42 protein-coding genes (1 of these 42 only partly in view) are annotated in these 55917 nt (G+C 45.0%); 21 read left to right on the plus strand and 21 right to left on the minus strand.

Annotated features, from left to right (window positions below; translation table 11 throughout):
• The 3 genes from OQJ75_RS08690 to OQJ75_RS08700 all read right to left on the minus strand — a co-directional run.
• Nucleotides 1-410, minus strand: the 5' end (the start) of a protein-coding gene (locus tag OQJ75_RS08690; RefSeq protein WP_248399015.1) for an HlyD family type I secretion periplasmic adaptor subunit. 982 nt of this gene lie to the left of the window's left edge; the window shows 410 of its 1392 coding nt (coding positions 1-410); the start codon lies at nt 408-410; its stop codon lies off the left edge, out of view.
• A 112-nt stretch (nt 411-522) separates the two neighbouring features.
• Nucleotides 523-1818, minus strand: a complete 1296-nt coding sequence (locus OQJ75_RS08695; RefSeq protein ID WP_265972601.1) for a sigma-54-dependent transcriptional regulator — start codon at nt 1816-1818, stop codon at nt 523-525.
• An 85-nt stretch (nt 1819-1903) separates the two neighbouring features.
• Nucleotides 1904-3826, minus strand: a complete 1923-nt coding sequence (locus OQJ75_RS08700; RefSeq protein ID WP_265972384.1) for a sensor histidine kinase — start codon at nt 3824-3826, stop codon at nt 1904-1906.
• Nucleotides 3827-3993: 167 nt separating this feature from the next.
• Here OQJ75_RS08700 and pdxH point away from each other — a divergent pair, with 167 nt between their 5' ends.
• Nucleotides 3994-4629, plus strand: coding sequence for a pyridoxamine 5'-phosphate oxidase (gene pdxH, locus OQJ75_RS08705; RefSeq protein WP_017061203.1), 636 nt, complete (start codon nt 3994-3996; stop codon nt 4627-4629).
• 102 nt (nt 4630-4731) lie between these two features.
• Here the strand turns inward: pdxH and OQJ75_RS08710 are convergent, their stop codons facing one another.
• Complete coding sequence (locus OQJ75_RS08710) at nt 4732-5514, minus strand: helix-turn-helix transcriptional regulator (RefSeq protein ID WP_265972380.1); 783 nt, start codon at nt 5512-5514, stop codon at nt 4732-4734.
• Nucleotides 5515-6212: 698 nt separating this feature from the next.
• Here OQJ75_RS08710 and OQJ75_RS08715 point away from each other — a divergent pair.
• The 6 genes from OQJ75_RS08715 (at nt 6213) to OQJ75_RS08740 (ending at nt 14863) form a co-directional block, all read left to right on the plus strand.
• Nucleotides 6213-7037 carry a helix-turn-helix domain-containing protein gene (locus OQJ75_RS08715; protein WP_102434497.1) on the plus strand — a complete coding sequence of 275 codons (825 nt, stop codon included), beginning with the start codon at nt 6213-6215 and terminating at the stop codon, nt 7035-7037.
• 181 nt (nt 7038-7218) lie between these two features.
• Complete coding sequence (gene putA, locus OQJ75_RS08720; protein WP_265972379.1) at nt 7219-10356, plus strand: bifunctional proline dehydrogenase/L-glutamate gamma-semialdehyde dehydrogenase PutA; 3138 nt, start codon at nt 7219-7221, stop codon at nt 10354-10356.
• Nucleotides 10357-10367: 11 nt separating this feature from the next.
• Nucleotides 10368-11072: a 1-pyrroline-5-carboxylate dehydrogenase gene (locus OQJ75_RS08725; protein ID WP_265972378.1), complete on the plus strand. Its 705-nt coding sequence runs from the start codon at nt 10368-10370 to the stop codon at nt 11070-11072.
• A 134-nt stretch (nt 11073-11206) separates the two neighbouring features.
• Nucleotides 11207-12733: a sodium/proline symporter PutP gene (gene putP / locus OQJ75_RS08730; protein ID WP_265972376.1), complete on the plus strand. Its 1527-nt coding sequence runs from the start codon at nt 11207-11209 to the stop codon at nt 12731-12733.
• A 255-nt stretch (nt 12734-12988) separates the two neighbouring features.
• A complete protein-coding gene (locus OQJ75_RS08735; RefSeq protein WP_265972374.1) occupies nt 12989-13879 on the plus strand; it encodes a helix-turn-helix domain-containing protein in 891 nt (296 codons plus the stop codon).
• A gap of 120 nt (nt 13880-13999) precedes the next feature.
• A complete protein-coding gene (locus tag OQJ75_RS08740; RefSeq protein WP_265972372.1) occupies nt 14000-14863 on the plus strand; it encodes a nuclear transport factor 2 family protein in 864 nt (287 codons plus the stop codon).
• A 615-nt stretch (nt 14864-15478) separates the two neighbouring features.
• Here OQJ75_RS08740 and OQJ75_RS08750 read toward each other — a convergent pair.
• Nucleotides 15479-15649: a hypothetical protein gene (locus OQJ75_RS08750; RefSeq protein WP_265972369.1), complete on the minus strand. Its 171-nt coding sequence runs from the start codon at nt 15647-15649 to the stop codon at nt 15479-15481.
• Between the two features lie 278 nt (nt 15650-15927).
• On the opposite strand from OQJ75_RS08750, the gene OQJ75_RS08755 reads away from it, so the two are divergent.
• Nucleotides 15928-16416 carry an Lrp/AsnC family transcriptional regulator gene (locus tag OQJ75_RS08755; RefSeq protein WP_004732526.1) on the plus strand — a complete coding sequence of 163 codons (489 nt, stop codon included), beginning with the start codon at nt 15928-15930 and terminating at the stop codon, nt 16414-16416.
• Nucleotides 16417-16524: 108 nt separating this feature from the next.
• Here the strand turns inward: OQJ75_RS08755 and OQJ75_RS08760 are convergent, their stop codons facing one another.
• The gene (locus OQJ75_RS08760; RefSeq protein WP_017065155.1) at nt 16525-17229 is read right to left on the minus strand and encodes a hypothetical protein; all 705 of its coding nucleotides are present in this window, start codon (nt 17227-17229) and stop codon (nt 16525-16527) included.
• 286 nt (nt 17230-17515) lie between these two features.
• A complete protein-coding gene (locus OQJ75_RS08765) occupies nt 17516-19366 on the minus strand; it encodes an ABC transporter ATP-binding protein (protein ID WP_248392308.1) in 1851 nt (616 codons plus the stop codon).
• Nucleotides 19367-19895: 529 nt separating this feature from the next.
• Between OQJ75_RS08765 and OQJ75_RS08770 the strand changes: the two genes are divergently transcribed.
• Nucleotides 19896-20870 (plus strand): arginine deiminase-related protein, encoded by a 975-nt coding sequence (locus OQJ75_RS08770; protein ID WP_239849283.1) that lies wholly within the window; start codon nt 19896-19898, stop codon nt 20868-20870.
• Nucleotides 20871-20976: 106 nt separating this feature from the next.
• Here OQJ75_RS08770 and OQJ75_RS08775 read toward each other — a convergent pair whose 3' ends face one another.
• From OQJ75_RS08775 to OQJ75_RS08800, 6 genes are all read right to left on the minus strand, one after another.
• A complete protein-coding gene (locus tag OQJ75_RS08775; protein WP_265972353.1) occupies nt 20977-21609 on the minus strand; it encodes an esterase/lipase family protein in 633 nt (210 codons plus the stop codon).
• A gap of 133 nt (nt 21610-21742) precedes the next feature.
• Nucleotides 21743-22582, minus strand: coding sequence for a helix-turn-helix domain-containing protein (locus tag OQJ75_RS08780; RefSeq protein WP_265972352.1), 840 nt, complete (start codon nt 22580-22582; stop codon nt 21743-21745).
• A 197-nt stretch (nt 22583-22779) separates the two neighbouring features.
• Nucleotides 22780-23607, minus strand: a complete 828-nt coding sequence (locus OQJ75_RS08785; protein ID WP_265972351.1) for a GNAT family N-acetyltransferase — start codon at nt 23605-23607, stop codon at nt 22780-22782.
• Between the two features lie 204 nt (nt 23608-23811).
• The gene (locus OQJ75_RS08790; RefSeq protein WP_265972350.1) at nt 23812-25434 is read right to left on the minus strand and encodes a phosphoethanolamine transferase; all 1623 of its coding nucleotides are present in this window, start codon (nt 25432-25434) and stop codon (nt 23812-23814) included.
• A gap of 233 nt (nt 25435-25667) precedes the next feature.
• Nucleotides 25668-26252 (minus strand): porin family protein, encoded by a 585-nt coding sequence (locus tag OQJ75_RS08795; RefSeq protein WP_265972349.1) that lies wholly within the window; start codon nt 26250-26252, stop codon nt 25668-25670.
• 251 nt (nt 26253-26503) lie between these two features.
• Nucleotides 26504-27079, minus strand: a complete 576-nt coding sequence (locus OQJ75_RS08800) for a porin family protein (protein WP_416340671.1) — start codon at nt 27077-27079, stop codon at nt 26504-26506.
• Nucleotides 27080-27443: 364 nt separating this feature from the next.
• On the opposite strand from OQJ75_RS08800, the gene OQJ75_RS08805 reads away from it, so the two are divergent.
• On the plus strand, nt 27444-27983 hold the full coding sequence (locus OQJ75_RS08805) for a hydrolase (protein WP_265972346.1): 540 nt from the start codon (nt 27444-27446) through the stop codon (nt 27981-27983).
• Here OQJ75_RS08805 and OQJ75_RS08810 read toward each other — a convergent pair.
• Together OQJ75_RS08810 and OQJ75_RS08815 are read right to left on the minus strand one after the other, a co-directional pair.
• A complete protein-coding gene (locus OQJ75_RS08810) occupies nt 27980-28843 on the minus strand; it encodes a MurR/RpiR family transcriptional regulator (protein ID WP_265972344.1) in 864 nt (287 codons plus the stop codon). The genes OQJ75_RS08805 and OQJ75_RS08810 overlap by 4 nt on opposite strands.
• A 162-nt stretch (nt 28844-29005) precedes the next feature.
• Nucleotides 29006-30280: an amino acid deaminase gene (locus OQJ75_RS08815; protein WP_265972343.1), complete on the minus strand. Its 1275-nt coding sequence runs from the start codon at nt 30278-30280 to the stop codon at nt 29006-29008.
• A 176-nt stretch (nt 30281-30456) separates the two neighbouring features.
• Between OQJ75_RS08815 and OQJ75_RS08820 the strand changes: the two genes are divergently transcribed.
• The 6 genes from OQJ75_RS08820 to OQJ75_RS08845 all read left to right on the plus strand — a co-directional run bounded on the left by OQJ75_RS08820 (nt 30457) and on the right by OQJ75_RS08845 (nt 38415).
• Nucleotides 30457-31890, plus strand: coding sequence for an N-acyl-D-amino-acid deacylase family protein (locus tag OQJ75_RS08820; RefSeq protein ID WP_265972341.1), 1434 nt, complete (start codon nt 30457-30459; stop codon nt 31888-31890).
• A gap of 139 nt (nt 31891-32029) precedes the next feature.
• A complete protein-coding gene (locus tag OQJ75_RS08825; RefSeq protein WP_004732497.1) occupies nt 32030-32422 on the plus strand; it encodes a RidA family protein in 393 nt (130 codons plus the stop codon).
• A gap of 205 nt (nt 32423-32627) precedes the next feature.
• Entirely contained in the window at nt 32628-34142 is a 1515-nt protein-coding gene (locus tag OQJ75_RS08830; RefSeq protein WP_265972335.1) for a sodium:solute symporter family protein, read from the plus strand.
• 92 nt (nt 34143-34234) lie between these two features.
• On the plus strand, nt 34235-35182 hold the full coding sequence (locus tag OQJ75_RS08835; protein WP_265972333.1) for a sugar kinase: 948 nt from the start codon (nt 34235-34237) through the stop codon (nt 35180-35182).
• Nucleotides 35183-35201: 19 nt separating this feature from the next.
• Nucleotides 35202-35837, plus strand: coding sequence for a bifunctional 4-hydroxy-2-oxoglutarate aldolase/2-dehydro-3-deoxy-phosphogluconate aldolase (locus OQJ75_RS08840; RefSeq protein ID WP_065206562.1), 636 nt, complete (start codon nt 35202-35204; stop codon nt 35835-35837).
• A 127-nt stretch (nt 35838-35964) separates the two neighbouring features.
• Nucleotides 35965-38415 (plus strand): family 20 glycosylhydrolase, encoded by a 2451-nt coding sequence (locus tag OQJ75_RS08845; RefSeq protein WP_265972331.1) that lies wholly within the window; start codon nt 35965-35967, stop codon nt 38413-38415.
• A 118-nt stretch (nt 38416-38533) separates the two neighbouring features.
• Here the strand turns inward: OQJ75_RS08845 and OQJ75_RS08850 are convergent, their stop codons facing one another.
• Nucleotides 38534-40597 (minus strand): ATP-binding protein, encoded by a 2064-nt coding sequence (locus tag OQJ75_RS08850; protein WP_265972329.1) that lies wholly within the window; start codon nt 40595-40597, stop codon nt 38534-38536.
• Between the two features lie 208 nt (nt 40598-40805).
• Here OQJ75_RS08850 and OQJ75_RS08855 point away from each other — a divergent pair, with 208 nt between their 5' ends.
• From OQJ75_RS08855 to lhgO, 4 genes are all read left to right on the plus strand, one after another.
• Entirely contained in the window at nt 40806-42149 is a 1344-nt protein-coding gene (locus OQJ75_RS08855; RefSeq protein ID WP_265972327.1) for a sigma-54-dependent transcriptional regulator, read from the plus strand.
• A gap of 318 nt (nt 42150-42467) precedes the next feature.
• On the plus strand, nt 42468-43481 hold the full coding sequence (locus tag OQJ75_RS08860; RefSeq protein WP_010432072.1) for a TAXI family TRAP transporter solute-binding subunit: 1014 nt from the start codon (nt 42468-42470) through the stop codon (nt 43479-43481).
• Nucleotides 43482-43694: 213 nt separating this feature from the next.
• The gene (locus OQJ75_RS08865) at nt 43695-45872 is read left to right on the plus strand and encodes a TRAP transporter permease (RefSeq protein ID WP_265972324.1); all 2178 of its coding nucleotides are present in this window, start codon (nt 43695-43697) and stop codon (nt 45870-45872) included.
• Between the two features lie 25 nt (nt 45873-45897).
• A complete protein-coding gene (gene lhgO, locus OQJ75_RS08870; RefSeq protein WP_265972322.1) occupies nt 45898-47112 on the plus strand; it encodes an L-2-hydroxyglutarate oxidase in 1215 nt (404 codons plus the stop codon).
• Nucleotides 47113-47300: 188 nt separating this feature from the next.
• On the opposite strand, the gene OQJ75_RS08875 is transcribed toward lhgO, so the two are convergent.
• The 5 genes from OQJ75_RS08875 to OQJ75_RS08895 form a co-directional block, all read right to left on the minus strand.
• A complete protein-coding gene (locus OQJ75_RS08875; RefSeq protein WP_265972321.1) occupies nt 47301-48857 on the minus strand; it encodes a M28 family metallopeptidase in 1557 nt (518 codons plus the stop codon).
• A gap of 143 nt (nt 48858-49000) precedes the next feature.
• Nucleotides 49001-51355 carry a M4 family metallopeptidase gene (locus OQJ75_RS08880; protein WP_265972320.1) on the minus strand — a complete coding sequence of 785 codons (2355 nt, stop codon included), beginning with the start codon at nt 51353-51355 and terminating at the stop codon, nt 49001-49003.
• Nucleotides 51356-51914: 559 nt separating this feature from the next.
• Nucleotides 51915-52190 (minus strand): hypothetical protein, encoded by a 276-nt coding sequence (locus OQJ75_RS08885; RefSeq protein WP_017065177.1) that lies wholly within the window; start codon nt 52188-52190, stop codon nt 51915-51917.
• 135 nt (nt 52191-52325) lie between these two features.
• The gene (locus OQJ75_RS08890; RefSeq protein WP_265972311.1) at nt 52326-53645 is read right to left on the minus strand and encodes a sensor histidine kinase; all 1320 of its coding nucleotides are present in this window, start codon (nt 53643-53645) and stop codon (nt 52326-52328) included.
• Nucleotides 53646-53681: 36 nt separating this feature from the next.
• Nucleotides 53682-54386, minus strand: coding sequence for a response regulator (locus tag OQJ75_RS08895; RefSeq protein WP_102297011.1), 705 nt, complete (start codon nt 54384-54386; stop codon nt 53682-53684).
• Nucleotides 54387-54673: 287 nt separating this feature from the next.
• Here OQJ75_RS08895 and OQJ75_RS08900 point away from each other — a divergent pair, with 287 nt between their 5' ends.
• Complete coding sequence (locus tag OQJ75_RS08900; RefSeq protein WP_265972308.1) at nt 54674-55783, plus strand: alpha/beta hydrolase; 1110 nt, start codon at nt 54674-54676, stop codon at nt 55781-55783.
• Nucleotides 55784-55917 lie beyond the last annotated feature (134 nt).

The raw sequence follows: 55917 nt of genomic DNA on the forward strand, positions 1-55917 counted from the left end.
ATGATGACACTGGTCAGGGAAGCGGAAAGCATTAACACGTTGGCGGTTAAGTTCGCGACTTGTTGTTCACGTTCGCGGAAGTCAGAACGGAATCGAGTGTCATCGATTAACAGTAGTTGTTGGCCTTTTTGAACGCGTTGGCCTTCTTTCACCAAGATCTCTTTCACCAAGCCACCCTCAAGGTTTTGCACCACTTGGATCTGAGAGGAAGGGATCACTTTGCCTTGGCCAACGGTAACTTTGTCGATCTCTGCCCAAGCAGACCATGCAATAGCAGCAATAAAAAACAGAACGATCACCCACAACATAATACGCGCACTGGTGGGCGTATTGAGGAGCAGTGCCGCTGTTTTATCATCGACATACTCAAGCTCGGTCTCGTTCAATTTGCTGAAATTTTTCTGACTCATAACAGTCCTTGTTCGCTAAATAAAAGTGCAAGCCTATTGAGTGTATTCTTACTTCTGATAAATGTTAAGATTTTGTTCCTTTAAATCTTTGAATTTATATATTTTTTAAGACTCATCGATTCTTGAAATCCGTTTTATCGAGTTGGTGCTTTCTGAGTTTGTCATACAACGTTTTTCGCGACACCTGAAGCTCATGTTGTACTTCTTTTAAACGACCTTGGTGTCGATGTAGCGCCTCAATCAAGATAATTTGTTCAAAGCTATCGGTACGCTGGTTTAACGACTGTTGCTGCTCTTCAATGCTCATATCGAGTTCATTGTCGTCATTTTTCTCGTTAGTATCGCTGTCGAGCGACGGTTGCTTAATTTGAGTCAGCACTCTGAGTTCGGCATGTTGGCGAAGCTGGCGAATGTTCTCAGTCCAATGCGTTGTAATGAGTCGTTGAATCTCTTTTTCTGTAATAACGGGCGGCGGTAGCTGATAGCGACTTGCTGCGCCGCGAGCAAAGTGTTTGAACAAGGAGCCAATATCTTCTGTTCTTTGCGCTAAGGGTAATAAATTAAATCGGCGCAGTTCACCTGTAATTGTAGTAGGAACTACTGTAGTTGCGACAATGATACAAGTTGCATTGGTCTTGCATGAGTTTTCACGAAGTAGAATGGGTTTTAGAGCGGCTAACCATAGCCATTGTTGCGAAGTTAACGCTTCTGTTTCATGGATATAGATCGTTCCACCCTGATGCTTCAAGAACAGTTGCAAAACAAACTGATGGAATGTCGCTTCGTCACTGCGTGGCAAATTAAACGCTGCGACAGGGCAAAGCTCCGCGGTTTGATGACTGTGTAAATCATGGGTGTATTGTGCTGTGACCCTTTTCCCCGTCCCTAAATCACCAACAAACAATAGAAGTGGGTTGGTTTTGGTATCTAGGGTGATCAATTCTCGGCGTAATGCCTGCATCGATGGTGATTGCCCAATCAGTTTTGGGCCAACCTGATTCTGCATTGCCAACTCTTTACGCAGTAGGTTGTTCTCTTCAACCAGTGCGAGTTTATCTGCGGCTTTTTTTACGGCAGTGAGTAGGGCATCGACCACAAATGGTTTTTCCAGAAAATCGTAGGCGCCGGCTTTCATCGCGGATACCGCTGTTTGTACATCACCATGCCCAGTCAGCACGATGATTTGAAAGTTGGGATTCTGGCCCAACAACTTTTGCGTAAATTGAATACCGTCCATTACTGGCATGTGGATATCGGTAATCACGATACCTGCTTGTGCGACGTCTATCTGTTTGAGCGCCTCAACGGCATTAGGGAAGCAGATAATATCGATGCCTTCAATGAGCATGGCTTGTTCTACGGAGTCTCGAATGGCGGGTTCATCGTCGACAAAATAGAGTTTGGGCATAGAGTGCAAAAGCCGGTTCCTTAGCAGTATGTGAGATTAGCAGTAATGTGAAATTCATTTTCTCGTTAACAATAACAACGATGCGTTAGTCGTTAACTTTGTATAACGGAATGTTAAGCGAGAATACCATGCCTGTCGGCTCCAACAGGGTTGCTCTGATCTTGCCGTGATACGCTTCAATAATCCGTTTCGATATTGAAAGCCCTAGCCCTAAGCCTTCTGGTTTAGTGGTAAAAAATGGGTCGAACAGCTGTTCTAGTTTGTCATCCGGCATGCCAATTCCGTTATCCCAAATGACCAACTGACAAGAGTCATGATGCAGTTGCCATTCGATGCCTATCTGTGGGCTGGCCTGTTGGTCTACGTTTTCTAGATTTTGTTGCTCCTGCAAGATTTTCTGTTCAAGCGCTTGCTGCTGAAGTGCCTGAGTCGCGTTGTGAATCAGATTCACCAATACTTGCTCGAGTTCGGTTGGATGAATCGCAATGTTGATGTCGTCTGGCACTGTGCTTAGCCTTAGCGTGATGCCTTTCTTGATCATCACTGCACTCAGAATACTGGTCGCGTTGTTTATCGATTGATGCAGGTTTGCCACGTGATGTTCTTGCTTGGTGACCTTGCGAGTGAAAACTTTAAGACGCGCGATGATGTCGGTAATAGTGTTATTGAGGCCAATCATTTTCTCCAGATTGCTTTTCACCAAATCGGTTCGTTCCATTTCAAGTAGCTTTAAGCTGTTTTCACTGTAGGTTCGAAGAGCAGCAAGCGGTTGGTTGATTTCGTGGTTAATGCTGGCTGACAGCTCGCCGAGTACCGCTAGTTTCGCAGTTTGGGTGAGCTCTTGTTCTGTCTGCTTCAACTTGGACTGCGACTCTTGGTATTGAAAAAGGGTTTGTTGCAGCTGTTGATTGGATTGCTTCAAGTAGTGGGTACGTTTATCAACGGTTTGCTCTAGGTTTTGGTTGAGCTGGGTCAACGCCACTTTCGCGAGATAAGTCTGGCGCCACGACCAAGCGATGAGCATCACCAAGCTGTAAATCACAACGAAGATGGCATCGATCTGCAAGACTTTAATAAGCTCAGCTTTGGTCTCTTTTAGTGCGACCACTTGGTAATGATTGTTACTGACGGTTGCTGGGTAGAGATTGAAAGCCCCGAGTTTAAATAATTGGTTAGCTGTGAGCTCCTTTTGCACTCTATTTGGTTGGATATCGTTAGGATGCTCGGCGCTATTAACCTCTTGTTTAGAGTTGAAAGAACGAAAGGCTTCGATGATCGAAATTTCGCTTTGACCGTATTGGCGTTGAAGTGCGATATCCGTTTGTTGTTGCTGCGTTAATGGCAACAATGAATGATAAAGCCATGGAGCTTGGCTTGATAGAAAGACCACTTGGTTCGAGTCGAGTACTACGATCTCAAAGTCGTCGCTGGTCAGGATGTTTTCGAGGTTCTCTAAACTCACTTTTACGGTGATAACGCCAACAATTTCCTTGTCGATATACAGAGGTGAAGATAGAAAATAACCTCGTACGTTCGAGCGAGCGCCTAGCGCGACATATTGTGTGTTGTTACCTTGAATGGCAGAAGCAAAGTAGGGACGAAACGAGAAGTTCTCACCTACAAAGGTACGAGGCTTTTGGTAATTACTGGAAGCGACTACAGTACCGCTCGGGTCGTGAATATAGATGGTGTCGGCTTGGCTTTGATTCGACCATTCAAACAGCAATTGATTGAGCTGCGCAGCGGAAATCTTGTCTGCTCGTTGTGATGAGTCAAAATAAGAGAGCAAGCGCGGGTCATGGCTGAGTAAATCTGGGATCTGTTTGAATTTGTCCAATTCAGAATCGATTTGTAGATTGGCTTTATTCGCCGCTTCATCGAGTTGCTGAGTGACGATTTTTTCTTGGAATTGCACTGCCATAAAGTGGGTTGCAGTCAGCCCTGCAGCTCCCAATAACAATGAGAATAAAACAAAGGGCGTCATTAGGTTAGGCAGTATTTTGGTCACTCGGATCTCAGCTTGTCATCGGTTTGTATAAAGATTATCAATATGATGGATAGAGTACCGAGATCTTGTTAACACAGAGCACCTTCTGTGAGACAAAACCATGGCTTAGACTTGTGTTTCAAAGGATTACAGCGCAAAATCACAAAAAAATTGAAAGGAGCAACCAAATGGAACTGACAGATATTCGTCGTGAATACGCTAAGGGTGGATTGAGACGTAAAGACTTGGCCGCAGACCCGATTGAGCAATTCAATCTATGGCTAGAGCAAGCCATTGAAGCGAAGTTGACGGACCCTACTGCCATGACAGTTGCTACGGTTGATGAAAATGGTCAGCCATTCCAACGCATTGTTCTGCTGAAGAATGTTGATAAAGACGGTTTCGTTTTTTACACCAACTTAGGTAGCCGTAAAGCGCACCAACTTGAGCACAACAGCAAAATCAGTTTGCACTTCCCTTGGCATCCACTTGAGCGACAAGTTCATATTACGGGCACGGCTGAAAAGCTGACGGCTATGGAAAATATGAAGTACTTCTCGTCACGTCCAAAAGAGAGTCAATTAGCCGCGATTGCAAGTAAGCAGAGTAGCCGCATCTCAGCTCGTGGTATCTTAGAAGGTAAGTATCTAGAGCTTAAACAGAAGTTTGCCAAAGGAGAGATTCCTGTGCCTTCTTTCTGGGGTGGCTTTCGTGTGCGTGTGGATAGCATTGAGTTTTGGCAGGGTGGTGAACACCGCTTGCACGACCGTTTCTTGTTCTCTCGCCAAGACAACAGCTGGGATATTGATCGCCTAGCGCCTTAGACTGCTTGATCGCTTAGCTGCTTAATAGATCCAAAAATGCCGTTGATTAGACTTATCAAATCAACGGCATTTTTTTGTCTGCATTTTCAGTTGAACAGTAAATCAGTCACTGTGCAGAACAACAGAGATCTGTTTTTTGAGCAGAGTTTCTGGGATCACTGAGCCTAATCCTGAATCCAACGCATACTCAATCAATTGGCTTTTACTGCGTGCATCGAACTTTTGTTTCAATCTGGCGACATGTCCTTCGACGGTCTTGATTGAAATATTCAACGTCAACGCAATGTACTGGGGTTTCTTACCGAAAAGCAGTAAGAACAACACTTCTGATTCTCTTGCTGTCAGCTTCTTTTGCAGTTTCGATACTCGCGGTTTTGATCCGGCAATCGATGCCTGATTGTCTTTCGCGCACGTTGCCTGACATACCCAATGACCTACCTCTAAAATCGCCGTGTCTGTCAGTTCTTGGCCATAGAAAATCGTACCTTGCACCTTGTCTTCGTCATCAAGCCAAGGGGTTTTAGTAAAGATATGTGCGTGCCAGCGGCCGTCAGGGTAGGGGTGAATATCGAGGATCTTGAGCGTGCTGCGTGTGTCCATCACATGCTTGTCTTGAGCTCTGAAATCTTGTGCGCACTCGATGGTTTGGCTTGGCATGTCGAAATCGGTCAAGCCAGTACATGTCTCGCCCGGTTTTAAGCCAATCAGCTGGTTGTAAGCTAGATTTGCGTACACGAAGACCGAGTCAGTATCTTTACAGCCCCAGCAGCCTGGAAGTTGTTCAAATAAAGAACGATGTATGGAGTTGAGTGGGTCTGGCAAGGTTTTATCTCGTAAGCTGAGGTATGGCAATGATATCAGTTTCTTATAGCGCTGCAATGGCAATTAGAATACGAAAAATAAGGGGTGACTGACAGTTAAACGGACTGCTGATTAACTGTGTCAATCACGGAGAATCGATGGGCATAAAGTGTGATAATCAGACAAAAAAAAGCCAGCCTGAAGAGGGGCTGGCCAAAGACAAGATATGCCTTGTCGACATGTAGAAGATTTTCAGTTTAATTCACGAGGGTCGTGCAAATTAAACTGAGGCATCAGTTAGATACCCAGAGTGACTTACTACTCTGTCGATGAATCTACTCCTAGGAGTGCTTATGCATAAGGGGGGAATTCCCCTATAAACGCCGCTCGATGTGAGAATTGAGAACCTAGAGTAAATATTTTAAAACTTTGAGCAAGTAATCGAACGCTTATAGCTCTCGCAATACTCGGAATCTTAGATAGTTCGCTGTGGTTGAAGGTGCAACGTTCAGTTCGCGAGGCCGTTCCGAAAGGTGGTCCCATGACGCAGTTAGATTTCCGGATGACTGCTTATGAATCCCCCTAAACTCACCGGAACGATTGGTTTTACAATGGCCGTAGTTTGTACACTCTTGATCATCTTTCCGGAGGCATGATCAAGAGGGTCGCAACGATGATCATGCCTCTAAGGTAGGAAATAGCTCTGATGATCATTTACAAATTCATCTTATGAAGATTTCAGAGTATTATTCTTAGTATGTCGACCTGAATATTTTGCTGTTATGCCAAAACCTTTACCTTTTCCAAATCTAGACCTGTCTCCGCTAGGCCTTACTGGCCCTCGCCCCGCAGAGATCATTACTCTGCCATCGCATATGGATTGTCATGAACACCACTATTCTCAGGTGGTGATAGGTTTAAAAGGTCAGGCGGAATTTGAAGTCAGTGGTAAAGGCAATCTGGTTGGGCCTGGACAGGGTTGTGTGGTTACCGCTAGCTCTGATCATGCTTTCGGTGGAGTCGTCGGTCAGTCGGATATCTTGGTGCTCAATATGCCAATGCCGAGCGACGATGACCCTTTGATGTTAGAGAAGATAAACCAACTGGCATCATCCAACATCTATTTCCAATTAGATGCACAAATTCAAAAGCTTATTCACATGTTGGTGCAAGAGATGCAGGCGAGCCCTGATGATTTGTTATTGAGCCGCGCGTGCAATGACACGGTGGTTGCGCTGCTACAGAGACACATCTCGGCATTTGAAACCTCGATTAAAGATTCTCGTTTTGATCTAGAAGCGTTGGATCGCTATATCGAGCAACATTTAGCAAACAAAATCTCTGTGGCGCAATTGGCGGGCAGTGTGTTCTTGGGTGAAAGCCAGTTCCACATGCTCTTCAAAGATCAAATGGGCATTACCCCACACCAATATGTTTTAGGTAAGCGTATCGACCGCTCTCGACGCCTTATTGAACAAGGGAATCTTAGCCTTGGTCAGGTCGCTGAACTGGCTGGTTTCTCCGGTCAATCTTCCTTTACTCACACCTTTTCTCGCCTTCAAGGCATGTCACCATCTCAATACAAAAAGCAAATTTCTGTTAAATAAAAAAACAAAACGGCATATTATATTAAAGTTTCATATGTGACCTTGTGTTTGTTTTGTTAATAAAGCGAGTTTTTAGCAAAAAACTCGGAGTTTTTGACAAGTAATCCTTATATACTCTAAATACACTGCAGCCATTGTAGAGATCCCGAACTCTTTTCGGGTGTGAGATTAAGGAAAACGCATGTTTACAGCTACTGATGTGTTAAAGCCAGAATTCAACGAGCAGTCGCTTGATGATCTTTGGACGCTTATCTCACCATTATATATGGTGGATGAAACCCAATGGCTAGAGCAACTTCTGCCGCTAGCTACCCCTTCTGAGTCTGAAAAGCAGCAAATTACAGACAAAACGACGTCGTTGATTGAGTCTATCCGTGCGGATAAAACATCTATTCAGATGATCGACGCCTTGTTGCTTGAATACAGTTTAGATACTCAAGAAGGCATCTTGCTAATGTGTCTGGCGGAAGCCTTGATGCGTATTCCTGATTCGGCAACGGCTGATGCACTGATTCGCGACAAACTTAGCGTTGCGGATTGGAAATCTCATCTGAAGAATTCTGACTCAGTGTTTGTTAACGCATCAACTTGGGGCTTAATGCTGACAGGCAAGGTGGTTGGACTTTCATCTAACGAGCAGAGTGCAGGTCAAGCAGTAAACCGTTTAGTGAATAAGCTTTCTGAGCCGGTGATTCGTAAAGCGATGCACCAAGCGATGAAGGTAATGGGTCACCAATTCGTTCTTGGCCGCAGCATTGCTGAAGCGCAAAAGAACGGTAAGTCTATGCGTGACAAAGGTTTTACCTACTCATACGACATGCTAGGTGAAGCGGCACTGACTACTGCTGACGCAAACAAATACTTCAAAGATTACCTCATGGCGATTGAAGCCGTAGGTCGAGACACATACGTCTCTTCAAAATCTAGCCCAGCACCGTCTGTTTCTATCAAGCTTTCTGCACTTCACCCACGTTATGAAGTGGCGAACGAAGACCGTGTTTTAAATGAACTGTGCGACACGCTAGAGCAATTGTTGCGCCGCGCTGTTGAGCTTGATGTTGCAATTACGATTGATGCTGAAGAAGCGGATCGCCTTGAGTTATCTCTTAAACTATTCGAAAAACTGTACCGCACTGACCTTGTGAAAGGTTGGGGTAAATTTGGTCTGGTTATTCAAGCTTACTCAAAACGTGCGCTTCCGGTTCTAGTATGGCTAAACCGCTTAGCGAAAGAGCAGGGTGATTTAATCCCGCTTCGCTTAGTGAAAGGCGCTTACTGGGATAGCGAGATCAAATGGTCACAGCAGGCTGGTTTCACGGATTACCCAGTTTACACACGCAAAGAAGCGACAGACGTGGCTTACCTTGCTTGTGCGCGTTACCTACTGAGCCCAAGTGTTCGTGGCAATATCTTCCCGCAGTTTGCGAGCCACAATGCTCACACCGTTTCTGCTATTGCAGTGATGACTGACCATAAAGACTTTGAATTCCAACGCTTACACGGCATGGGTGATTCTCTTTATAACCATGCAATGGAAGCTTACCAACAGTCGGTACGTATTTACGCGCCAGTTGGTAGCCACAAAGATCTACTGCCATACCTAGTACGTCGCTTGCTAGAGAACGGCGCAAACAGCTCGTTTGTACACCGTTTGGTTGATGCTCGCTGCCCGGTCGCTGAGCTAACACAACACCCGGTCGATATGCTTCTGGCGTTCGATACGCTGAACAACACTAAGATTCCATTGCCACCGGCGGTATTCCCAGAGCGTAAAAACTCTTACGGTGTGAACATCGATATCGAAAGTGAAGCGCATCAGTTTGAAGAGCAAGTAAAAGCGTTCCTTAATAATCAATGGACTGCTGGTCCTGTGATCAACGGTGAATCTCTTGCCGAAAGCATGATCAAGGCTGATCAGAACGTTGAACAAGTAACGGCACCTTACGATCGTCGTATCAATGTGGGTCAGGTGGCTTTCGCTAACCTTGATCATGTTTCCGCAGCGATCACTGGCGCAGACGCAGCATTCGCTGATTGGAACGCAACTTCGGTTGAAACCAAAGCGGCTGCGCTTGAGAAGCTGGCTGACCTGATGGAAGACAACCTCGCTGAGCTGGTGGCGATTTGTCATCAAGAAGCGGGTAAGACAATTCACGATAGTGTTGATGAAGTACGTGAAGCGGTCGACTTCTGTCGTTACTACGCAAAACAAGCTGACAACCTACAAGGTTTCGAACTAAAAGGTTTTGATGGCCAAACACGAATCGCTTCTCGACAAGGTCGTGGTGTGTTCGTTTGTATCAGCCCTTGGAACTTCCCTCTCGCTATCTTCCTTGGCCAAATTACAGCTGCACTAGTCGCGGGTAACACGGTTGTGGCGAAACCTGCAGAGCAAACAAGCTTGATTGCAGCTCGCGCGGTGGAACTGATGAACGAAGCGGGTTTCCCTGCTGGCACCATTCAGTTGCTTCCTGGTCGCGGTGCTGAGATCGGCAGTGCGCTAACCAGCCACGATGCAATTGCGGGCGTTGCCTTTACGGGTTCAACACCAACAGCACAGCGTATCAACGTGTCACTGGCAAGTCGCAATGCTAAACCCGTTCCGTTTATCGCGGAAACTGGTGGTCAGAATGCAATGATTGTAGACAGTACCGCACTGCCTGAACAGGTAGTTCGTGATGTAATTCGTTCGGCATTCGCTTCTGCAGGTCAACGTTGTTCTGCACTGCGTGTGCTTTACATCCAAGAAGACATCGCAGACCGAGTGATTGCATTGATTCATGGCGCGATGGACGAGTTGAGTGTTGGTATTCCACATCTACACAAAACGGATGTTGGCCCTGTTATCGATGAGAATGCGAAACAGAAGTTGATGACGCACCTAGAAAACATGAACAATACCCAGAAGAAGGTGGCTCAACTTTCTCTAGGTACGGATTCTGAACATGGTGATTTTGTTCCACCAAGTGCGTTTGAAATCGATGACATCAGTTGCTTGAAAGAAGAACAGTTTGGCCCTGTACTGCACATCGTTCGCTTCAAGGCGAGTGAGTTAGCGCAAGTGGTAGACCAAATTAACCAAACCGGTTTTGGCCTAACTATGGGTATTCACAGCCGTAACGAGACAACTTACCGTTGGATCGAAAAACACGTGCGCGTGGGTAACTGCTACATAAACCGTGACCAAGTAGGTGCTGTTGTTGGTGTTCAACCATTTGGCGGTCAAGGTTTGTCAGGTACAGGCCCTAAAGCAGGTGGTCCTCACTACCTATATCGCTTTACTGATGTTCATTTTTCGCAATCACAAGACAAGGCATAAGGAGCAGTATCATGGTTCATCAAGTGACAGGTTTTTCTGATGCATTGCTTGCGTGGGAACAATGGAATCTGACCGATTTTGATTATAAGAGTGCTCAGGTACTTGCATTGAAATCAGAGATTGAAAGTCAATCTGCGCCTTTGGCTGCGGTGGCGACTTATCATCTAGAACAAGCGTCAGCACTACTTGCGGAGCATCACCTTATGGCAGGCCCAACGGGCGAAACCAATGAGTTGTATGCTGCAGGTCGTGGTGTGGCTTTGGTAATTGTTGATGATTGCCAAGACAAACTGCCAGCACTACAAACGGCAATGGCTCTGATTACTGCTGCACTATTAGCAGGTAACAGCGTTCAATTGTGCAGTGATGATGTGCAGTTCAATACCTTAGTTGCAGACGCCGCGAAACAAGCGAATCTGCCAACTAACTTGGTGCAAGTTGCCTCGTATGACGCTGCTCAACAGTTGTTGTCTTGCGATGTACGTAGCGTGGGTTATGTGGGTAATTCGCAAACGGCACAAGCTATCAATTTACAGCTTGCTAAGCGTGACGGTGCAATCGTCGGTTTAGTAGCTGAAACGGATCTGGCGACAATGAATGTTGCCAATGATCCACACCTATCGCTGCGCTTCATTACCGAGCGTACGCGAACTATAAATATAACAGCCGTGGGCGGTAACGCGACCTTGCTCGAACTTGGAAGCGAAGCTCACTAACCTTCAGTAAAATTGGTTCTAAGTACTTTTGGTTGTTTCCATTTTTGGATTCAACCCATAGTGCTTTGGAGCCTGAATACCTAACTCAATGCACTTACTTGCCTTTACGGTGAGTGCCTTGCATTGAATTAGGCATGGAAGGCTTTCTACAAAATGAGGACTATCAAATGATAGAAAACAGTTTTGCAATAACGACGACGTTCATTGCGTATCTAATTATGATGCTAGCGATCGGTGTTATTGCTTACAAACGTACATCTAACTCAACTGACTACTTCCTAGGTGGTCGTTCGTTAGGCCCATGGCCTGCTGCACTTTCTGCTGGTGCATCAGACATGAGTGGTTGGTTGCTACTTGGCCTGCCTGGTTACGCTTACGCTGCTGGCTTTGAAGCATTTTGGCTTGCTGGTGGTCTACTTGTTGGTACTTGGGCAAACTGGCTAATCAGTGCTAAACGCCTACGTACTTACAGTATTACAACTGAATCACTGACGCTGCCTGAGTTCCTATCTCGTCGCTTCAACGATAACTCTAAGCTGATCCAAACAATTTCTGCTTTCTTTATCCTTTTATTCTTCCTTTTCTACACAAGCTCAGGTTTGGTAGCAGGTGGTAAATTGTTTGAAACGGTATTCGGCCTAGATTACACAACGGCGGTAATTATCGGCACAGTATGTGTGGTTTCGTACACCCTGTTTGGTGGTTTCCTTGCGGTATCTTGGACTGACTTGGTTCAAGGTCTATTGATGTCTGCTGCGCTATTGATTGTACCAATCGCAGCAATGAACGGTGGCCTTGGCCAACTGTCGACTGACCTACACAACATCAACCCAGAGCTTCTAACGCTATGGAATAATGCGAAAGGTGAGCCGCTTTCTGCTATCGCGATCATCTCGCTAGCGGCATGGGGTCTAGGTTACTTCGGTCAGCCACACATCTTGGCTCGTTTTAAAGCAACACGTACAAATAAAGACCTAACAACAGCGCGTCGCATCGCGGTGGTATGGACTGCACTGTCTATGGTTGGTGCAATGCTGGTTGGTCTGGTTGGTCTTATCTACGTAACTAATTCTGGTGCGCCTAAGCTAGACGATGGTGAGAAGATCTTCATGCTTCTTGTGAACGCGATGTTCCACCCAGTAATTGCAGGTATCTTACTGGCTGCAATCCTAGCGGCAATCATGAGTACTGCGGATTCACAACTTCTTGTTTCTTCATCTGCAATGGCAGAAGATCTATACAAGCAAGTTCTGAAGAAAGACGCAACGTCAGAAGAGATTGTTCGTGTAGGCCGCTTTGCGGTTATCCTAATCTCTCTTGTTGCACTTGTACTAGCGATGACACCGGACAGTTCAGTACTAGGCCTTGTATCTTACGCATGGGCTGGTTTTGGTGCTGCGTTTGGCCCAGCTATCGTATTGAGCCTGTACTGGTCTCGTATGAACCGTAACGGCGCTCTAGCGGGTATCGTGGTTGGTGGCGTTACGATTGTACTTTGGAAGCAGTTCACAGGTGGTTGGTTCGATGTGTACGAAATCGTACCGGGAATCATCTTATCGACTCTTTCTATCGTTATCGTGAGCCTAATTACGGGTGAACCTGAAGACGAAGTTAAGAAGCAACACGCTGAGTTCGAGAAGAACCTCGTTGAGCTAGACTAATTTACATTGTAAAACAGATGTGAATTAGCAAAGAACATGAGCTAAAAATAATAGAGTCACTTCGGTGGCTCTATTTTTTTGCCTATATCTAAATGCTTTGCCCTTGTGTTGCGTCTGGCAAGTTGAGTGTATTGAGCATGTTTACCTTGTTGGTGACGCTGGCTAAGTCAAACTTCTAAGTCTTAGAGATTTCCGTTTTCGAAGGGATACATTACAGTTGCTAGAGTAAAGCAGTAAACGAACAGGAAGAGAGAAGTGCCCCAAGCGATCCCGAACATTGGCTTTAATCATGAAAAAACGGCGCAGGCAGAGTTGGAGCTGATCCCACTGTCTCGACTCTACTCTGATGGCAATATCGACCACGATCCTCAATTGCCACATCGTGTTAGCTTCTTCTTGATTCTGTTTATTGAGCAAGGCTCTGGGACGCACATGGTCGATTTCCAAGACTATCCTTTCAGCCAAGGGAGTGTCTTGTTCATTCAAAGAGAGCAAGTACACGCCTTTGATTTTAGTAATAAGCCGCAAGGAACGGCGGTTATCTTTACTCAAGCGTTCTTAGACAGCGTTCACGCTAATATGAAGCTGCCGAACTACACACCAACCCATTTGAACAAGGCTCACTCTGCATTGCTGCCACTAGACGAACTTCATCAAGATCGAACGCAGAGCCTACTACAACAAATTACACTAGAGCTGAATCAACCAGAACCAGACCCTTTGATTGTGATGTATCTGTTCTCTGCATTGGCGTTGATTCTTCATCGTCTGCGACCAGAAGTGAAGCAAGATGCCTTGAGCTTGCAGCAGAACATTAAGTTTGCCCGTTACTTTGAATTGCTTCAAAACAACTACCTGCGTGTTCGTGATGCAAACTGGTACGCCAATCAAATTAGCACCACCTACAAGACACTGAATCAGGTGTGCAAGGTCGCAACTGGGCTAACAGCAAAGCAGATCATTGATTCTTTCACAGTGTTAGAGATGAAGCGCCAGCTAGTGGTAAGCAACATCACTTCACAAAAGATGGCATTGGATTTTGGGTTTGAAGACGCGAGTAATTTCGTTAAATACTTTAAAAATCATACCCAAATGACACCGAGTGAGTTTCAAAAGAAATACTCAAAACCGTCTCTAACCGAATAGCTGCGATTGAGCATTGTTACGGTAAGGTTCGATATCTACCATTTTTCTGCCTAAATACACTCTGCCGCGAATCTCCCTCGTTGACTAATATATTTTCCAAGCCAACGAGAGGACTTAATAATGAAAACAATAACCAACACATTCAAATCAACACTACTAACTGCTGGCGTACTTGCTGCTTCTGTTGTTACCGGTTCTGTGGCTGCTCAAGAGCTGTCTATTCAAGAGAAAGGCGTCGCGGTCATTTCAAGTATTGAAACGGGCGATGCAAAAGCGGTTAGCTACATTAACCCTGAGAAATACATCCAACATAATCTTGCTGTCGGTGATGGCTTAGCTGGTTTTGGTGAAGTGTTGCAAATGCTGCCTGAAGGTTCTGCAAAGGCACAAGTTAAGCGCTCATTTCAAGACGGTGATTTCGTAGTAACACACACTGAATACAACTTCTTCGGCCCTAAAGTCGGCTTCGATGTATTCCGTTTTGAAGATGGACTGATTGTTGAGCATTGGGATAACTTGCAAGAGATCGCTAAGCCAAACGCAAGTGGTCGCACTCAATTAGACGGTACGACTAAAGTCGTAGATCTTGAGAAAACGGGTCAAAACAAACAGCTCGTCGGTGGCTTTGTAAAAGACATCCTGATTGGCGGTGACATGTCGAAGATTAATCAGTACATCGATAACGAAGACAGCGCTTATCTTCAGCACAACCCAGGTGTGGCAGATGGTCTAAGTGGTTTAGGCGAAGCTTTGGGTGCGCTAGCTGAAGCAGGAATGCCAATGGTTTATACCGCTAACCACAAGATCTTAGGCCAAGGTAACTTTGTGTTGTCGATCAGCGAAGGCCAGTTCATGAATAACCACGTAGCATTTTACGATCTATTTCGTGTTGATAGCGGCAAGATTGTGGAGCACTGGGACACCATTGAAACCATTCCTGCACGTTCAGAGTGGAAGAATGACAACGGTAAATTTGGCTTCTAAGTTTGACTAAATTGAACCAGAAATGACGTTATAGAGCGGTGCATTCATTGTGGAGGTGCCGCTTTTTTTGCGTGGAAGTTTGCTGGTGGATCGAGCTGAAGAGGTGTCTTTATGGGGTTTTACAATGTAAATCGAAAGCGCAGGATCTTGAGCGAGAAACGAAAGATCAACCTAGTTGATGGCGTTTGATGTCAAAAAATAAAATAGAAAAGTGGCTATTTTTTGAACTTGGCGCTCACTTTTGTCATTAGCTCGGTGAATTGTGGAACTGAATTGGACATGATGTGTCAATTGTCAGTAACCACTAAAGACCTATAGGACAAAGGTATGCCTGATCTCTATTGCAAAGGATGTAAAAAAACAACACTACATAAGTCTATAATGAAACGTTGTGAATCAGAGCCCGAGACAGCGTCTGGCCGTATGATGCAATGGACGTCAAAGCTATTTAGTGGAAATCTGTACTACGATATGGAAACTCAGCACTTCTGTCGAACGTGTAACTGTCGTTGCGAAACAGGAAGTACTGTACCTCAAGTTAGTCTAGCTTAAATTATAGTAAGTGCTCACTAACTTAAATAAAAAAACCTCCGATTTAGGAGGTTTTTTGTGTTTCTATGCGGCTTTGAGTGCTAGTTCGGCGTCAATGGTGTCGCCATCAATCTTCACATCCCAACCATAGTTTGAGTACTCATTTGCTAGTGCTTGAGCAACATCTTTTGATACCGTTACGTGTGTCCATGAACCAATACCGTAAGGTTTATATGCGAGTTCTTGCGTTTTCATAATAGAGTCATCCTTTCTCTTTGATAATTCTATTATTCACTTTGGCCTATATCCTTTCTTTCGTTTCCGGCTCAACTTATTTGTTAATCGGGTCATTTCTATAATAATTTGTTAATAACCAGAGTTTGATTTATAAGGGTTGTTATCTATTTATATGTGTTTATATTTGACGTGAATATTACGGGCGTGTTTAGTTTTTAAATGTGTGAGCGAGGTTTTCTTCGATTGCTCTTGGTATGGAATATACTGAGCCGAATTTAGAATGTTTAAGGAATGTTATGTCTCAGCATCAACTCGATCGTATCGATAAAGAGATACTAAGAATTCTGCATATGAAAGGGCGTTTACCCGTGGTTGAGTTGGCCAAGCAGGTTAACCTAACGACATCCCCTTGCTCTGATAGACTCAAGCGATTGGAAAAAGAGGGCTACATAACGGGCTACCATGCTGAGCTGTGTTCAGAAAAGTTGGGGCTCGATGTTCAAGTCTTTATCCACATTCGTCTCGATCAGACCAGTTTTTCGATTTTTGATAAGTTTGCTCAAGCCGTTGAAATGATGCCCGAGGTGGAAGAGTGTTATTCGCTGTCGGGAGACTTCGACACCATGATCAAGGTTCGAGTGAAAGACATGAAGGCGTACCAAGCGTTTATGGCTACCAAGCTGGGTACTCTGCCTGGTGTGATTCAGACGCGCAGTGAAGTGGTTATTGAAGAACATAAGAAGGGCTTTGGCGTGAACCCTGAGTTGTTGGCAACTCTAAAATAGTGGTCTATTTTCGCCTGACCAAGTTTGTTTAGATATAAAAATGGAAGCCAATAAGCTTCCATTTTTGTTGAGCGTCAGATAAAGAGCAACCCTATAAACTTGTCCGGCTTACAGCGTAATTGCCGCTGAGATTAAGCCAATCACACCGCCGAACACACCACCCCAAACCACAAGCCAGCCAAGGTGTTTCTTGATCATGGTTTGAACCATCTCTTTCACAAGCTTAGGTGTCAGTTCATTCAAACGTTGATCGATGATCGCTTCAATGTTCTCTTTGATTTCATCCATCATCGCAGGTGATTCTAGCTCGTCTTTGATGGCATTTTTTACAGAGTCACTTTTGCTGATTTCAATCACAGACTCTTGCATCTTCTCAACAAATGGCGCTTTCATTGGTTCTAGTGCTTCTGTGCCACCAAACATCGCCAACATACCGCCAAACTGTGAGTTCTCGATAACATGCACCAGTGAGTCGAATGCAGGGTTAAAGTCGATCTTCTGAATTACAGGTTCAAGATTGAGCGACTTTCCTGTCATCTCGCTGCTTAGGAAGCGATCGATATTACTTTCAGTAAAGAATTGCTCCATCATCAGTTGCTTGATGGCTGCCTTGAACTCTTCAAAGCGTGCAGGAATAACACCAGAACCGTATAGGCCGGGTACTTTCTCGAACAACATGTGAATCGCAAGCCAGTTGGTGATGGCACCAGAAAAGGCGAATAGGCCTGCATAAAGCAAGTATTGGTTTGCTGTCGCATAGCCGCCAGCAAGCAGCGCTAACGCGATAACGTTAGTTAAGACACTTTTGTTCATGGTTGATCTCTAGAAAGAATACTGCGCGCATTTTAAGAAAAAAACGCCAAGAAAAAAACAAAAGGATCGATGAAGTTTACGTAACAGGTGGGAAATATTGCTGATCTAGGGGCATAAGAAAGGCTAGCCTCCCCCCGAAGTCTAGCCTTATTCCAGAACGCGCAAGCGAGGCGTCTTTGGTGTTAATGTCATTATATAATTACGACATAACATTCTGCTACGTGTAATTTACCGTTAATTAACAAATTGGTGTGAATTACGCCGCACTTTTAAAATAGCATAAAAATTAAGCGTTCGTTGCTTGCTCAAGATCATCCGCAATGAAGCCACCAGTCTGGTGATTCCAAAGCTGTGCGTAGATACCATTCTGGTTAATTAGCTCTTGGTGCGTACCTTCTTCGACGATATTGCCCTCATCAAGCACGATCAGGCGGTCCATCGCAGCAATGGTCGACAGACGGTGCGCAATCGCGATAACCGTTTTGCCTTCCATTAGCTCAATCAAGCTCTCTTGGATTGCCGCTTCTACCTCAGAATCGAGTGCAGACGTCGCTTCATCCAGAACCAATAGTGGCGCATTTTTCAAAAGAACACGCGAGATAGCGACACGTTGACGCTGACCACCAGAAAGCTTAACGCCACGTTCACCCACTTGAGCATCGTAACCAATGTTGCCAAATGGGTCGGTTAGGGTTTCGATAAACTCATGTGCGTGTGCCTGTTTGGTTGCGGCATACACTTCTTCATCTGATGCATCAGGACGACCGTAAAGAATGTTTTCTTTGATTGAACGGTGCAGCAGTGAGGTATCTTGGGTCACCATACCGATGTTGCTGCGCAGCGAGTCTTGCGTCACTGTTGAGATCTCTTGATCGTCAATCAGGATGCGACCGCTTTCTACATCATGGAAGCGCAGCAGCAGGTTAACCAAGGTTGATTTTCCCGCACCTGAACGGCCGACTAAGCCCACTTTTTCACCCGGCTTAATGTTGAGATTAAGGTTGTTGATCACGCCCTTGTTCTCGCCGTAGTTAAAGCTTACGTTGTCGAAGTTGATGCCGCCTTGTGGAACCTTAAGTGGCTCAGCGTCTTTCTTGTCTTCGATAGCGATTGGCTTAGACAGCGTTTTAATGCCATCAATTACAGTGCCTAGGTTTTCAAACAGACCACCGATTTCCCACATGATCCATTTCGACATGCCGTTAATACGCAGAGCCAAGCTCACTGCAATCGCAATTGCCCCCACGGTGATTGCGCTATCTAACCATAGGTAGATAGAGATACCAGCAATGCTGAACACCAATAGATAGTTAGCGAACTCTACACAGATGTTGAAGCCAGTTACCAAGCGCATTTGGCGGTGCACAGTATCAAGGAAGCCTTCCATGCCTTCTTCGGCGTATTCGGTTTCTCTTTTACTGTGTGAGAACAGTTTCACCGTCGCGATGTTGGTGTAGCTATCGACAATACGACCTGTCATTAACGAGCGCGCATCGGCTTGTTCGGAAGAAACATCTTTTAATTTAGGGACAAAGTGCAGTTGGATACCGACGTAAATGAATAGCCAAATTAACATTGGAGCCATTAAGCGCCAATCCGATTCGGCTAGCATGAATAGCATCGCCGTAAAGTAAACCGTCACGTAGACGAATACATCGACCATTTTAGTTACGGTTTCACGCACTGCGAGCGATGTTTGCATTACTTTAGTGGCAACACGTCCGGCAAAATCATCTTGATAGAACGACAAGCTCTGCTTCAAAAGATAACGATGCGCCAACCAACGAATAGACATTGGGTAGTTGCCCAGTAAGGTTTGGTGAAGCAAGAGCGAGTAAACACTGATCAAGATCGGCATCACGACCAGTAACAGAACACCAAGCCCCATCAATGTGGATTGGTTATCTGCTAAGAAGGTTTCTGGGTTGCTGGTTGATAGCCAATCAACCAGTTGGCCCATATAACCGAACAGCGCGACTTCGATGATCGCGATGGTCATGCTCATTAGGCCGAGCAAGATTAAAGGTTTTTCGAAACCTCGAGTGTAATGGCGGCAGAATGCCAGTATTCCAGTAGGAGGTTGTATCGGCTCTCCCTTTGGAAAGGCTTCAGTAAAGCCTTCAAATTTTTTGTACATAGATTTCCCTTTACAACTAATGCATCTATTAGCAACTGCATCGTCGTGTAGCTTGTTTTTATAAATTTGGTTTGAAATTTTATAAGTGCTAATGAGTTCTTATCAGTATGACCTCATCAGATAGATTTTCGTTGTTAGTTCTTTTTAAGTGACGCAGGAAAGGTCCAAAGCGTGTCTTTCATGACGTGTATTTTAGATTGAATCGGACAGGAAAAGTTAAGCTTATTTCAAACGTAATTGATTGTTATGCAACGGTGATAATCCTAACGCTAAATGGATTAAATTGTAACCTAAACCCGCAGTAAGCTAGAGAATGAAGCTCGGATATTTATTCAGCAAATTCTGAATCTCATATGCTAACTGTTGGTTCTTTCTGATGTGCTGTTATCTTGCAGTAAAAATTACCGAATAAACTGAGTTTTGCAGGAATTGTTTGGGATAAATATTCAAATCATTATTCTATTCAGTGAATCTTATCGTAACAAGTTGTTTACAATTCTGAGGTAAATAAAAGATAGGGACGGTTGAGATGTTAAACCTACACAAAAAATCACTTCACATTACTAATGTTCAAAACGCCAATTGCGTTGTTATGGTGCCGCCAAAAGAATTTAAATTTAATGAAGAAACGGCACAAGATAATGAGTTTCAGAACCGAGTTAATCTGACCGAAGCTGAAGTAAAATTAGAAACCATGGCCGAATTTAAGGCGATGGTCGCTTCGTTGCGTAAAGAAGGTGTGCAAGTTGTAGAGTTTGATTACCCAGAGCTTGGTGTGGAAACGCCAGATGCGGTCTTCCCTAATAACTGGTTTAGCACCTGTGGCGACGGAAGCTTATTTACCTTCCCTATGGCGTGTGAAAACCGTCAAAATGAAGTGAAGCCAAGTGCCCTTATTGAAGCACTTGAAGCGTCTGGTCGCATTGTTAATCACAGTGAGTCTCTAGAATCTTACATTGCTCAAGGCTCTTACCTAGAGAGCACGGGTGTGATGGTAATCGACCACATTAATAAGACCATCTACGCGGCGCTTTCTCAGCGTTGTGACCGTGAAGTGTTAGAAGACTATGCAAAGCGCATTGGTTATTCTCGCGTGGTGTCATTCCAAACAGCACTGCCGTCTGGTCAGCCGATTTACCATACCAATGTAATGATGGCGATTGGTGATAATTTCTGCGTGATCTGTGATGAAGTGATCCCAGAGTTTGAACGCCGTTTTGTGGTCAAGTCACTTGCTAAAGATAAGCAGGTCATCTCTATTTCAATTGATCAGATGAACCGTTTCTGCGGCAACATCCTACAGTTGGAAACCGTGAATGGTGACAAGGTGATTGCGATGTCTCAATCGGCTTACGATGCGTTTTCTCCAGCTCAGCTAGCGCAACTTTCGACACACGGTAAGCTGCTACCATTTAACGTGAAAACGATTGAAGATATTGGTGGTGGTTCGGTGCGATGCATGTTGGGTGAGGTGTTCTTACCAACACGAGTAAATCGCTTATAACAAGCCGTGCATTTACAGTCATGAATCTTTGAATACCACTCTTATCGCAGAGTGGTATTTTTGTATTGGCCTACTTTGTATCGGTTTATCAGAAGTAAGAAAACAGCTATGAAGCGCTCTTGAAAGCCCTGTGTTCGATGAACTGAGTTGAGAGTGCGACCACTTCTTTAGAGTACACAAGCGCCGTGTGATTAAGCTTGAGCGCACAGGTGTCTGTTGCGCCTCGCAGGTTCGCGTCTTCAAGCGTCACCGTGCCATCACCTGGGTTTCTGCCCAATACAATCCGCCCCACACCTGCGTCGTAGGTGCCGGTAATCACGCCAATCGGCACATCAATATCATAATCACCCAAGCCATCGCTTAAGATCATCTTGCTCGAACCAAATATAAAGCCAAGACCATGGTTCGACAGCGTTTTAGCGATAGTCGCGCCATTGTGTGGAGTCCCCGCGGTAATGATGCAGGTGTCGGCAAAGTCGGGTTGGTAAAACTTAAAGTAGTGACGAATCAGTAAGCCGCCGAGCGAGTGACCAAAGAAGTAGACTTCATCATGCTCATCAAAGCGTGCATTCACGAATCGATTGAGGCGTTTAGCAGCAGAAGGGAAGCGCAGTGAGTTGTAGGCAAACTTGTGGGTTTGAAAGCCGAGTTTTTTGAAGTTTCTATCCAGATATTGCATGATCAACGCAGGCATATATAGACCATGAATTAAAACTATATGTTTGTTTTTATTATTCATTTTTGTCCTCCGTCTGATGGTGCCTCCAGTATATTTAGTCGCAAATCTAAACTCAATAAAACTTGCGGCTAATGGGACACAATAGACAGAGTATTCACTGTGGAAAGAATGTGCGTTATAGATAAAGAATGAGTTATTCCGATCTCACTCCACCATATACATCTATGGTTAAGCCACCTTCTTTGGCATAGGTGTTGGGCGTTAGGCCAATGGTTTTCTTAAGGTATCGAATCAAGTGTGGCTGGTCGCTAAATCCAAACTGATAAGCGACATCTATCCAATCAATGTCATCAAAGTTTCGCTTATAAAGGTATTCCAACATCGCTTCGAGTTTGTTCATCGACTGACACTGTTTCAATGTTAGTCCGGTCACTTTGTTGAAGCTTCTTTCTAAGGTGCGCTGCGAGCAAAACAGTTTGTCGCCGAGCTCTGCAATTGGTGTTGTACCTAGTAGTTCTAACACCTTGCGGGTGAGTTCGCTGTGCCTGTCGGTTTTACTTGTCGACAACCAAGGCAGCAGCAATTCATCCAACTGCTGACAACAGGTTTCGAAGTCGGTTTGAGCAAGCTGAATTAACGACATGGCATCGGCATTTGGGTTGCCTAGTAAATGGACGAGATCGATAGGGTTAACGCGATCTAGGCTCGGGTGCGGGCAGTCGGGAAACTTTAACGCGTACAAAGCTCCGACATGGAACTTGATGCCCAAATGAATAAACGGTTTTGAGTGGTCTAGTTCAATCGCTTTATGGTGTGGCAGCAGTAAATGACAGCCAATGCCTTGATCAACCTGTTGCTCTATCGTGTAGTGATAAGGCTGGTCGCTCGGAGACAGAATCAAATGCGCTGAAGGATCAGGGTTAAGCTTAGGATACTGATGAGTTTGAGCGTCGGGCGTCTTCTCGATCAGCCAGTAGCAATCAATGTACTGAGCAACAACAGAGGATTTCGGAGACTGTAACCAATTGATCATTCGGTATTCTATTTGGGATTAACGTAACTATAACTATATGTGTCTATCGCAGGGGAAGATAGTTTTCTCTTTGCTGAACGCGTAATGATTAACCAGCAATGATAAAGCCCATAACCGTTGGATGTATAGAGTCACAGTGATGGGCTTTATTTATCTTGGCTTCGCTCGAGTTGGGAGCAAGTCGTTAAAGTCGAATTCTAATTAAAATCGAACTGTAGGATTCGGTTTTTCGATGACAAACCAGCGCGAGCGATCGCTTTCTGCGCCCCAATGTTGCTGCTTTCTGTAGAACACATCGCTTCCAAACCTTGGCTGTTGGCGTGCTGTGTTAAAAAGTTCAGCACACGTGTTGCTAAGCCTTTGCCACGTTCTGCTTGCGCGACAATCATGCCCAAGTCTGCAAACTGCGTTTGGTGCTCATTGAACTTACGGCATTCTCCCGTAGCGAGAATGCTGCCGCTTTCCCAGTAGCCCCATAGCTCTTGGCGGGCAATCAAATTACCGTAGTAACCAGTGAGCCACTCTTTTGGCGCGCCAATCGCCGATGAAGCAAATTCCACTAGCTTATCGAGTTGTTCTTCCGTCGCTAGAGTCATCTCGATGCCTTCAATGCGATCCGAATTACGACTAGAGTTTGTTTCTTGGTTTTGGCGATACATCAATGAGTTCACTTTAAATGAATGGGTGTTATCCATGCACAGTGACAAGTATTGCGGTTCTGCTGTGCTTACGAATGCGCCTTTCACTTCACCAATCACAGAGCTGTTGTTTTCGATGATTAAGGTGAACAAGTCGGCAATGTTCGCGCTTGCTGTTGCTGCTAGGAAGAACTGAAGTAAGTAGCCTTCACCATTCAACACGCAGTAACCCACAAGCTTGTCATTTTCGTAAAAACCGTAATGGTCAGACATTGGCACAAAACCGAAGTGCCACATGCCATCGAGTGGGGCTGTTGAATCAGCAAAGTAAGCCGTTTTTAGTTCGCTTAAGTCGCTCAGTGTTGTGATTTTTTTGATGTCTAACATCGCTTGAATTCCTATTGTTTCGATTCAGTAAAGTGCGTGGTAGACATCGTACTTTTATTGGATGTGCCACGTTTCAATGCCAGTAATTGTAGCTGAACACTGTAGGTAGGTATTGAACAAAAACGACAGTTTTAGATAGGTCAAAAAAGGGGACTCATAAACGAGTCCCCTTAAAATCAAGTATGTGCGACTAATGCGTTGAAGCTAACGACACGGTGCGAAGATGTCTTGGTTTTCTCGGTATTCTTGGGTTTGAACGTCCATTAAACCAAGCAAAGAGTCGAACAGGTTATCGTGTGAGAAGCTCTGCTCTTTTCCTGCTTTACGTAAGCACGTGTCATTGATGCCTTTCTCGGCAGCGAAGCCATCCGACATCCAAAAGATCAGTGGGACGTGGGTTTGTTCCTTTGGTGCCAGCGAATAAGGCATGCCATGTAAGTAGACGCCATTTTCTCCCAGAGACTCGCCGTGATCGGATACGTACATCAACGCTACATTGTATTTGTCAGTGAGTTTCTCAAGCTTTTGCATCGCCTGTGAGAGGAAGAAATCCGTGTATAAGATAGTGTTGTCGTAGGTGTTAACCACTTCTTCTTTGGTACAGTTTTCAATATCGGCGCGAGCGCAATCAGGTGTGAACTTCTTATGTTCTTCTGGATAGCGCTCAAAGTAAGTAGGGCCATGAGATCCGGAAATATGATAGAAAATGATGCTATCTTGGCTGAGATCTTGAGTATCTTGCTCGAAGTTCTCTAGCATAGCCGTGTCGTAGCACACATCGTTATTACACAACGGGTCGCTGTCTTTGGCGACGAGCGTCATCTCTTTGATTCGGTGTGCGACCGCCTTGTCTCCACCATCATGTTCTCGCCATATAGAGTGAATGCCTGCGCGGTTCATGATGTCGACCACGTTATCTTGGTTGTAAGCTTTGTCTCGGTCGTAGTTGCTGCGATTCATGTTCGAGAACATACACGGCACAGAAACCGCAGTGGCTGTTCCGCACGACTGAACATCAGAGAAAAATATCGGGTTGTAAGGCTGGGTGTGAGCGTTCGTTTCTCTCTCATAGCCATGATATTGGTAGTTATACACGCGCGCGGTTTCTCCAAGAACAAACACCAATAGCATTGGTTTAGTTGCTTGTTTAGCTTCCGATTTTAGCTGCGCGTCTAAGCCGATCTCTTGGTAAGGGATCGGTTTTTTTATGTAAGTATTGTTAATGTATTTTGCAGTTGAAGCGACGTATTCGGTCGGAATGATCATCTTTTTAAGGTGAGAGTTGTTACGACCAATCGAGACATAATCTTTGTAAAATAACCCTGCAATAATCGCGATTACGATCAATGAACTTAATAGACCGATACTTTTCCAAATAGCAAAATCTTTCCAAGACTCTCTCTCAAGGTTTGTGAATAAAAGCATAAGTGATGGGAGACCACCCATTAGAACAAACCATAAAATCGAATACAGACTTAGATAACTTGCTGCTTCTCTGCTGTTGGTTTCAAAAACGTTTTCTATCATTCCATAGTCAACAAAAATGCCATAGCTGAACATGCTATAGCTGACCAAGGAGGAAGTAAGCAGTAATAAGATGAAAAAGGCTTTGGCGAATATCGGCCAGTTAAAAACTTGAAAGATAAAGTTGAATGCAGCGAGAAAGAAAAAGGGAATTGAGATTATGAACCCAATACTCTCCGCTTTTGAGGCGCTCAGAATGTTGAATAGCTCGCGCGAAATAGGCAGGTTAATGACAAGTAGGTAATACACAGCCAGCACGAATGGGAGTTTGTTTATCGACATATTTAAGCGTGGTAGATTCATCGTAGTTGAGTTCCTGCGTCTCTTATCCCTTTATTTTAGTATCGCTACCAATAAAGCTCTAATATCAACGCATAAATCTCAATTAGGCGTGACGAGCGATAAACTGGTTAAAGTGAAATGACGCGGTAGGGCGTGTAGAAACAAAAAATTCACTTTACTGAGTGACCTTCATGACAAGGTGGAACAGCAAAGTGAATTAGTATGTTCAGCTTATTCTATGTGGTTCAATCACATTAGAAGTTGTATGAACCACCGAAGCTAATGCTGTTGAAGGCAAGTGTTTTGTCTTCAGTTTTCAATGAACTGTTGTTGCCAATGTAGTAGTTCTCAACACTAACAGCGTCTGCTTGTGAAATTAAACGTAGTGTTAGATGCTCGATTGGCGTGTATTCAACACCCACACCAAAATGGAGACCAGTACCGCTATCATCATTGTAACCAGCACTCTTGTTTGCATTTAGATCAACAGAGCTTAAACCAGCCAATACGAATGGGCGGATTGTGTTGTCGAATGTGTAACCAAGATTTGCTGACAAAGAAATAGACGTCGGAGACAGTTTTGCCGCCCCTTTTTTGTAGTCTGCGTAATCGTTGTAGCCAAGTTCAACACCTACGATGCGGTTGAATTGGTAGCCGCCATATAGGTTGTAGCCCATACCGTCTGAATCTAAACTGCCTTGACCATCGGTATCAGAATCTTGGTAGATACTAAGACCACCACCAATGTAAGCACCGCCGTCAGTACCTGCGGCTAAAGCTGGAAGAGAAACTGCGCTGATTAAACTCAGTGCTAATGCTGATTTTGTTATCTTGTTCATCTTTGTTACTCACTCTGTCATGTCTTCAAATGTGATTGTCGGTTACTGTCGATTTTTATTAGTTGTTGGCTCGTCGCCTCTCGACCGTTGCGACAATTATCCCTGAGTCTTTTGCTCATTACTGTATGGCTTTGTAAGCTGAATCGTTACATAGATACAAAAATTCACTTTACTGTGCTGCCTTATCAACGAGCAGAGTAGCAAAGTGAATTTGAGCTACTTACTTACGACGTAGTCGTTTGGGGTGAATATTAGAAGTCGTATGAACCACCGAAGCTCACACTGTTGAACGCTAGAGTGTGGTCGTCAGTTGAGATCGTAGAGCCACTAATTTGATAAGAGTCTTCTACGCTTACTGCGTCTGCTTGCGAAATCAGGCGAAGTGTTAAGTGCTCAACCGGTGTGTATTCAACACCAACACCAAAGTGGAAGCCTGTGCCGCTATCATCATTGTATCCAGCGCCGCTGTTTGCATTGAGGTCGACAGAACTCAAACCTGCAAGTACAAATGGACGAATGGTGTTGTCGAACGTATAACCGACATTTGCTGATACAGAAATAGACCTTGGTGAAAGTTTGTCTGTGCTGTTTTTGTAGTCTGCGTAATCGTTGTAGCCAAGCTCCACGCCAACGATACGATTAAATTGGTAACCTCCGTATAGGTTGTAGCCCATGCCGCTAGAATCTAAGCTTGGAGCACTATCAGTGTCTGAGCCTTGATAGACGCTAAGTCCGCCACCTACGTATGCGCCACCATCGATACCTGCTGCAAAAGTTGGAAGTGAAACTAAACCGATTAAGCCGAGTGCTAATGCTGATTTTTTCATGATAATACCTTGTTTACTCATCCTGTGATGCAAATCACGGTATCGCTGATGATTGATTTATAATACCCTCACAAATGAAACCTATTTTTTCATTGATAACGTGATTACCTGCGCCCCTTGATTTATCAAGAGCTAACGAAATATTTATTGGTTATATTGTTTATAAATAAAATTCATATATTGACAAATGGTTAAATCTGCTAAATAAAACGATGTTTTTTAAACTTTTAGGTAAGGCTATTTTTTCTAACTGTTTGAAAAATAGCGAATAACTAATTATTCATTTGTTTTATTGTAGTATTTATTTCGGTGTTTATTGAGAGCAGATCAGTACGCTGTTTTTAGTGATAACAAGGAGAGTTGGATGTTAAACCGAGTAAAGACAGGCTTGGTGGTTGTGGACGTACAAGGCAAGCTTGCACGCCTTGTTGATGAGAGCGATACGCTGACCTCTAACTGTGGAAAGTTGATTAAGGGCGCGCAGATTTTGGGGCTGCCAATTATTAGCTTGGAGCAGAACCCACAAAAGTTAGGTGCTACGGTCGACGAACTTAATGATCTGTTGAGTGATTCTAAGCCGATACCTAAATTCACTTTCAACGCGTGTGATGAGCCCAAGTTTGTTGAGGCGGTTCAAGCCAAGGATGTAGAGACTTGGTTAGTGTGTGGTATTGAGGCTCATATTTGTGTTTATCAAACCGCAATGGGGTTGTTGGAACTTGGGTACAAGGTTCAGGTAGTTGGCGACTGTGTTAGCTCGCGAACGGCGCTCAACAAGAATCTGGCAATCCGCCGATTAACAGATGCTGGTATCCAAATCACAGGATTGGAAATGAGCTTATACGAACTGGTAAAGGACTGCCGCGCGCGTGAATTTAAGCCCATTCTATCCTTGATTCGTTAATCACCGAGAGGCTGTCGGTCGCCACCGCCTCGGTAAGAATCGAGCGCAACCTTCAAACGACGCAGTTTGTCGCGCGAACGGTTTTTATGATTGACTGCGATCCCCATAGAAAGCACATCCACTAGCGCCAACATGGCGTAGCGAGAAGCCGACGGTTTGTAGATGAAGTCGGTTTCCATATGTTTGATTGGCAAAACAATATTCGCAATCTTTGCCAGCGGTGTGTCTTGTGGGGTAATCGCTATGATCTTAAGTCCGTACTGCTTGGCTAATTCGGCGGTTTCGGTGATCACTGGCGTAAAGCCTGTCGCTGAAATCATCACCATCACGTCATTGGCATCTGCCGTGGCGGCAACCATACGTGACATCAAGCCATCGTTGTACGATACCACTGGGTAGCCTAAACGAAACAGTCGATGTTGCAGTTCTTGAGAAGCAATGGTTGAACCACCACCCATGCCGATAGCAATGATCTGTCTGGCGTTATGCAGCCAGCTGACTGCGGTTTCAACGTCTTGTTCTTTGAACAGAGTGCGGTTGATGTCTAGGCTCTGCTTGATCGATTCGTAGATACCTTGATAACCCGTTTGGTCAACAGGCTCAAGGATAAAGCGCTGGCCAACGGTTAGTGTCTGAGCCAACTTAATCTTCATATCACGTACGTTGTTACAGCCGATCGCTTTAGCAAAACGTGTGATGGTGGCTTCACTTACTTGAGCACCTTCAGCAAGTTCTGTAATGCTGGCATTGGCAGCAAAATCAATGTCGTCCATGATCAACTTGGCGACTTTCTTTTCTGCATCACGAAGAACAGGAAAACGCTCTGTTATCTGTGAAATGATATCTACTTCTAAACTCAAGAATCCTGATCCTTTGTTGATGGGGCTAATCGTTGTTACTTAGTTTTTAAGAACCTAACTCGTAAGAACCAAGCTTTTCAGAACTAATCCATTTAAAGCTAAGCCTTAGCCCCGTTAGTATATCTTATTGCTTCGTTGATTCTAGCTTATTGAAAAATCGACCTAGAAACAGGTTTCCACCCATTTGGTCACCTGATGTTCGTCATCGCTGATAGCAATGTAGCGCCATTTGTCGAAGGTTAAACACGGGTGTGAGGTCGAGAAAGCAATCATGTCGCCCACTTCAATTTCAGAAGAACCATCGGTTTCAACAAAGGTATGTTGATCCATCACGGCAGTAGAGGTTAAGCCTTTCACTGATATAGCTTCACCATTGCGATAGCCGCGCTCGGCGATCGGTAAACCCGCATCAAAGGCCACATCACGCTTGCCTAGCCCCACGACTAACTTGGTCGGCTCTGGACGAGAGATAACATAAGCCCACACCTCAAGTGCCGATTCTAAGTCACCCCCAAATTCACACGCGTAACCTTGGTTTACTTGGGCACGTTGCAACACCTTGCTTTGTGCGTCTAGGTAGATCCCAGTATCGTGAATGGCATAACAACCCGGTCGGATAATCGCCAAGTAATCGGTTAGGTTCGCCAAGCACTCTGCCACCACATCATACCAAGCAGATCCTGCGCCCGTGATGATAGGTTGCCCTGCAATTAGGCCATCTGATGCGAGGCTTTCGACCGAAGTGAGCGCCTGATTTAAGAAGGCACGAATGTCTTGTTCTGCATTGTCACCGTGAATCACACCTTCGTACACCTCAATGCCTGCCAGCGAAAGGGCTGGTGTGTCTTGGATGGTTTGAGCCAGTTCTAGAACTTCTTGTGGTGAACGACACCCACAACGACCACTCGGTACACCAAACTCGATCAGTACTTTTAGCGTCTGCTTTGTATTGGCGAAATATTGGTTAAGTTGCTGCACGTTTACTGAGGAATCCACACAACAATAGAAATCGACATCAAACTCGCGAATAAGTTGTTCGATGATCGCCATGTTGGTTTTGCCCACCAATTGGTTAGCCATGATGATACGTTTTGCACCCGCCATAGCCGCAATTTCGGCCTGAGCAGGCGTCGCGACTGTAATACCCCAAGCGCCGTTTTCTAGTTGTTGGCGGAAGAAATCGGGGGTCATGGAGGTTTTTCCGTGTGGCGACAATTTAACCTGATGATGATCGGCGAAAGATTGCATCCAATCTAGGTTATTGGTCAATGCCGATTGTTTGATAACTGCAACCGGAAGTGAAACATCTTCATCAACCAGTCGATAAATACCGTTCTCAGATTGTGATATTGCTCTCCCTTTTTGGCCTTTTTCAGTCAAGAAAAAACTATCGTTTTGATACTTTATAACATCTTTTTGTGCCGAGTTATGCTTCATTGCTGATCCCTAACATGATTTAAGTTGTTGTTATTTAATGTTTAAATATATCCATAATCTGTTTTGTGGTAGAAACTATCACACAAATTAAAATATTATGTGTGTTTTGTCACTGAAAATAATCGGCTGAATTTCTAATATAGCTCCATCAACACAGTGGATTGAGAGAGTGAGAAATGTTGTTCGATACGATAATTAAAAATGTAGAGGTGTTTGATGGCACCGGCGAACAATCGTTTTGTGCCGATGTAGCAATCCGAGATGGAAAAATCGCCGAAATTGGCAAAATCGATCATGAAGATTGTAGTCAGTTGGTTGAGGGAGCTGGCTTAGCATTGGCTCCTGGATTCATCGATGTACACACACACGACGATACCAATGTAATTCGTTACCCAGACTGCCTACCTAAGATCAGCCAAGGTGTCACAACCGTGATTGTTGGTAACTGTGGTATCAGCGCATCGCCAACGGTTTTGGCTGGCGATCCTCCTGACCCAATGAATCTGTTAGGCGCACAAGCTGACTTTAAATACCCAACTTTCGCCGCGTATGCACAAGCAGTAGAGCAAGCTCAACCGGCAGTAAACGTCGCAGCGTTAGTTGGCCATACGACATTGCGTAACCAAGTGATGGACGACCTGCAACGCACTGCAAGCGAAGACGAAATCGCAGCCATGCAAACCAACCTTGATTTGGCGATGGCGCAAGGCGCATTAGGTTTGAGCTCGGGTTTGGCTTACGCAAGTGCGAAACAAGCGAATGCCAACGAAGTGATGCAGTTGGCGAAAGTGCTTTCTAGTCACGGCGGTATCTATACCACGCATATGCGTACCGAATTTGAAGAGATCTTAAGCGCGATGGAAGAGGCGTTTGAGACAGGACAATACGCGAAAGTGCCCGTTGTTATCTCTCACCTTAAATGTGCAGGTGCGGGCAACTGGGGCAGAACCGTTGAAGTTCTTGATTTGATGGACAAGGTTTCTGAGCACCAAGATGTGTCTTGTGACTGCTACCCATACTCAGCAAGCTCTTCGACATTAGACTTGAAACAGGTGACAGACGATTTCGACATTTTCATCACTTGGTCTGAAGCAAAACCAGAACACGCAGGCAAAACGCTTAAGCAGATTGCTGATGAAATGAATCTACCGTTGATGGACGCAGCAAAAGCGCTTCAACCAGCGGGCGCGGTTTATCACTGCATGGATGAGAACGACGTAAAGCGCGTATTGAAGTACAAACTGACCATGGTCGGCTCAGACGGTTTACCTAATGACCCGCATCCACACCCAAGATTGTGGGGCACCTTCCCGAAAGTGTTGGGTCACTATTGCCGAGACGAAAAACTGTTCTCGTTGCCAGAAGCGATTCACAAGATGACCGGAATGTCGGCTCAGCGTTACAACTTAGCGGGTCGAGGCGAAGTTCGCTGTGGTGCCTTTGCCGATTTAGTTTTATTTGATCCAAAGAATATTAAAGACACAGCAACATTTGAAAATCCTATTTCAGTTGCTGAAGGAATAGAAAGTGTATTTGTAAATGGTGAGTTAACTTACCAGCAAGGAAAAGTAAGAAATAATCGTTCAGGCGTTTTTATTTACCGAAACTAGAATTTAAATTATTTATTAAATTCAGGTGATTATAAAAACGGCGAATTAATTTAAATATATTGGAATAGAAACTGTTTTATCTATAAAGCCAATGTTATCTATAAACCCAATATGATCTATAAATAAGTGGAGTTAAAAAATGACTATTAAACGTTACGGTGTTGAAGGCGGTACAGGTACAGGCGGACAACATTTACCATTTGCACGTGCAACTGAAGCAGGTGGTTTCCTATACGTTTCTGGCCAGACACCGATGACAGATGGTGAAGTGGTTGAGGGTGGCATTGTTGACCAGTCTCGCCTAGCGATCCAAAACTGTGTCGATATCATGACTGAAGCGGGCTACGGCCTAGAAGACGTAATGCACGTAAAGGTTGTGCTAACGGACTCTCGTTACTTCCAATCTTTTAATAAGGTATTCAAAGAGTTCTTCGGTGCTAACCCACCAGCTCGTATCTGCATGGTTTGCGACTTAGTTGTAGACGTGAAGGTTGAAGTAGATGTGACTTGCTACCGCGCCGATCGCGGATAGTAATAACCTAATCACAATTACCTACTTAGAGAGTATTAGGGGTTAGTCATCCCTGTTATTATCCTTTAATACTCTCACCCTACATTTATAAAAATTACTTTAATTAAAAAAGATAAAATCAATAAAGTAATTATATGAAATATAAAATGAATGAATCATAAATAAAGTTCAAGAATGAACTCAATATTTCACTGAGAGGTGTCAAATGAACAGCACACTTTTTCTTACAGGCTTCGGCGTGTACGTATGTTTTTTAATTTGGTTAGGCTGGTTTGTCTCGCGTAATCAAAAATCTGGCGAAGATTTCTTATTAGGTGGCCGTGGCCTACCTATGTTCTTAGTACTTGGTACAACAGTAGCGACGATGGTCGGTACGGGTTCAAGTATGGGTGCGGTTGGCTTCGGCTACGCAAATGGCTGGGCAGGTGCTCTGTACGGCATTGGTGGTGCGATAGGCATCCTATTACTTGCACTTTGGTTTGCTCCGGTTCGTAAACTGAACTTCATGACCATGAGTGAAGAGCTGGCTTACTATGTTGGCGCTAACCGCATCGTGAAAAACGTTGTAGGTGTACTGATCTTTGTCGCTTCAATTGGTTGGTTAGGCGCTCACATTCTGGGTGGTGGCATGTACTTAGCGTGGATTGCAGACATCGATCTCAACCTAGCGAAAATCATTATTGCTGCAGCATTTACTATTTACGTGGTGATCGGTGGTTACACTGCGGTTGTGTGGACCGATACCATTCAAGCGATCATTCTTTTTGCTGGCTTCATCTTGATGGCAGTAATGTCAGTTGATTACATCGGCGGCATGGATAACCTTTACGCTGCGATGGACCCTGCTGCTACGAGCTTTTTAGCAATCGATAAACTGGGTCTTCTGCCTGCTGTTTCTCTGGCTGTGGTTATTGGTGTGGGTGTTCTTGCGACGCCTTCATTCCGTCAACGTATCTACTCGGGTAAAGACGTATCAACCGTTCGTCGCTCATTTGTTGCATCGGGTGTGTTGTACCTTTTCTTCTCAATCATCCCTGCAATCATTGGTATGGCAGCACATGCCATTGACCCATCATTGGATAACGCGAACTACTCGTTCCCTTATGTTGCTGCAACGGTTCTTCCGGTTGGCGTTGGCATGATTGTTCTTATCGCGGGTCTTTCTGCAACCATGTCGAGCGCAAGTTCAGATGCGATAGCAGGTGTTTCTATCCTACTTCGTGATGTTTACGTGATGTTCACTGGCCGCGTACCAAATAAAGAGTCAATGGTGAACTATTCTCGCTTGGCACTGATTGTGGTGATTGGTTTTGCACTGCTGTTCGCATTAACGTCAAACGACATCATTGGCTACATCACGAAAATGATTTCAACCGTAATGTCGGGCATGTTTGTGTGCGGTATGTTGGGTCGATTCTGGAAACGTTACAACTGGCAGGGTGCGCTTGCTACGCTAGCGGGTGCATCTGTAGCTTCATTCGTAGTAATGCTAAACGCTGACTACACAGCCTTCTGGGGTAACCCTGTAATTCCTTCTTGTCTGTTTGCTCTAACGGCAGGTGTAGTTGTGAGTCTATGTACTCCGGCTAACCAAGTAACACCTGAAATGGCAAAAGCGATTCTTGATGATGAGCGTGCTCTGATGGAGATGGAAATGTCTGAGACTGGCGTACTTGAAGAAGAGGCGGCACCTCAACGTCCTGTAAATCAAACAAGCTAAACCTAGTCTTCACAACTGGTTTGCTTAATTCAGGCCCTGCTTAACGGTAGGGCCTTTTCTAAAGTCAATTATCTCTATTTTTAGGATCGGCTATGCCTGCATCTTCTAACTTCAATATTGCTTTCTTTGGTGAGTGCATGGTCGAAATCAGCGGCTCTCCATTAACCAAAAAATTCGGCGGTGACACGCTCAATACCGCGCTTTACCTTTCTCGCTTAACCCAACATCAAAACCTCTCAGTGCACTACGCGACAGGTCTTGGCAGTGATGAACTGTCTCAAAATATGATTGATAGCTGGCAGTTAGAAGGTATTCAAACCAATTTCGTTGAACGCATCGCGAACAAGCTTCCTGGACTCTACATGGTCGAAACCGACGAGACTGGCGAGCGACACTTTCATTACTGGCGCAACGACGCAGCAGTAAAATCTTACTTCCATGCTAATGACTTGAATAAGCTTGAAATCGCCCTGACCGAGAAACAAGTCGATGCGGTTTACATCAGCGGTATCAGTATCGCGATTTTGGATGATGCCTCTCGCGAGCATCTATTCAAAGCCATTAGCGTGTTCTCAAACCAAGGCGGCAAGGTGATTTTTGATAACAACTATCGCCCGCAACTTTGGAGCACCGAGCAAGCTCAACATTGGTACGCCAAGTTACTGCCGCTGGTGGACATCGCCTTGATTACTGAAGACGACGATCTGCTGGTTTGGGGTAACTCAGAGAGCGTTCAACAACGCTGCCTGCGTTTGGGTTGCCAAGAGATCGTCATCAAACGTGGCTGTGAACCATGCAAGATTGTTCAAGTTGAACAGGGCAACATTGTTGAGAGTTATGTCTCAGCGACTCGTGTTTCTAACGTGGTCGACACCTGCGCGGCGGGCGATTCATTCGCCGCGGGTTATTTAGCTGCGCGTCTTACTGGCGAGAGCGCCACCGACGCAGCCGAACTTGGCCACCAACTGGCTTCCATCGTTATTCAATACTCTGGCGCAATCATCCCCGTGAGCGCTATGAGCCAACTGATTAAAAAATAAAATAAAAAGCGGAATTATTATGTCTCAAGAAATGATCAACAAACTTAAGCAATTCAAAGTTATTCCTGTTATCCAAATCAACAAGGTTGAACACGCGATTCCACTGGCAAAAGTGTTGGTAGAAAACGGCCTGCCAGTGGCTGAAGTCACATTCCGTACTGAAGCGGCAGCAGACGCGATTCGTGCGATGCGCGATGCGTACCCAGAGATGTGTATCGGTGCTGGCACAGTATTAACGCTAGCGCAGATCGACCTTGCGAAAGAGTCGGGCAGCGAATTCATCGTAGCTCCGGGCCTGAACCCAAACACCGTAAAACGTTGCCAAGAAATCGGTATGCCAATCGTTCCGGGCGTAAACAACCCAAGCCAAGTAGAGCAAGCGTTAGAGCTTGGCCTTAACTTCTTGAAGTTCTTCCCGGCAGAAGCGTCTGGCGGCATCAACATGGTGAAGTCTCTGTTAGCGCCATATGTTGATGTGTCTTTAATGCCAACGGGCGGTATCGGTAAACACAACGTGAATGACTACTTAGCAGTGGATCGCGTGGTGTGCTGTGGTGGTACTTGGATGGTGTCGCCAAAGATGATCGAGAACGAGCAATGGGATGAGATTGCAGTATTGGTTCGTGAAGCGGTCGCTCTTGTTAACGAGCAATAAGCTTTTGAACTAGCGATAACAACCTTTCGAATGAGAGATAACGAGCAATAGCAGTGGCTGATGGTTCTGTTTTGTGAATCGCCTCCGAGAAACAAAACAGAACCATATTTATATAGGAAAACTAATAATGAAAAAAACTATATTATCCCTATTGATTTCAGGTTCAGTAGTGTCCCCAATGGCGTTAGCAATGGCTCCAAATACCGATCTAAATTTAATGCCGTACCCACAAACGGTCGAGCTGAAAGCTGGGCAAGTTAAGGTCGACGGTAACTTCAAGGTTTACATCAAAGGCTTTAATTCTGATCGCGTTGAATACACGGCGAAACGCTTTATTGATCGCCTTGAGCGTCAGACGGGTGTGCCGATTCTAAATTGGCAGGTTGGTAGTGCAGACGAAGCGAACCTGATCATTGATATCGACGCGGCGCCAAAGTCTGAAGTACAGAACATCGACTCTGTAGAGTCCTACAAAATTACCACTCAGGGTGAACAAATCACGCTGAGTTCTCCAAGCCCATATGGCGTTATCCACGGCATCGAAACCCTTTTACAGCTCGTTGAAACCACAGCGACTGGCTACCATATTCCTGCTGTCACGATTGTCGATGAGCCTCGTTTCCGCTGGCGTGGTGTTTCTTACGACACGTCACGTCACTTTATTGAATTCGATGTACTTATTCGTCAGTTAGATGCGATGGCGTCGGCGAAGATGAACGTATTCCATTGGCACTTCTGGGACGACCAAGGCATTCGCATTCAAACTGAATCTTGGCCGCGCCTGTGGTCTGAGACTGCTGATGGTAATTACTACACCAAAGACCAAGTTCGCTACCTAGTTGAATACGCGCGTAACCTCGGTATTCGTGTGATTCCAGAGGTGTCTCTTCCGGGTCACTCTTCTGCGGTTGCTCATGCATACCCGCGTTTGATGTCTGGCGGTGAAGGGCAAAACTATGAGCAAGAAAGAGGCTGGGGCGTGTTTGAACCGCTCATGGATCCACTGAACCCAGAAGTCTATGAGATGCTAGGTGATGTGTTTGACGAAGTGACCGAGCTGTTCCCAGATGAGTACTTCCACATTGGCGGCGATGAGCCGAATTATGCGCAGTGGAAAAACAGCGAAAAGCATCAACAGTTTATTGAAGAGAACAATATCGATGGCGAGCGTGGTTTGCAGTCTTACCTCAATGTAAAAGTTGAGAAGATGCTCGAAGAGCGCGGTAAGAAGATGACCGGTTGGGATGAGATTTGGCATAAAGATCTGCCGACTTCAATCGTGATTCAAAGCTGGCAAGGGCACGACAGTATCGGTCGAGCGGCAAAAGAGGGTTACCCAGGCATCCTGTCTACCGGTTACTACCTAGATCAACCTCAGCCGACTAGCTACCACTATCGCAATGACCCAATGCCAAGTGGCATTACTGTTGATGATAAGTTGCACAGTGGCGAAAAGTTCGTCACGTATCAATGGGAGAAGCCACGTTCAAAAGGCGGCCCACGTAAGGGAACACTGACTATCATTGAAGCGAAAGACGGCACTTTCCGCGCATTCAGTGATTACAATGGCAAGTCTCGTGAAGAGATTTACATCCTTGATTATGTGCCGGGTAAAACCTTTGTTGGTCACTTCGATAACTTCATGTCGTACACCGAGTTCAACCTAAACTTGAATCAAAAGGGTTTTGCCGAAGGCAGTTACCAATTGGTCGGTAATGTGCGTTGGCCAACTACAGGTGAAGTGATTGCGAGCAGTGATGTTGAAGGCAGCGTGATTCCTGAACCAAATGGTGGTTACCCTGCAGAATTAACGGATAAAGAAAAAGAGCTTATCTTGGGCGGCGAGATCACCATGTGGCTAGAAAATAAAGATAGCCTCACAGTCGAAAACTACCTATGGCCACGCAGCTATGCGATTGCAGAGCGCTTCTGGTCAGATGCGGAATTGACGGACGAACGCAGCATGTACAAGCGCATGAAAGCGATGGATACATGGTCTGAAGTGTCGGTTGGGCTGCGTCACCATGCGGATGCTGACATGTTGTTGAAGCGTATTGCAAAAGGCCAAGATATCCACGACCTACGCGTGCTTGCCAAGTACACCGAGCCAGCACAGTACTACGCGCGCAACTGGGAGAAGTGGAATTCTACTGAACCTAAGGGCACTTTATACAGCCAATACGAGCGCTTAAACCGCTTTGTTGATGCGCTATCAGTGGAAAGCTACGCCGTGTATGAGATGCAAGATTTGGTCAACGAAGTCGCGACGGGTAATCAACAAGCGCTTGAGCAACTTGCAGAGCATTATCAGCAAGCGAAAGCGTCTGCACTCGCAGCTAAAACTGTCTTCGCTGGCAATGTGTCCTCAGTAGAAACTGTGATTGTCGCCGAGAAAACCGCGGAAGTCGCAGACTTGGCGTTAACCTTGATTGCTAAAGCACAAGCGGGTGAAAAAGTTCGAGCATCAGACGCGAACGCCTATCAAGCGATACTGTCTGAATCAGCGAAGATCTACGACGAATCGATCATCGCGATTGTTCGCCCGACAGAGCTCTTGTTGAAACAGTTAGCTGAGTAAGCCGTTACGGATTAGCGAATAAGTCACACGCCAATAAGTGAATCAAAACCGCCCTCTGTGGGCGGTTTTTTAGTTCTAGCGAATCAATAGACTGTGACGTTAAGCTCTTTGTGAGTGATTACTCACTATCGATGTTCTGCAGTGTTAACGTAAATGTCATGCCTTGGTCTGAGTTGTTCTTCGCTATTAAGGTACCTTGCATATCACGCACGTTGTTTGCCGTGATAGCCAGCCCGAGCCCCAAGCCTTCGCCCATCTTTTTGTTGGTATGGAAGGGTTCAAAAATGGTTTCGAGTTGATCTTCAGACACACCACAACCGTTATCTTGAACCTTGATGACCACGCGTTGTTGATCGGTATGTGCGCTGATAACAATGGTCGCGGGTGTTTGATTCTGCGTAGCGTCCACAGCATTTCTGATTAGGTTGCCAAGCACTTGACGAAGTCGCGCCTCTTCTCCCATCACCATCGAAATATTAGAAGCAACACGCACGCGAATATCGATGTTGTCTAATTCGGCTTGGTGAATTCGTAGCGTTTCTTGCAGTGCGTCAGTCAGTGAAACTGGATAGGGCTTCTCAAGTCTTTTAAATGCGAACGACTTCAATTGACTGGTCATGTTGGCCATTCTGTCGATGAGGCTCATCACTAAGTCCATGTTCGCTTTCAACATCTTGGTCTCGCCTCTTTCCATCAGTAGTTGATTACTTGAAAGCAGGGTTTTTAGACCAGTAAGCGGTTGATTAAGCTCATGAGTGATCGCACTCGACATCCGCCCTAGTGCGGCAAGTTTGCTTGATTCAACCAGTTCTTGTTGTGCGTCTTTCAGGTCTTGTGTTCGCTCTTCTACACGTAGTTGAAGCGTTTTATTAGCGTTTTGCACTGCAATTTCTGCTTTTTTGCGCTTACTAATATCGATCACGGTACACAGATAATAAGTGGTCGCATGCCAAGGAAAGGCACTTATAGAAAACAGTACCGGAAAGTAGCTACCATCGCTGCGCCTTGCCATGGTTTCGACGCTGGTTATTTCGGCCAGTTCTTGGTGTTGCTCTAGGTTCTGAAGCAATTGCAAGGTGGTTGAATTTGGATTGCCTGCCTCAAATAACTGCCAAGCTTTGATGTTACTGATCATTGAATCGGATAGTGAGAAGTAGTTCTTGGCCATGAGGTTAATATCATGGATATGACCATGTTTGTCGATCAGCACTAGCCCAACGTGCGTTTTATTGATCATCCCAGACAGACGCTTTTCCGACTCTTCGATGAGTTTTTGTATTCGTAAATTACTGAGCTTTTTCTGACGTCTTTGATAAAGAATAACCAGCAACAGCAGAATGAAAAGACAGCCCACCGCCACACTCCAACTTATCCAACTTGTGGTTTGGTTTAGGTTGGTTAACGGCGTTAGGTAGGTTAAGCGCCAATTCAGGTCGTCTAACTTTATGGATTGAATAAGGTAATCTTTATCTTTCAGTCGCCATACTCGAATGTGGGTTTGATCATATAGCTCATGCTTTGTAGCGAGCGGTTGTGAAGTGAAATTTTCATTGAACCAATCTGCATTCAATCGGTGATCACTCGATAGAAAAAACTGATCGCGAGGGTTTTGAAACAAGATGGCTTCACCATCGGCAAACCATTGGTCGATCAGTAATGATAAATCAATTTGTACTGCAACAATGCCTACCACATCGGATGCTCGATAAACGGGTGCAGCAATAAAATAATCGGGTGTGACGCCTTTATTTTTGGTTACTAGGGAGATCGCACCGCCTTGCTGGTGGATCTTGGACACAATAGTGTTGGCGCTTTTTTTACTGAGTTTGTTCCTTTCTACGCTAGAAACAAGCAAATCACCGTTTGCGGAAAGTAGATACCATCCTTTGGTGTTAGCCGCTTTGTCTAACTGAATGAGCTGTTTTTTAATGTGTTTTTGGAGGCGAATGTCACCATCGATAAAACGCACGCTGGTTTCATCGTTCGTCACGAGATAAGGCAAATAGTAAAAACGTTTGAGCGTGCGTCTTGCTTCGGCAATGTATCCAAGGAAGCGCTGTTCTGCGTAACGCTGAGCTTGTTCTAGCTTCCATTGGCTTATGCCACTTTTGGTGGTTACCTGAACTAAACCAATCAATAAACAGGCAAACAGGAACAACCAATATCGATTTTTGTTAACCATTCTTGATTAAATCCTTTTTAAATTATTGAGTTGAAAAGCTGCGTTTTATTACCATATGGAAGGTTGAATCTGGAACAAATTGAAGCTAGCAAACATTATAAAACTGTTAAAGGAGTGTTATTCAAAGTGGGAGCTAGCTCCTTTTAGTCTGCGGCTTTTTTACATACCGTGGTCGATATTATTTAGGTGTAAGCGATGGGAAGAGATCATGCAACGTATTGCTTTGATTGAAGATGACGCAATTGTGCGTCAAGCAACCAGCCAATGGTTGCAGTTGGCAGGCTTCGATGTCACCGCATTTGAGGTTGGACAAGACGCGTTAGATGCGGTCGTGGAAGGTGATTTTCAGACCATCATTAGCGATGTGCGCTTACCTGATATTGATGGTGTTGAACTGTTAAGTCGCTTTAAAGATTTGGTGCCAGAAGTACCTGTTATCTTGATCACCGGACATGGTGATGTCGATATGGCCGTTAAGGCATTACAGCAAGGCGCGTATGATTTTATAGAGAAGCCGTTCGATCCAGAGCGTTTGTCTCAAACGGTATCGGAAGCGGTAGATAAACATCAAAGTGGTCAAGATAGGATAAATCGTCAAAGCTATTTGGATAACCTGAAGGGCATTGAACAAGTTCTGATTGGCCGCAGCAGAGTGATGTGTGCATTACGAGAACAAATACAAAAGGTCGCTTCAATTGATACCAATGTGATCATTTATGGTGAAACTGGCTGTGGGAAAGAGCTCGTTGCCTCTTGTTTACATAAATTTAGTCAGCGTAAACCTCATCCTTTTGTGCCACTAAACTGTGGTGCGATTCCAGAGAATCTATTTGAAAGCGAGCTGTTTGGTCATGAAGTCGGGGCATTTACTGGTGCTGCTAAACGACGCATTGGTAAGCTTGAATTTGCCGACAAAGGTACGGTCTTTCTTGACGAAATAGAAAGTATGCCGTTGTCGATGCAAGTCAAAGTGCTACGTACTTTACAAGACAATGTTGTTGAGCGTGTCGGTGGTAATCAACAGCAACATGTTGATTTAAGAATAGTTTCAGCTTCGAAATGCGACCTTTTAAATCATCCGGACTTTCGCCAAGATCTTTTCTATCGTTTGAACGTTGCTCAACTGCATTTACCTCCCCTTAGTGAACGAGAAGACGATGCTCTTATCCTTTTTGAACACTTCACTCAAGATGCGAACAGCGAAACCCGAGCGGCCAGTGAAGCCGATCGCTATGCCTTGTTGTCGTATGCATGGCCGGGCAATGTGCGTGAACTGCGTAATGTTGCGATTCGTTTTGCGCTGGATGAAAGCCTGACCGTTGGTGATATTTTGGCGTGTCGTCCTAATTCTGTCACAGAGTCCACAACGGCAGGCATCCCGTTGGCGGTTCAAGTGCAGAGCTTTGAACGGAAAGTGATTCATGATGCGCTAGTGCGTTATCAGGGACGCATCAATGATGTTATGCAAGACTTGGATTTACCTCGTCGAACATTGAACCAAAAGATGGTGCGTTATGGGTTGAATCGAAGTGACTACGTCGATTCTCAATGATCGGTTTGACAGTCGTGTTTATTGGATATTGATGAGCAATAAATGGCTCATCGTATATTCATCACTTTATAAACATTGATCACATAAATATAACATGATGTGACCTGACCACCTTTAAGGGGATGTTAACTGCGGCTTTGGATAAGCAAAAAATAGCTTACTCATTAGTAGTGAAATAAGCAGAAAATGGCTTACTTTAGGTGGCTTTTAAAATAAATTATAATAAAAACAGTAGTTTAAAAATTGGCATTGTGCTTGCTATCTAGTGATTGTTGTTAACAAAAATATAACCTGAATAACCCTACATGGAGAGTAACAATGAAATACAACAAGCTAGTTAAAACTTTAGCGATAGCAATGGCTTCTCTTGGCCTTATCAGTAATGCGTCAGCTGAAGAAGATCGCAGCTATATTTTAGCGACGGCCTCAACGGGTGGTACTTACTATCCGGTAGGTGTGGCCTTAGCGACATTGAGTAAAGTTAAGCTTGCGCCTAAGCAGCACTTTTCTTTAGCGGCTATCAGCTCTGCGGGCTCGGGTGAGAACGTAAAGTTGTTGAACGAGAACGAAGCTCAGTTCGCTATTCTACAAGGTTTGTATGGTGCTTGGGCTTGGCAGGGTTTAGGGCCATATGAGAAATCTGGCAGACAAACTCAACTGCGTTCAGTTTCCATGTTATGGCAAAACGTAGAACACTTTATTGTGCGTTCAGATCTAGCAAAAACAGGTACGGTAAGCGATCTAGAGAACCTAAACGGTAAGAAATTCTCTATCGGTAAGAAGAACTCTGGGACTGAAAACTCAGGTCGTCAAATCATGCAAGGCTTATCCGTGGACCCAGAACAATTTAAACTCGCCTTTATGGGTTACGGTGGCAGTGCGAGCGCATTACAAAATGGCACAATTGATGGTATGAACACGCCTGCTGGTGTTCCTGTTGGTGCGGTGACGCAAGCCTTTGCAGCACTGGGTGAAGATATTCAAATCTTGTCGTTTACCGATGCACAAATCAAACAAGCGAATGGTGATTACAATATTTGGACCAAGTATGAGATCCCAGCAAACACTTATCCAGGTGTCGATAAACCAATTACTACGATTGCCCAACCTAACTTCCTAGCGGTTCGTGAAGACATTTCTGAAGAAGATGTGTATCAACTGACCAAAGCTATCTATGAAAACCTACCTTTCCTACAAGGTATCCACAAAGCAACCAAAGCAATGGCACTTGAGAAAGGGATCGCAGGCCTTCCTGTTCCGCTTCACCCAGGTGCTGCTCGTTACTATAAAGAAGTGGGTATAGAAATCCCTTCTGAGTTGATCGTCGACTAACCCTTTGTCTTCGATTAGCCATTTATCTTTAACTCGCTATTTGGCGTGAACTGAATATTCGCGTTAATTAATTGCTTGGTGCGTTTTCATCTGTTTCGGCTACTTTGTCTGATTTGACCGTCTCCGACTCGTTCGATTATTTGAAGTGAAAACGCACCACCTTACTTTATGGATTTTCTCTGCGCGTTTGGCTGTGGAGAGCAGGAGTTTTCTATGAGCGATTCGCTGCAGCAGGAACTGAAAAAATTTGAATTACCGACCCGGACGGATTTCCCGTGGGTGGGTAAAGCTATAACAACAATGGGCGTGATTCTCTCTTTATTACACATTTGGTTTAACACCTTATCTACCTTACCGGAACTTTGGGTTTCGGCGACCCATTTTGCTGGCTTCGCGATTATATGCGCGCTTTGGTATCCCGCCCACATTTCACTTAAAAATAGCAAAATCGCCTTAGCCGTTGATATCGGTATTGCCCTCGCTGCTCTGGCTTGTCTTATCTATATTCCCTTTGCGGAAGACGCTCTTTATGAGCGAGGCGTGAAGTTCATCGCCAGTGATTGGTTTTTCTCTATCTTGGCGATTGCCATCGTCATTGAGCTGATTAGACGCACTATGGGCTGGTTCATTCCAGTGCTTATCTTAGTGTGCTTAAGTTATGTAGTGCTTTGGGGACAATGGACCAGCGGTATTTTTCATTTTCCGGGTTTAAGCCTTGAGACGTTACTTTATCGAAGCTTTTACTCATCAGAAGGGATGTTTGGTTCGATCTCAAGAATCAGTTGGACCTTCGTGTTCATGTTCATCTTATTTGGCGCATTTTTAGTTCGATCTGGTGTCGGCGACTACATTATTGATGTATCCCGTGCCGCGGCGGGTAAAGTGATTGGTGGCCCTGGTTTCATTGCCGTTATTGGCTCCGGCTTGATGGGCTCTGTCTCCGGATCGAGTGTAGCAAACACAGTATCAACGGGCGTGATCAGTATTCCCTTGATGCAAAAGGCAGGTTTCCCTTCGCGTTTCGCGGCAGGTGTTGAAGCGGCTGCATCTACTGGCGGGCAGCTGATGCCACCTGTGATGGGTGCGGGTGCGTTCATCATGGCGTCTTATACGCAAATTCCTTATGTCGATATTATTGCGGTTTCCTTTGTTCCTGCGCTTATCTACTTTTTGTCTGTGGCCTTTTTCGTGCGTATTGAAGCGAAGCGTAGTGGTGTACAAAAGGTGACCTCTGGCTGTGAACCTTTGTTAAAGGTATTGCTGTCGGGTTGGCACAACCTGATCCCATTGGCCGTGTTAGTGACTTTGCTCGTTCAAGGCTTTACGCCGACTTACGCTGCGGGTATTTCGATTCTTTCTGTGGTGGTGGCATCATGGTTCTCTAAAAATCACAAAATGGGACCGAAAGCGATCATTGAAGCGTTGTCTCAAGGCGCAAAAAACATGGCGACAACGGCTGTGTTATTAGTTGGTATTGGTCTAGTTGTTAATGTCATTAGCACTACGGGAATTGGTAACACCTTCTCTTTGATGATCAACAGCTGGGCGAATGGCGAGTTACTGGTGATGATTGCGTTGATCGCACTGGCGTCTTTGATTCTGGGTATGGGGTTACCAGTAACGGCGGCTTATATTGTGTTGGGAACATTGTCTGCTCCTGCCTTGTATAAATTGATTGCTGAAAGTCAGCTGCTCGACTTGTTGGTGTCAGGGCAGCTTCCTGAGCAAGCTAAAGCCATCTTTATGTTGGCTGCGCCAGATAAGCTTGATCTATTGAACGCACCGATGGCGTTGGAAACGGCGAAAGAGATGATTGCGTTGGTTCCTGCTGATTTTGTGGAAACTCTGCTTGAACAGAGCCTTGGCTTAGAAGCAATCAGCCTCGTACTGCTTTCGGCTCACTTAATTATTTTCTGGTTATCGCAAGACAGCAACGTGACTCCGCCTGTTTGTTTAACTGCATTTGCGGCTGCAACCATTGCTAAAACCCCCCCGATGAGAACAGGCTTAATGGCATGGAAGATCGCCAAAGGCTTGTATTTAGTACCATTGTTGATTGCCTACACTAACTTGGTAAGTTGGGATGTGACCTCCGTTTTAGTCACGGGTGGCTTTGCTGTTATTGGTACTTACGCGTTTATCGCGGCGATTGAAGGTTATCTAGAGAGCGAAGTTAATATTATTACTCGAGTAGTGTTGGTTGCGGTAGGTATAGCTCTAGTATGGCCTGATGTTTCAGTCGTGATCCGTTTGGTATGTGTTGCCATTTTTGTTGGTATCTTTATCTACAGCGGTCGTAAATACGATGCAAATCAAGTGAAAAAGGAATCAGAAAGTGAGGAAAAAAAGTTACCTCAAACCGGATCTAACACTGTCGCGTCTTCCCTATAATTAAAGGATTGAATGTAGGAATATTATGAACTCAACATACGACTATATTATCGTTGGTGGTGGCATTGTTGGTGTGTCGACGGCATGGCAATTACAGCAAGCTCACCCTGATAAAAGTATCCTTTTAGTCGAAAAGGAGCGTGGCTTCGCGCAGCACCAAACTGACCATAACAGTGGTGTGATTCACGCTGGCGTTTACTACGCTCCAGGCAGTTTAAAGGCCGATTTTTGTAAGCGTGGCGTAGAGCGAACTATCGCCTTTTGCAGCCAACACGATATCCCTGTCGAAAACTGCGGTAAGTTGTTGGTCGCGACCAATGAGCAGGAAGTCGAGCGCATGAACGCGCTCTATCAACGTTGTCATGATAACGACATTGATGTCGATTTGTTGGACCAAGCGCAATTGAAACTTGCCGAGCCTAACATCACGGGCTTGGGCGCGATTTATGTCAAAACCACCAGTATCGTCGACTACAAAAAAGTGACCGAAGTAATGGCTCAAGAGTTTGTTGAGGCGGGTGGCAAGCTCAGTCTCGGCACAGAAGTGATCATGGCGGATGAGCAAGAAGATGAAGTGCAGTTAACGTGCAAAGTAGATGGTCAAACTCTACAACTGAACAGCCGATTCTTGATCACTTGTTCTGGTTTGATGGCCGACAGAATGACCAGCATGCTTGGCATTGAAACCGACTTTCAAATCGTCCCTTATCGCGGTGAGTATTATCAGTTGGACGCGAAACACAACCAGGTGGTGAATCACCTTATCTATCCGATCCCTGACCCAGAACTGCCTTTCTTGGGTGTGCACTTAACACGTATGATCGATGGCTCGGTAACGGTAGGGCCAAATGCAGTTCAAGGTTGGAAGCGAGAAGGTTATGGCAAGCTGAACTTTAGTTTTAAGGACACTTGGCAGATGCTGAGATTTGCGGGCTTTTGGAAAGTGACTGCGAATAATCTGAAAACCGGTTTGGTCGAGCTTAAGAACTCGTGGTGGAAGCCGGGCTATCTAAAATTGGTCAACAAATATTGCCCGAGCATTACGGTGTCAGATTTCAAACCTTACCCAGCAGGCATTCGTGCCCAAGCGGTACTCAAAGATGGCACCTTGGTTCATGATTTTCTGTTTGCTGAAAGCCCAAGAAGCTTGCACGTGTGCAATGCACCATCGCCGGCAGCGACTTCGGCAATGCCGATTGGTGAGTATATTTGTGGCAAGGTGATGAAAAAAACGTCTTAACTGTGAATTGAATTGAATTGAATTGAATTGAACTAATGGCTTGTTTGTTCGAACAGGGCTGTTCATAGCAAGTGAAGAACGTAGACAATAAAAAATCCGCAAGCTCCAATCTATTTATGATCGTGGGCTTGCGGATTTTTAGTTTTAGCCATGTTTACTCGGTTTAACTGTTAGTCAATTAACTAATCTTACAGCCAATCAGGCACGAAGTTAGCGACAATGGTGACATCGTTAAAGTTACGGTAGCCGCGCACCATGATGTTGAATTCTCCCGCTGGCTTGTTCAATACACACTGTTCGTTGCTGCTGTTCTGGTATGGACGGCAATCGTAGTTCGCTTTGGATACGGTGCCGTTGTGTTTCACGTATAGGTCGGCATCGCCACTACGAGGGCCTGTTAATGCTACCGTTAACTGACCTGCACTTTGAGTCGTAAATGTGAAGAATTGCTCTTCACCATATCCTGCAGTAAGTCCTTCAATAGGGACGTCGTTTTGCAGCTCTTTAGGGCCTGCAACAGGCGAATCAAGACTGGTTTCTACAAGGTAAGCAATCGCCAGTTTAGCGAACTTGGTCGCGTGTGTCGCCGTAGGATCGGAGTTCTCAAGCGTGTCGTGCTCAGTGTGAATGCTTGGGTTGTAGTCGTTGAACATACTCTCGAATGGCATGGCAGCTGGGTAGCCAACATTGTGCCAAGAGGCGTGGTCAGAACAGGCATAGCCGCAATCATCGAAACCGTAACTGATGTCGCTAGCGTAAGTGTCGATCAGCTCGCTCAAGTAGGCGGTTAAGTTACTGTCGGTATAGTCTGTGATGAAGGTGATATCGTGTGCTGAACCGTTGTAGTTGGTCATGTCTAATTGCAGTACCGACACGACGTTTGCTTGCTCGTCTCGTAATGCGTTGGCGACATCTTGTGAACCGCGCAGCCCCACTTCTTCTGCAGCATAGCCATAGAACTTGATGGTTTTGTCTGGTTGAATGCCACTGGCGATCATCAGACGAAGCGACTCAGTTACGGTCGCAATACCAGAGGCATCATCATCGGCCCCCGGTGAGATGGTGCCTTCGCTTGTCCAAGATCCAACAGTCGAATCAAGGTGTCCGCCAACAACGACGATTTCTTCAGGATATTTAGCGCCGAGTAGCGTCACTTCAACGGATTTTTGTGGATATTCGGCATGCGTGATCTGGCGTGCAGATGCGTACGGTACATCTTTAATCTCGGTTTCCCAACGCTCTAAAAGCCAATCTGAAGCAGCGACACCAGTAGAAGTAGTATAAAAACGGTTGGTGAAGTTGGTTAGATTTTCAATGGTCGTGACCATGTTGTTCGGCTCGACCTGAGCGAGTAGATCGTTCACTGTGTCTTGATGGCTGATCACCGGCTTTTCGAAGGTGTTCATTGTCAGTGGCATCGCTGCGGCTTTGAGTGCACTTGCTTTATCTTCGTGCACCATGTAGCCACCACAACGGTGGGTTTCTTCATGCATGTGGCTGGATAGTTTCGCCAGCTCTTTCTGGTTGATTTTCGCGACGATGGAATGCTTGTTTCCGGTCATGCTTGGATAAACTGTTGCGCCATGTTGAGTCATTATATGCTGTGCGTCAGCATCGGTGGTGATCCAAACTTCTTCGTTCGCTGGTGGTGTGATACCTAGGGATGCGTAAGCCGAAGTACTGTTGATTAAGGCTAAAGAACCTCCGAGTACAGCCAAAGCTAGCATGCTTTTTTGAATAGCCATTTGTCGTCCTTTTTATGGTGAGTATTGTTGTGTTGATTGGTGTGAATTTTGTTTAGTGCGTGGATGTTTTTGTGTCGATGTTTCATTTTCTAAACAGATAACCGCGAAAAGGGCCCCTTTCGGAGCCCTGAATTTGCTATTGATTACTGTGCTTTAATGAAACGGTAGTGCTTGGTTTCTGAACAGATATTGCTTGAGGTACACACTTGGTACTCAACATCTACTGTGCCGTTGTGACGGAACTTGTCGACGTATGAGTTGAAGTCTGTAGCACCAACATTTTTGCCATTACGTTTAATCACGAAGTAGTCGTTAGTGTCGTAATCCCATGCCAGCTTAACGCGAGCCTTGCCGTTCGGGTTTTTGTTACCAAACTTCAGTTTTAGTGGGAAGCCTTCCGCTGAATCACCTTCAATTGTGATCGACTTGCTTGTTGATGTCGCAACACCTGCATCGTCAGTCACTGTTAGCGTAACCACGTAGTCGCCAGCTTCAGCATAGGTATAACGAGTCACTTCACCTGTTTGCGTGTTGCCATCGCCTAGGTTCCATTGGTAAGAAACGATCTGACCGTCGCTATCCGAACTTGTGCTGCGCAGCTCTACTTCTTTGCCGACAATCGTGTGCTCGAAAGAAGAAACTGGCGGTACGTTAGCATTGCCTGATTCGTACGATGCTTTCAGATTTGCACCTGCGTAATCTGAGTAACCCAGAATGTTCACCGTGTAGCGACCAGCTGTTGGGTTTTCAATCACACATACTTCATCGGTTACGCTTTCACTCTTACAGATATTCTCTTGAGAGCTTGGTGCATAATCTAGACCGACATACATATCCGGGTCACCAGTAGACACAGCAAGATCAATCGTCAGCTTGTCTTGGCCTTCTGGTACTTCGATATCGAAGTACGTTTTTGAGCCGGTTTCACCAGCAACCGCAGCTTCAACACCGTTTTCAAGGCGTTGATATTCCGGTTCTGGCGGCAGTGGTGGCTCTGCACATGGGGTAACACCTACGAGAGCGAACGCAGAAACAACGTCATCGGCATTGTAGCCAAGGTCGGTTGCTGAGTTTTTCACACCACAAGCACCTTGCCAAAAATCACTGTTTTCAGACCAGTAGATTTGATTGGATAGTACGAAAAGCTCGAATGCTTTTTTGGTATCCCAACCTTGCGTGGTTGCAAGATGATAGAAGGCCTTGTTGAACACCCCTGAGCTGTAGTGCACATTCAAGCCATCGTAGTATTCAGATGCGTTGTTGATTGAAGAACCATCTCGTGATGGATCGTCCATGTAACGCAACGCCCCGTCGCCTTTAAAGATATTACGGCCGACCATCCAGTCGTTGGTGCCTTTCATGTAGTATTCTGCCGCTTCACCTGCCATATCAGAAAACGCTTCGTTCATACCGCCGGATTGGTTCGCGTAAACCAAACCTGAGTTTTGCTCAGTGAAACCGTGGCTCACTTCGTGCGCTGACACATCTAGGCTAACAAGTGGATAGAAGAAGCTTTCACCATCGCCAAAGGTCATTGCCTTGCCGTCCCAAAATGCATTCTCGTAGTTGTTACCGTAGTGAACACGCATCATGAGTTTGAAAGAGAGTGGCGCTGTGTCGAACCAGTTCTTATACATGTCGAACACGATGTTACCGAAGTAGTGTGCATCGTTGAGTGGAGAGAAGGCTCCATTCACTTCTTTGTGTTCGTTACGAGGACATTCATAGCTGTAAGTGGTGTCGCCGTCTGTTGCACCATTTAGGTCAACGGTGACAACATTTTCCGATTCCATTACACACTCTGTGCCATTTTCTACCACATCAAGGTAGTGGTAGTCGGTACCGTACTCGTACATGCCTGTTTTTTCATTACCACCAGGGCCTGTACCGATCTGTGCGTGAGCAATACCTTCCCAACGGTCGATAACTTCGCCGGTGTGCGCGTCTAGCATGGTGAATGGTCGAGTCGGCTGTTCACTGCCTTCAACGAGATAAGAGACCACGTAGACTAGGCGTGTTTTGTCATGTCCTTGTTTTCCTGAACCTTGATAAATAAACAGTTCATGTTGGACGTTGTCTAAAGATTTGCTGGTTAAGCCCTGAACCTTGAGATCTTTACTCGCAAGCTCAACTGCTTGAGAGCTGTTGATCGATGGCTTAACAAAAGGTCGCTCTAGGGTCGTCGTTTTAAGGTAGTTGCCTTGAACAGACTTAAGTGCGCCACCTTGTACACTTTGGGTGGCATTTAGGTAATGTCCCCAGACTGGTGTTCCCCAGATGTTCTGTTGGATCTTAACTTTGTAGATGCCACGCTTTTTGAGGTTAACTTCCTTTACCATCTTAAAGCTAGAGGCGTTACTGACACCTAACTGAGTGTTCAACCCAGAAAAGCTAGTAAAGTTGATCGGTTGATCGATGTTAACGGATGCACTTGCATGTACTGATAAAGACATCGCACTCGCTATAGCAACGGCAACTAAACGCTTTTTCATTTTCATTGTTATTTTCTCTTTCCATGTAAAATCCATGAAAACGTAACAAAATTATCACAACGAATTTACATCATTCGGTCTGATTAATTAGTAGCATGGCAATGATCTCTTTTATTCATGAAACTTATATTTTTCGTATTTACAGATAGTTATCGTTTCTGTTTATTTTTGAACGCACTCATAGGTTTTATTTATAAAATCATGACACTTTTATTAAGTGTTATTTTTTTATGGAAATTAAGATTTCTGGGTAAATTGATCTGTGCCTCAATTAACGGATTTTGGGCTGATAGAAGGATCAACGATTTGGGCGTGTCAGTTTAAGCGGAAGGTAATTAAGCGAATTTAAGGGCAATTTTGATAAGAAATTGACGGTTTTAGGCTTATTTTTCGAATGGTTACTTATAAGAGGGCAGGGTAATTAGGTATTTCTTTGGCACAGAGCACAAAACAAGCAGTATGAAAAAGCCAGCGACGGATGGTCACTGGCTTAGATTGTTTCAGTTTGTACTAGCTAGCGTTTAAAGGTACGTAAGCTTTAGCAAGCTGCTGTTTTTTTAAAGAATTATTGCTTCTTACCGCCAACCTGAACGTAGTCGATACCGATAATACGGTTGATGATACCTAGCACAGAGCTTGTATCAGAGTTTGTTGAACGAATAGTATCAACCGTTGCACCTTCAGGTACTAATTCCATTGCACGATCTTGTGTGTTACCAGGAACTTGGAAACCGACGATGTTGAAGCTCTCAGCGTGCGCTGTGTAAACTTCTTCGTTGTGGCTGATACCTGAACAACCTGCTAGAGAAACAATGCCTAAAACAACTAATAACTTTTTCATAAAAATACCTTAAGAATGATTGGAATCGAGATGGCAAGCCAAAAAGGCAGTGTCATGATTATCTAGACTCATAAGTTCATTGGGAGACAGCATCCCCCGACCGATGTTGAACATTATTCCAGAGGTGTTTTGTCGTTACTGTATGGGTTTGTCAGCTGAACCATTACATAGCTGAATGGTTATGGTGAATACCGCACCCTTTAAGGCTTGGCTCTGACCAACTTCCACGGTTGCGTTGTGTTGAGCACAGATCTTCTCGACGATAGACAGCCCTAAACCATGGCCGCTCTTGGCTTTGTTACGCGCTTTGTCGCCAACGTAAAACGGTTCAAACAGGCGAGCCTGATGTTCTTGAGCCACACCATCACCGTCATCATGTACCGCAATCTGTAGTTGTTCTTGATGCACGCTGGCTTCAATCAACACTTGAGAGCGTGCAAATTTCATGGCGTTACGTACAAGGTTATCTAGGGCGCGGTTCAGCAGTATTTCATCCGCCAGTATTGAGCTAGGCTGCTCTGGCAGTGATAGATCGATGTTGAGCTGAGTATCTTTGTTCCAACGCGTCATCGCGTGGTCGAGAAGGTCTTTTATCTCCAATGGTTGTTGTAGATTTTCGAGGTCACAGCTATCCAGTTTGGCGTAGCACAATAGCTCATCGACCATCTTTTCCATCTCTTCGGTATCTTCGACAATACTTTCTACAGTCTCTTGCTGAGCTTCGTTGAGTGGCGTGTCTTTGAGCATTTCAGCTTGCCATTGGATACGGAATATCGGCGTGCGCAGTTCATGAGCGACCGCATTAGTGAGTGAGCGATTACTCTCAATCAAGCGGTGAATTCGGTCGGCCATTAGGTTGAAAGACTTGTTCAATGAGCCGATTGCAATGCCGCTTGAGGTCTCGGCTCGCGAGGAGAGATCGCCTTCTGCAAAGGCTAGAGTCGCCGATTCAAGCTTCTTAACTCGGCGGAAGATGATAAATAGGTGGCATACGCCGTATAAGATAAAGCTTGCTAGGAAGAACAACCAAATGAGGTCATCTTCTAATTCTATCTTTTGTCTAACGAACGCTTCACTGTTGGGGAGATAATGATAGGTATTGTCACTGCTTGCTAAGCGAAACCATAGATCACGTTCATCATCGTGAAAGATAAAGGTATTTGGGTTGGTCGAGAAGAACTCTGAAACAGGGCTTGGTATTTCATCTTTTGGATTGAACGTAATCAGTTTATTTCGAGTGGTTTCGACAAACTGATTCATGGCTTGTTGAGCCGCTTCAAGACCCTGATTTTTTGCGATGTTTTCTATGAGTTGCTGGTGGGCTGTGGCTTCATAATCTTGCAGAACATATTCGTAGTCAGTATTGAGCTGATAGACACAGATTTCGTAAGCGACAATGCCGCTCATGAAGCAAACTAACAGCCCTAATAGGGACTCCAAAAAGATACGTCGCATAATCGCTCTCTTTCATTACGCTCGTACTGAGCGAAGTTAATGCCAGGCGGTTGAAACAAACAAGTAGCCTTTACCGCGAATGGTCTGAATTTTCTCTGCTGGTGTGTGGTCGTCGCCCAGTATCTTTCTTAGACGCACGACTTTGTTATCTATTGTGCGGTCTATTCCGTCGTACTCAATGCCGCGCAATGTTTGCGTCAAGTAGTCACGAGATAACGGCGTATCTGGGTTGCTTGCCAATAACCAAAGTAGGTCAAATTCACTGTCAGTGAGTGATAAAACGGCACCTGAAAGTTCACACTTCTTATAGGTGTTTTTCAGAACGAGTTGATCAAACTGAAGGTTGTCTGAGTCATCGACTGAAGCCGTCTTGGCGTCTTGGCGGCGTAATAGCGAACGAACTCTGGCCAGCAGAACTCTTGGTTTGATTGGCTTGGTGACATAGTCATCAGCCCCTGTCTCTAAACCAGCGACGTGATCAAAGTCGTCATCGCTAGCGGTGAGCATCAAGATTTTACCTTTATAGTGCGTACGCGTCTGTCGGCAGATTGTAAGTCCATCAGTTACAGGAAGCATCAAATCCAGCAATACGATGTCAGGTTGCTCCGCGAGGATGGTCTGTGCGGCATCACTGCCATCGTCCAATACCGTGACATCAAAATCTTGCGCGACAAAGTAGTCCTGCAACATTTTCTGAAGTTTCAAATCGTCTTCCACGATGATCATTTTAGGTTTTGTCATTCCATTATCAGCCTTGTCGTGCGTTTCACTTATTGAGATTAGGTGAGCGAGTCTTCGTCGTGATGAACCATTACGATTGTACGCTGTTGCATATAAGTTCACATGCTTCGCCAAATACCTAAAGCGAATGATTAAACACTTTATAAGTTAGTTCAATGATGAATTGGCATTTATAGGAAAATAAAAAACATTGTTCAAATAGGTTCGACATTCTCATACATTCCCACGACAGATAAATTAAGCGATAAACAATAGAATTTTCCCATCAAACATTTTGGGAATGACGCATGAATAACTATAGAAAAACGTTACTGGCACTGCCTTTGATTATTTTAGCTGGCTGTAACTCAAGTTCTAACTCAGGTTCAAGTTCTGGTAACGCAACGACTAAAGCACAAGTGAAACCTAAGGCGGATTACGTATTTTCGTCAGTGAAATTAGGCAAGTTGTATCAAGAACGAGAAGAGCTTCAAGAGTCAATGAAACTGACTTATGACGGTGTACAGTATGACAAAATCCAATTTGCTGAAGACATTAGTGAGAAGCAAAAAGTAGTTAGGCTTGCGAGCCGTTTAGGTCAAAGTGTTGACCTGTATTTTCCTGATGCAGGGTTTGATAGCTGCGGTATCTACACAGAGAGCAAGGGTTTGGATGTGTTTGATTGCGACGCGGCGCTACGCTCTGTTTCTAATGAGACCACGTTAATCCAAACAAAAACGAACAGTGCAAAAGCCGTTGAGCTTGAATACCAAAATGAGTTGTCGCAATACGTGACGAGCCTGGGTTCTACGATCCTGAGTAAAACCAAAAATGGTAATAAGGTCACCATCACCACTTCATTTGCTTTCAATGCCTTTTACCGCGATGTGCTCAAAGAGACTGGTGCTGTTGAGCGAATTCAATCGACTTTGGGTGCATCCACCTATTCTCAGCTTTTTGATATCGTAAAGTTGTACCCGGGAAGTGAGATGACGTTGAAATTCACCAATCATATCGGTGGCAGCGCTGATGACGAGATCAACATGTACACCGGACGCATGATCCACCACAACAAGATGACGACAATCGTCACTGCTACGGGGTCGGTGTTCTCGGGCGGCACGGATCTGTTCGCTGCCGGTAACCCACGAGTTTTGCAACGCGCTGATACCACCAAAGCTATTGAGCTGAATAAGCAGGTGGGTGTGCATAGCTGGGCTGAGGGGGATAAAACGGCTAAAGAGTTCCCATACACCAATGAGAGTCATCGCCAACAAGCGACCTATTTTAAAAAGGTGATGGGAGACAAAGGAATAGACTTCTACATCTTCACTTTAGATTCTGCCCCCGCTTCCGGTGAGCATTGGATGACGAAAGCCGACTCTGATAAGTATGGTTTTATTACCCGTATTGAGTAAGCCAAGTTAGCTTAGTCGCTTTATATTCACAGCTCCGCAAAGGTTGAATAAGAGGCTGGTAATGGTTTAGCCATTATCAGCCTTAATTATATGGTCCGCCTCACTCTCAAGCCATTAAGCTTAGAGTAGGCTCT

The sequence above is a fragment of the Vibrio sp. 14G-20 genome, assembly GCF_026241515.1.
In the GTDB taxonomy this organism is placed as follows: Bacteria; Pseudomonadota; Gammaproteobacteria; order Enterobacterales; family Vibrionaceae; genus Vibrio.

Excerpts from the sequence above, each read along its gene's own strand:
- OQJ75_RS08770 (WP_239849283.1), top strand. The coding sequence starts at position 19,896 with ATGTTAAACCTACACAAAAAATCACTTCACATTACTAATGTTCAAAAC.
- pdxH (WP_017061203.1), top strand. The coding sequence starts at position 3,994 with ATGGAACTGACAGATATTCGTCGTGAATACGCTAAGGGTGGATTGAGA.
- OQJ75_RS08820 (WP_265972341.1), top strand. The coding sequence starts at position 30,457 with ATGTTGTTCGATACGATAATTAAAAATGTAGAGGTGTTTGATGGCACC.
- OQJ75_RS08760 (WP_017065155.1), bottom strand. The coding sequence starts at position 17,229 with ATGAACAAAAGTGTCTTAACTAACGTTATCGCGTTAGCGCTGCTTGCT.
- OQJ75_RS08895 (WP_102297011.1), bottom strand. The coding sequence starts at position 54,386 with ATGACAAAACCTAAAATGATCATCGTGGAAGACGATTTGAAACTTCAG.
- OQJ75_RS08855 (WP_265972327.1), top strand. The coding sequence starts at position 40,806 with ATGCAACGTATTGCTTTGATTGAAGATGACGCAATTGTGCGTCAAGCA.
- OQJ75_RS08695 (WP_265972601.1), bottom strand. The coding sequence starts at position 1,818 with ATGCCCAAACTCTATTTTGTCGACGATGAACCCGCCATTCGAGACTCC.
- OQJ75_RS08790 (WP_265972350.1), bottom strand. The coding sequence starts at position 25,434 with ATGAATCTACCACGCTTAAATATGTCGATAAACAAACTCCCATTCGTG.
- OQJ75_RS08805 (WP_265972346.1), top strand. The coding sequence starts at position 27,444 with ATGTTAAACCGAGTAAAGACAGGCTTGGTGGTTGTGGACGTACAAGGC.
- OQJ75_RS08765 (WP_248392308.1), bottom strand. The coding sequence starts at position 19,366 with ATGTACAAAAAATTTGAAGGCTTTACTGAAGCCTTTCCAAAGGGAGAG.
- OQJ75_RS08880 (WP_265972320.1), bottom strand. The coding sequence starts at position 51,355 with ATGAAAATGAAAAAGCGTTTAGTTGCCGTTGCTATAGCGAGTGCGATG.
- OQJ75_RS08845 (WP_265972331.1), top strand. The coding sequence starts at position 35,965 with ATGAAAAAAACTATATTATCCCTATTGATTTCAGGTTCAGTAGTGTCC.
- OQJ75_RS08835 (WP_265972333.1), top strand. The coding sequence starts at position 34,235 with ATGCCTGCATCTTCTAACTTCAATATTGCTTTCTTTGGTGAGTGCATG.
- OQJ75_RS08850 (WP_265972329.1), bottom strand. The coding sequence starts at position 40,597 with ATGGTTAACAAAAATCGATATTGGTTGTTCCTGTTTGCCTGTTTATTG.
- OQJ75_RS08865 (WP_265972324.1), top strand. The coding sequence starts at position 43,695 with ATGAGCGATTCGCTGCAGCAGGAACTGAAAAAATTTGAATTACCGACC.
- OQJ75_RS08840 (WP_065206562.1), top strand. The coding sequence starts at position 35,202 with ATGTCTCAAGAAATGATCAACAAACTTAAGCAATTCAAAGTTATTCCT.
- OQJ75_RS08900 (WP_265972308.1), top strand. The coding sequence starts at position 54,674 with ATGAATAACTATAGAAAAACGTTACTGGCACTGCCTTTGATTATTTTA.
- OQJ75_RS08825 (WP_004732497.1), top strand. The coding sequence starts at position 32,030 with ATGACTATTAAACGTTACGGTGTTGAAGGCGGTACAGGTACAGGCGGA.
- putP (WP_265972376.1), top strand. The coding sequence starts at position 11,207 with ATGGAAGGCTTTCTACAAAATGAGGACTATCAAATGATAGAAAACAGT.
- lhgO (WP_265972322.1), top strand. The coding sequence starts at position 45,898 with ATGAACTCAACATACGACTATATTATCGTTGGTGGTGGCATTGTTGGT.
- OQJ75_RS08795 (WP_265972349.1), bottom strand. The coding sequence starts at position 26,252 with ATGAACAAGATAACAAAATCAGCATTAGCACTGAGTTTAATCAGCGCA.
- OQJ75_RS08715 (WP_102434497.1), top strand. The coding sequence starts at position 6,213 with ATGCCAAAACCTTTACCTTTTCCAAATCTAGACCTGTCTCCGCTAGGC.
- OQJ75_RS08830 (WP_265972335.1), top strand. The coding sequence starts at position 32,628 with ATGAACAGCACACTTTTTCTTACAGGCTTCGGCGTGTACGTATGTTTT.
- OQJ75_RS08740 (WP_265972372.1), top strand. The coding sequence starts at position 14,000 with ATGAAAACAATAACCAACACATTCAAATCAACACTACTAACTGCTGGC.
- putA (WP_265972379.1), top strand. The coding sequence starts at position 7,219 with ATGTTTACAGCTACTGATGTGTTAAAGCCAGAATTCAACGAGCAGTCG.
- OQJ75_RS08755 (WP_004732526.1), top strand. The coding sequence starts at position 15,928 with ATGTCTCAGCATCAACTCGATCGTATCGATAAAGAGATACTAAGAATT.
- OQJ75_RS08785 (WP_265972351.1), bottom strand. The coding sequence starts at position 23,607 with ATGTTAGACATCAAAAAAATCACAACACTGAGCGACTTAAGCGAACTA.
- OQJ75_RS08890 (WP_265972311.1), bottom strand. The coding sequence starts at position 53,645 with ATGCGACGTATCTTTTTGGAGTCCCTATTAGGGCTGTTAGTTTGCTTC.
- OQJ75_RS08815 (WP_265972343.1), bottom strand. The coding sequence starts at position 30,280 with ATGAAGCATAACTCGGCACAAAAAGATGTTATAAAGTATCAAAACGAT.
- OQJ75_RS08885 (WP_017065177.1), bottom strand. The coding sequence starts at position 52,190 with ATGAAAAAGTTATTAGTTGTTTTAGGCATTGTTTCTCTAGCAGGTTGT.
- OQJ75_RS08775 (WP_265972353.1), bottom strand. The coding sequence starts at position 21,609 with ATGAATAATAAAAACAAACATATAGTTTTAATTCATGGTCTATATATG.
- OQJ75_RS08800 (WP_416340671.1), bottom strand. The coding sequence starts at position 27,079 with ATGAAAAAATCAGCATTAGCACTCGGCTTAATCGGTTTAGTTTCACTT.
- OQJ75_RS08750 (WP_265972369.1), bottom strand. The coding sequence starts at position 15,649 with ATGAAAACGCAAGAACTCGCATATAAACCTTACGGTATTGGTTCATGG.
- OQJ75_RS08860 (WP_010432072.1), top strand. The coding sequence starts at position 42,468 with ATGAAATACAACAAGCTAGTTAAAACTTTAGCGATAGCAATGGCTTCT.
- OQJ75_RS08875 (WP_265972321.1), bottom strand. The coding sequence starts at position 48,857 with ATGGCTATTCAAAAAAGCATGCTAGCTTTGGCTGTACTCGGAGGTTCT.
- OQJ75_RS08780 (WP_265972352.1), bottom strand. The coding sequence starts at position 22,582 with ATGATCAATTGGTTACAGTCTCCGAAATCCTCTGTTGTTGCTCAGTAC.
- OQJ75_RS08725 (WP_265972378.1), top strand. The coding sequence starts at position 10,368 with ATGGTTCATCAAGTGACAGGTTTTTCTGATGCATTGCTTGCGTGGGAA.